This is a genomic window from Gammaproteobacteria bacterium (assembly GCA_035546635.1).
Taxonomy (GTDB): domain Bacteria; phylum Pseudomonadota; class Gammaproteobacteria; order JAURND01; family JAURND01; genus DASZWJ01.
In genome coordinates, this window is record DASZWJ010000013.1 from 57672 (window position 1) to 115342 (window position 57671).

Consider the following 57671-nt stretch of genomic DNA (forward strand, 5'->3'; position numbering starts at 1 on the left):
TACCGGTGCTGACATTAGTATCACCATAGGCATATCCCAGATACGCAGGAGGAATAGTGGCTTTGGGATCCCATACCGGCTGTTTGCTGCTATCAGTACCGGAAGTCACCTTAATGGTCTTGGTCATCGGCACATCCTGACTGGAGGTGTTATTGTAAGCATCTATCACCGGTGCAGGAAGGATCTCTGTGCCAACTAATGCTACATTGTTGTAGGCCGGATTGGCGGCCGTCATGGTGAGATAATATTTTTTATCCGTTGAATTATACGTCACTAGCCAGTTGGTATCTTTCTCATCATGTAATTTGAATACCAACGGCGGTTGTACGCTACCATCCTGATTACCCTTGTTACTGGTGATAAATTGACTCAGTTCTATTCTGGCGGCGGGCGCGGTGGTATCGATGCTGTTGAATTGGATAGTGCCGGCAGGCGCAGGTGTCCAATCTGGATGCTGTTGAATAAGATTCGCAGTAAACGGCTGATCGATGGATTGGCCGGATGCAGAGCTATAGGCGTTGATAGTCACAGTAAAGTCAGTGTCGTCTGACAAGGCTACATCACCTTTGGCTACTAGGCAGGTAGAGGCATTACCCCCTATGGTGCAAGGCTGTATGTCAAGCCAAGTCTGACCACCTCCTGCGGTGAACTTGAATTTCAGAATATCCCCAGCTGTCGGCGCCTTAAAGATACTATTTAAATCAATGGTTGGATAAGGATAGCCCATATTTGCATCTAAGATATTTGCTTGTTTGGTGGGCGCGCCTAAGCTGGCATCTGGACCCAAAATGACCTGAACGGCATGAGTCACTGGGGCGTTTTGGCTTGAAGTATTATTATAAGCATCTACCAATGGTCCGGGACTGATAGGCATACCTGTGGCGAGTAATGCCACATTATTGTAGGCTGGATTGGCTTTTGTCATGGATAAATAGTACTTCTTATCCGTAGGATCTTGTGTTACTAACCAGTTGGGGTCACTTTCATCATGTAATTTGAAAAACAAGGGCGGCTGCTGACTACCATCCTGATTGCCGGTATGGTCAGTAATAAATTGATTTAATTCTATTCTACCTGCAGCCTGAGTCGGATCAGCAATGTTGAATTGGATAATGCCACTGGGGTTGGTTGTCCAGAAGGGATGCTGTTGAATAATGGGTGTCGTAAATTCCTGATCGATGAACTGACCAGAAGCTTTGCTTTGAGCATGAATGGTCACAGTGAAGTCTTTATCATCGGAAATAGGTACATCACCTTTAGCTACTAGACAGGTAGAAGCATTACCGCCTATGGTACATGGCTGTATGTCAAGCCATGTCTGGCCGCCTCCGGTAGTGAACCCGAAATTTAAGATATCTCCTGCTATCGGTGCTTTAAATACTGTGTTTAAGTCGACTGTAGGATATGGATAGCCCATATTCGCATTGGCGATATTTGTTTCTTTAGTGGGAGGCCCAAGTGTGGTATCTGCACCCGAAGTCACCTGAATAGTCTTAGTCACCGGTGCATTCTGGCTGGAAGTATTATTGTAAGCATCTATCACAGGCGCCGGAACGATCTCTGTATCTATCAGCGCTACATTATTGTAGGCTGGATTGGCGGCCGTCATGGTGAGATAGTATTTATGATCGGTAGGATCTCGGGTCACTAACCAATTGGGGTCTTTCTCATCATGTAATTGGAATGACAGCGGCGGTTGCACGCTACCATCCTGATTGCCCGTGTTACTAATGATAAATTGGCTCAGTTCTATTCTAGCTGTGGGCGCATTGGCATCGATATTGTTGAATTGTATAGTGCCGGTGGGCGTCGGTGTCCACTCGGGATGTTGCTGAATAAGCTTGGCGGTAAACGGCTGATCGATGGATTGACCCGAGGCATTACTATGCGCATGAATGGTCACGGTAAAGTCAGGGTCATCTGACAAGGGCACATCGCCTTTGGCTACTAGGCAGGTAGAAGCATTACCACCTATGGTACAGGGCTGTATGTCTAGCCATTGCTGACCGCCTCCATTCGTGAAACTAAAGCTAAGTGTATCTCCTGCTATCGGTGCTTTAAAGACACTGTTTAAGTCGACTGTAGCATAGGGATAACCCATATTGGCATCGACAATGTCGGCTTGTTTGGTAGGCACACCTAAGCTGGCATCGGGACCGGAAATCACCTGGATGGTCTTGGTTACCGGCGCATTTTGGCTGGAAGTATTGTTGTAAGCGTCTATTACCGGCGCCGGAACAATTTCTGTGCCCACTAAGGCCGCATTATTGTAGGCTGGATTGGCGGCCGTCATCGACAAATAATATTTTTTATCAGTAGGATCTTGGGTAATCATCCAGTTAGGATCCGTAGCATCGTGCATTTTGAATAGCAAGGGGGGTTGCTGACTGCCATTCTGATTACCGGTATGGTCGGTAATAAATTGATTTAATTCTATTCTGCCTGCAGTTTGGCTTGCATCAATATTATTGAATTGGATAACGCCACTCGGATTGGGTGTCCAGATCGGATGCTGCTGATTAATGGGTGCTGTAAATTCTTGATCTACTGATTGACCGGAAGCCTTGCTTTGAGCATGGATAGTCACAGTAAAATCAGTATCATCTGACAAGGGCACATCGCCTTTGGCTGCAAGACAAGTGGAAGGCTTACCGCCTGCAGTGCAAGGTTCAATAACCAGCCAGGGCTTACCACCCGAAGCAGTGAAATTAAAGCTCAGGACATCTCCGGCCACTGGTGCTTTAAAGACTGAATTTAAATCTACTGTAGGATATGGATATCCCATATCCGCAGCTGAAATTTCTGTTTGTTTTTCCGGTGCACCTAAGGCGGCATTGGGGCCAACCACCACCTCAACTGCATTGTTTTTAGGTGTTTGTGATGTGCTGTTGGTCGCTATTAATGGAACACTAAACTCTTTGCCAATATCATCCACACTGCCTGGTAAATATTGTAAGTAGTAGTCATTTGTACCTTCTTTGACTAGTTTCCATTTGGTTTCATCAAACCCTGTGCCTTCTGTTATGACTAGATTCGTAGCACCTTCAATGATGTAAGTATTGAGATGAATTAAGTGTAGATCGCTGGTGCCATCATAATTTACCGTGGGCGGTGTAGTTGGGTTTTGCCATCTGGGCTGTATATTATTTATGACAATATTAAAAGTTTTAGGTGGTAAGGTTTGACCTGATTTAGTGCTGGCAGCCACATCAAAGCTGACAGTGCCTGAAGGATCTTGGGCAGCAGCTGGTACTTGATTGCTCACCAATGTGGTGGTGCCATCAGGATTTGGCTGAGCAGTTAACCAATCAGGCAGATTAGATAACAGTACTGAACATACTTGGTTAGTCGGGCAACTGATGAGGTTATCGGCTACATAGCTGTAGCTTTCACCCGCTGTTGCTTGATCTGGATTCAGACCGCTCCAACCTATGCCATCGAGTATATTTATAGTAAAGCTTTGCTGCGGTGATTTCAGGTTGCCGCTGGTTTTCTGGCTAGTTGCGGTGACTTTAACATCGACTGTAGTTCCTGGTTGATCTGGTACTTGACCTGTACCGATTAATGTGTGGCCGTCACTGTCCAGGGTCAGCCAGGACGGTAGATTAGAATCTAAATTTATTTGGTAGGTATCGCCTGGTAGACCTGGGGTTTTAAGTTTGAGTGCTAAATCGACTGCGGGGTATACCTGACCTTGCTGTGCATTAGGAATGGTCGTGTCAATCCATTCAGGATTACCCGGATTGATAGTGACGCTGAAAGTCTGCGGTGTGCTTAATTGTGCACCCGTACTACTTGCGGTAATTTTTACTGTCACGGGTGAAATGTCACTCTCAGGCACAGTACCCTGACCTACTAAATTACCGCCATTATCTATGGTTAACCACGAGGGCGCAGACGGATCTAGGGTAAATTGATAAGTGTCAGATGTTAAGCCAGGTGTACGAACTAAAGGTAGCAAGCTAGTCTTGGGATAAACTGCATTATATTGCGCTGCTGGTAAATCACCTGACCAAATGGGGGCGCCTGGACGGATATTAATTTGCAAAGTGCCCGTTGTGCTCTTGCCAGAAATTGTGCTGGTTACCGTCACTTTTAATCTGACAATGCTGGGAGCACTTTCAGGGATATTACCAATGCCCTGTATGATTCCATCTGGATCTAGGGTAAGCCATGAAGGCAGGGTTTCGCCGGCTGCAGGCGCAAAGGTATATTCATCATTCATGTTATCAGGGGTGCTGACATAATCAATGAGATTGATTAACTTGCCATCTGCATAGACGGCATCGTAATTACCATCGGGTAGATCGGTTACATCCCACATGGGTGATCCAACTGGGGTTACTGTCAAGCTAAAAGTTTGTGGTGCGCTTAAAGAATTGCCTGTGCTAGTTGCAGTGACAGTGAAGGTGACAGGAGATGTTTGATCGATGGGTACTGCGCCAACACTCTGCAGATGTCCGTCAGTGATCTGTAGCCAGCTGACGGGTGCATCTAACCGCATATTGTACGTGTCTTTTGCCAAACCTGGGGTATGCAATTTGGTCGTCAGATCAGTGCCTATGTATGTTTGGCCTTGTTGTGCATCAGGTAAGGTATCATCAGTCCAAACAGGAGCACCGGATTTGATGGTGATGCTAAAGGTCTGTTGCGTCGGTAATTTCGAGGTAGCACTGATGGCAGTGATCTTCACAGTGACTGGCGTCGCATCGGTTTCCGGCACGGGGGATTGGCCAACTAATGAATGACCATCACTACCCAAGGTCAGCCAAGCGGGCGCTTGATCCAAGTTGAATTGATAGTTATCGGATGCCATACCTGGGGTTCGTACCATTGGCAGCAGATCAACCTGTCCATAGGTCACATTGTATTGCGCATCATTCAAGCTACCATTCCAGATTGGCGCACCCGGACGCACATTGATAATCAATACATTAGGGGTACTGATGCCTTTGAGGTTAGTCACGGTAATAGGCAGTTTGACTATAGTGGTCGCATCTTCTGGGATCGCATTCTGATTCCCTGTTAACGTCCCATCACTATTTAAAGTTAGCCAGGACGGCAGCGGCTGATCCGGGCTAAAGGTATAGGTGTCGGTGGGGTTATTGGGTGTACTGACCAAGGTTTTCAGATCGACTGACCCCTGGTAAGGCGCACCATAATAACCATCAGAAAGATTGGTATCTATCCAAATGGGTGCGCCAGCCTGGGTAATTGTCAGGCTGAAACTTTGCGTGTCACTCAGGCCATTGGTGCTGGTAGCAGTGACGGTGAACGTGACAGGCGAGGTTTGATTATCGGGGACTGCACCTGTGCTTTGCAGATGTCCATCCGTTGTAACCTGCAACCAGCTGACGGGTGCATTCAACTGCATGGTATAGGTATCTTTTGCCAAACCTGGGGTATGCAGTTTGGTCGTTAGATCAGCGCCGGTATAGGTTTGGCCTTGCTGTGCATCGGGCAAGCTATTATCAGTCCAAACAGGGGCTCCTGATTTGATGGTGAGGCTGAAGGTCTGCTGCGTTGGTAATTTCGATGTGGTACTCGTTGCAGTAATCTTCACGGTGACTGGCGTCGCATCAGTTTCCGGCACTGGGGATTGACCGATTAGGCTATGACCATCGCTACCTAATGCGAGCCATGCAGGTGCTTGATCTAATTTAAATTGATAATTGTCATAAGCCATGCCTGGAGTGCGCACCATGGGTAACAGGTCGACTTGACCATAGGTCACATTATATTGCGCATCGGCCAGGCTGCCACTCCAAATAGGTGCACCTGGGCGTACATTGATAATTAATATACTGGGAGTACTGATGCCTTTGAGGTTAGTTACAGTAATAGGCAGTCTGACTACAGTGGACGCATCTTCTGGGATGACATTCTGATTACCCATTAACGTGCCGTTACTATTCAAAGTTAACCAAGCTGGCAGTGGTTGATCCGGGCTAAAAGTATAAGTGTCCGTTGGGTTATTGGGTGTACTGACTAAAGTTTTCAGATCGACTGATCCCTGGTAAGGCATACCATAATTACCATCCGGCAAGTTGGTGCGTATCCAGATGGGGGCGCCAGCCTGGGTAATTGTCAGGCTGAAACTTTGCGTGGCACTTAGGCCATTTGTGCTGGTAGCAGTGACAGTAAACGTGACGGGTGAAGTTTGATTATCGGGAACTGGACCCGTACTTTGCAGATGACCTTCTGCAGTGACCTGTAGCCAATCGACAGATGTTTCTAGCTTCATGGTATAGGTATCTTTCGCCAAACCTGGGGTATGCAGTTTAGTAGATAAGTCTGCGCCCACATAGTCCACACCCTGCTGTGCATCAGGTAATGTGTTATCTGTCCAAACCGGAGCACCTGAATTGATAGTCACGCTAAATGTCTGTTGGCTGGACAGTTGGGAACTGCCACTGATGGCAGTGATCTTCACAACGACTGGGGAAGCGTCATTTTCTGGAACTGCTGATTTTCCTATTAGGGAATGGCCATCTGTATCCAAGGTTAACCAAGCGGGTGCTTGATCGAGATGAAATTGATAATTGTCGCTTTCAGCACCTGGCGTGCGAACTAAGGGTAATAAGTCAGTATGTCCGTAGGTCACATTGTATTGCGCATTGGGTAAATTACCGCTCCATATCGGTGCGCCGGGAAGTACATTGATAATTAATATACCGGAGGTGCTTATTCTTTCAGTGTTAGTTACCGTGATATGTAATTTAACTACTGTGGGTGTACTTTCCGGTATGATTTGTTGGGTACCGGTCAAAATATGTCCATCGGCTAATTTTAACCACGAAGGCAATGGCTGACCCGAATCTACGGTAAAGGTATATTGTTCATTGGGTTTATTCGGCGTGCTCACATAAGTATTCAGATCCACAGAGGAGCTGTACACATTATTGTAACGACCATTAGGCAATGCAGTATTAATCCATATGGGCGCACCGGGTTTAGTAATAGTCAATACAAATGGCTCTGAAGAACTGAGTTCAGAATTCGTTTGACTGGTCGCAGTGACCGTGAAATTAATCGATGAGGGTGCATTGTTTGGAACAGCGCCGGTTAAAAAAGTACCATTTTCAATTTTTAACCAAGTAGGATTGCCAGATAGCGTCATCTGGTAGGTATCTCCTCTTAATCCTGGTGTGTGTAGTTTCTTGGATAAGTCTACATCTGGATAGAGAATACCCTCCTGCGCATCCGGCAAGGTGTTATCCGTCCATATGGGATTGCCCGGCAGAATATTTATCACCAAGGTAGCTTGGGTTTCAGCATTGGTGATCGTGCTCTTGACGATGACTTGTAATTCTAGAATATTCGGCGCGCTTTCGGGAATATCGCCTTTACCTTGTAGCACACCATTGTTTAACTCTAACCAAGAGGGTAAGGGCGATGAAGACGATGCCAGTCTAAATTCATATTGATCTTTGGAGTTGCCTGGGGTAGTAACATATCTGCGTAAATCGGTAATGCCGTAATGCGTATTGTATTGGCCATTGGGCAAGTCTGTCTGAGTCCAAATAGGCGCATTGGGTTTGGTAATAACCAGGTTAAAGGTCTGCGTCGCTTTGAGATTGCCTGGCGCATTCTCACTAGTTGCCGTCACGACCACCGAGACTTCTGGGGGAGCATCAGTTGGCACTGCGCCATTAGCAGATAAAAAATGGCCATTAGTAATTTGCAACCATGAGGGATTAGTTCCCGTTAACACCATCTGATAAGTGTCTTTTGGCAAACCTGGGGTATGCAATTTTGGCGATAAATCAACGCCTTCATATGGCACACCTTGCTGAGCATCGGGTAAGGTATTATCCGTCCAAACCGGAATACCAGGCAGAATCTTCATGACTAACGTAGCGGGAGTACTCAATCCAGTCAACGTACTTTTAACGGTGACGCCAATTTCCACCACACTCGGCGCACCCTCTGGAATCACTGCGTTGGGCGCCGCATCGATCACACCGTTATTGAACTGTAACCAGGACGGCAGTGAGGAATTGTCATTGAGCGTGAAATTATACTCGTCATCGCTGCGGCCTGGTGTAGTCACATATTTACGTAGATCAAAATTAATATAAGGCGCCCCATACTGACCATTGGGTAAATCCGTCTGATTCCAGATAGGCGCACCCTGCTTAGTGACGGTTATGATAAATGGCTGACTGGCATTGAGGCCAGTGATCTCGCTATGTGCCGTGATGGTCAGCTTGACGGTATTCGGCGCATCGGTAGGCACTTTGCCCTTCGCAGTTAAGAAATGTCCATCGATGATTTGTAACCAGCTCGGGCTGTTGGCATCTAATGCCATTTTATAAGTATCGCCATTTGGCAAACCGGCGGTGCGCAATTTAGGCGCTAAATCCACTTGTTCATATTCCACTCCTTGTTGCGCATCGGGCAAGGTATTGTCGATCCAGATCGGCGCACCGGGTTTAAGATGAATGGTTAATACACCAGGGCTGCTGAGGCCAGTTTTTTTATCTATGGCAGTGACATAGATTTGGGTATCCATGGAAGCGTCATCAGGGATATTTTTTATTCCCGTTAAAGCGCCGGTTTCGTTATTCAGCTGCAACCAAGCCGGCAAGGTTCGATCGGGTCTGAATGTATACTGGGTTTCAGTTTCACCTGGTGTTTTGACATAGGTGTTCAGATTGGCTCCAGGGTAAATGACACCATATTGTCCATCGGGCAGGTTTTCAGACCATACTGGTGCTCCGGCATTTATTTGCACATCAAAGGTTTTGGTAGCAGATTCCTTTAAGGTATTGCTGGTTACTTGAATTTCAATTTGAACGGGTTTGGTGTCCGATTCTTGCACCACACCATTGGGAACCAGCAAGTGCTGATCTTGAAGTATGACCCAAGAAGGACTTTTCAGGATTTTAAAGGTATAGGTATCATCCGGCAGGTCAGTGGTGGTGACAAAGCCATTTATGGTACCGCTATCTTTGGACAAATCAATTGCCGGCTCTGGGTAATTGGTATTAATCGTTGCAGCTGGCAAAGATTTTGCCGTCCAACTCGGGCCAGCATAAGTAACTGTCAAAACAAAGGTACGTATTTCTGTGACAGGATTTTTTAAGTTAGGTTGGGTACCTGTGGCAGTAATAGTGACATTGTATTTGCCTTCCAGACTTTGACCGCCAGGAATGGGAGCAGCTGAGGATACAACCGCTTCGTAAGCATTTTTCTGGGTAATGATAATATTTAATGCTGGAGACATATCAGGCGATGAGGTTTGACTACCTACGGGTGCTATCACCATCGAAAAATCGACTTTCTCAAACATTCTCGGATCAAACTGGAAGTAGTTTTTCGTATCTACGTTATCAATCACTTGATTAATAGCTTTAGTCTGAGAGGGGATAGGTTGTGAAGCGATGGCATATTTTTTGACGGCCTGGTCTCTGACAGCTAGCACACGGTTATAGTAGACTACGGGTTTGTCAATCCAGCTTTTCAATTCTGCCAATGCGCCTTGACCCAACTTATTCATGCTATACGATTTGGGAGCCGGATAGCTGACTCCCAGCATGAGGCTGTTAGCGTCTTGCAAATTGCCACGGCTTTCTTGACGCTGGGCACCGAGAGATACTTCAAAATTTTTGGGTAACAGTTTGCTGACTTTAGCGTTATATTCCGTGCTGGAAGCCGTGTTATTCACTGAAGCGGTTGCTTTTATCGTGGGATGGAAGACATGGCTTAGCTCGGCTTTGTAGGCTACTGTAGAAACATTTTGATTGTTTTCGAACCAAGTATCATACGTAATCTGGCTGTAACCTGCGCCCAACGCCAATGATGTTGTTTCCCAAGGTAACAAATTGACGGAAGCAAGACCAGTGACCTCTCCACCACCTGCTATGCGACGCAAATTAATATAGGCATCATCGCCATTATAAAATATAACACCAGGCAAATCAGTGCTAGGCGCTTTAGTATAATTACCACTGAGTTCAAAGCTGTGAACTATTCCGCGTTGGAACAGATATTGGTATGCACCGCCAAAGGAATGCTGATAGACGCGACTATTGATGGTACCCGTATCAAAATCATAGGGTAGGTTCTGATTTAAATATTCATAGGTTAGTTTGAATTGGTGCTTATCTTTGAATCGATAGCCGGCGGTGAGGTTGCCGCGCCATTCATTAGGTCCGTAAGTGGCTTTGAGCGCAAGACCCAGGCGGTCAGAAAACATATGCAGGTAGTTAAGGCCCAATATCCAATCCAAATCGGTGTCGTATTTTAAGCTGGCCGCTAAGGGTCCTTTTAAACCCCAAGTATCGGTGCTTAACGGCAGGTTTTGAATATTAGAAGGAGTCCAGGTTTGCTGGTTTTTTTGACGCCAGCATTGATCTGGATTAGGAGTTAGATTGCAATCAACTGTACTTCCACCAGTGTAATTAGTTTGACCCAGGCTTAGAGGAGCTGGGATAGCCATGCAGCTTAGAAAAAGCAAACATGAAAGCAATGTGCGGGATATTAGCGGTTTCATTTCCGAGCGCCTTTACAATTCCAACCGAAAAAGACATAGTATATCCTTGTGAATCCAAAACAGGTATCAGCGGCCTCCCTGCCTAAAAACAATGATCCTGTATATTTTTATTCTTCCTTAAGCTTTGGGTAAAAGCTGCTAATCTATTCAACCCCATTTTTTTACTAAATTCTAATCTTTTTTTGTATTTTTTTATGCGAGAATTAGAAATATCTTTTATTAATTTAGCATGATTTACAATTTTATTGCAAGTATTTTTTAAGATTACTTTAAGTTGATTGTTTTTTTTGGTATTTTGATAACTACACTTTAAGCACTATATCTCCCTCCCTTGTGGGAGGAGGGGGCGTTAATCCAAACTCCTGGTCACAATTTCATAGACATCATTTGACAGCTTGGGCTTGGCTGCAATGCGTTCCAACTGTTGTTTCATAAGCGCTTGGCGGACTGGGTCAAATTTTTTCCATCGGGTTAAAGGCTCCAATAAACGCGCTGCCAGTTGCGGGTTGTAATGCTCTATTTCTAGTGCTTGATCGGTTAAAAATACGTAACCCTCACCGGTAATATCATGGAAGTTTACCGGATTACCGCTGCAAAAAGCCCCAATCACTGCGCGGACTCGGTTAGGATTTTTAATGTCAAACGCAGGATGTTGCAGCAGCGATTTCACTACTTGCAGGGTATTGGGTAATGCGGATTGCGCCTGCAGGGTAAACCACTTGTCTAAAACTAATGATTCATGCTGCCAACGGTGATAGAAAGCAAATAAAGCTTCGCGACGTGCATCACAATCGATATTATTCAAGGCGGTTAACGCACCCATGACATCCGTCATATTATTCGCAGCATGGAACTGTGCTAAACATAATGCATAAATATCAGGGTCACCCAGGTGAGCTAAATAGGCCAAAGCTAAATTTTTTAAGCGCCTCTGGCTGATGGCTTTGGCATCCAAACTGTATACACCTGGCGTATTGTGCTGCTGATAATAACCCATGAATTGGTTTTTAAGCTTTAAGGCAATGTGTTTGCGCAGCCATTCACGCACATCATGCACTGCATCTACATCCGCAACCGGCATTTGTTCAAGCAAATAAATTTCTTGCGGCAATGTCAGTAGTTCTGCAATTAACGCAGCATCTGCAGTTTTATCTTCAAACACGGTGCTTAATGCATCAAGAAACTGGTGGGGTGCACGCATCTCCAGTTCCTGTTCATAATTTTCAATTAAACGCAGCATAATGGTTAGCGCCAATTGTTGGCATGCGTCCCAACGATTAAAGGCATCTGTATCATGCAGCATGAGAAAGATCAGGTCTGCTTCGGAATAACTATATTGCAATTTCACCGGTGCTGAAAAATCTCTAAGCAAAGAAGGTACTGGTTTTCTTGGCACATTCACAAAACGAAAAGTTTCTGTGTGTTGCTGAATATTTAATACTTTTGTAGTCACAGCCGCGCTATTTCTTTCATCCTGCAGCTGCAAAGGGACTTCTCCCGCTTCGGTGAGTAAACCGATGGTTAATGGAATATGAAAATCTTCTTTAATTGGTTGGCCTGGTGTGGGCGGGCAAGTTTGGGTTACCTGCAGACTATAAGTCTTACTTTTGCTGTCATAATCATCTTTTACTATCAATACGGGGGTGCCGGCTTGTTTATACCAACGTCTAAATTGCGTTAAATCCAGCCCGGAAGCATCCTCCATGGCTTTGACGAATTCTTCAACTGTCACTGGATGACCATCATTACGACTGAAATAAAGATCCATGGCTTTACGAAATACATCATGCCCTAGTATGGTATGCAGCATGCGAATGATTTCAGCGCCTTTTTCGTAGACCGTGACGGTATAAAAATTATTGATTTCTATGTAGGAATCAGGGTAAACCGGATGCGCCATTGGACCTGCATCTTGGATGAACTGCGCATTGCGAATGGTTTTGGCTTCTTGAATACGCTTGACAGTTTTTGAGGTATTGTCTTGTGTAAACTGATGTTCTCGAAATACGGTTAAGCCTTCTTTCAATGTAATCTGGAACCAATCACGAACTGTGACTCGGTTACCTGACCAGTTATGAAAATATTCATGCCCAATCACAGCAAGAATGTTGATATAGTCTTCATCTGTAGCCGTTTCAGGCTTAGCCAGAATATACTTGTCATTAAAAATATTCAGTCCCTTGTTTTCCATTGCACCGAAATTAAAATCACTGACGCCAACTATCATGTACATATCTAAATCATATTCGCGCCCGTAGTTCTCTTCATCCCAGCGCATGGCTAGTTTTAAGGAATGCATGGCGTGTATGGCCTGTTCCTTTTTGCCCGGTTCAACATAAACTGCCAGTTTAATAGCACGCTCTGATTGAGTGATAAACACATCTTCCACTGCATCCAAATTACCTGCTACTAAGGCAAACAAATAACAGGGCTTATGTGTAGGATCTACCCATTTTACCCAGTGGCGATCATTTTCTAGTTCGTGGCTATCTACCAAATTGCCATTGGACAATAATATCGGATAACGGGTTTTGTCTGCACTGATCGTTGTGGTGAAATGCGTGAGCACATCGGGGCGGTCTAAAAAGTAGGTGATGCGACGGAAACCATGCGATTCGCATTGGGTGCAAAAAATATCTCGGCTTTTATACAGGCCTGTCAGTTGGGTATTTTCCTGGGGTTTGATGATGACTTCAGTTTCTAGACTGAAGGTATCAGGCACATTGAATACGGTTAGGTGTTGGGCATCAACTTGGTATTGGTTGGAGCCCAGTTTAGTGCCATTTAAAATGACGGATTTAAGCTCCATACCCTGCCCGTCCAGCACGAGTGCATTTGCTGCTTGTCGGTTGGCTGCTGGATTGCGACGAAGATTTAAAATGGCTTTGACCTGCGTATGGTCTTCATGTAAATCAAAATGTAAAAAAACCCCATCTAGCAAAAAATCACTGGGTTTATAGTCGGCTAATTGATGAACTAGAGGGGGCTGGTTATTCATAGACTTTCCCTATTGTGTTTGTTTGTGACTGCATGAAAAAGCGCAATCCCGCGCTTAGTTCCTATTGCTTATAGTTTTTTAAAGGGGCTTATTATGCCTCTTGGTGCCTAGACGGAGCAAGTAATAACCACATATACCGGCTAAAAAAGATCCCATGATGACGCCAAAACGCACTAAAACTGGATAACCGGAATCCACATCATCAAAAGCTAATTGTCCTATGAAAAGGCTCATGGTAAACCCAACGCCACACAATACCGCAACGCCAAATATTTGCAACCAGTTGGCATCTTTTGGCATAGGAGCAATTCTGAAACGAACTGCCAACCAGGTTGAGATAAAAACCCCAATCGGTTTCCCTAAAAATAATCCTGCCATAATCCCTACAGAAAGCGGAGTAAATAATTCGCCAAACTTGAATCCTGCAAATGAAATACCCGCATTGGCAAAACTAAACAGTGGCAATATTGCATAGGCTACCCAAGGGTGCAACTTTCTCTCTAACAAGTGTAGGGGAGATTGCCCACCCTCTTTTATTGGGATAGTGAGCGCCAACAAAACGCCTGCCAGCGTGGGATGAATGCCAGACTTTAGTAGCAATACCCATAAAACTGCGCCCAATAGCAGATAAGGCCACAATCGGGTAACACCCATTTTATTCTGTAGCCATAATAAAGCCACACACAGCCCCGCTCCACCTAAAGCCACCCAGGAGATAGCGCCTACATAAAAAACGGCAATAATAATAATGGCGCCTATGTCATCAAAAATCGCCAAAGCCATTAAAAACAATTTGACCGATAATGGGATTCTTTTGCCTACTAAAGCCATAATACCCAGTGCAAAGGCGATATCCGTCGCCGTAGGAATCGCCCAACCGCGCATTGCGAAGCTGTCATTATGATTGAATAGAGTATAAATCAGGGCCGGGGCTATCATTCCACCCAATGCGGCAATGCCCGGCAAACTGACTTTAGCAAGTGAATTTAGTTCACCTAAGAGGACTTCACGTTTTATTTCCAAACCCACTAGCAGAAAAAAGACCGCCATTAGCAAATCATCAATCAAAAAGATCACTGTGGTGGAGATATTAAATTGCCCTATTTCCCAACCGATGGGAGTGTGCAGCAGGTGCTGGTAATGAACGCCTAGAGGAGAATTGGCGATAAATAATGCGGCAACGGCGGCAATAAAAAGAATGATACCGCTTGAGGATTCAAGCCGAATAAATTCGGCGATTATCTGTAGCGGTTTGAGTATTCTTTTTTTGGGGGTGGGTGGATTCATTGGTTATATTTTGGGTCATTTATAAATCTGTCGCCCCGAGCAAAGGCCTATCCTCCTGAGCACAGCGCACTAGTGTCCGGTGAAATAGTCACTTTTTAGGCAACTCCCCTTCTCCCACAAGGGCAGAAGGAGGTGCGCCCAACCAAAAACAATTATTCCCCAGACACTAGTAGAGCACAACGAAGGATGACAGCTTTTGCTTCAAGATGACAGTCATTACTCAGGACGTAGCTTCCTACTAATCAATCTCTTCAACTAATTAATCTTCACTATGCTCATAAATGACACGCTGATTCAGCGGCTGTATGGGTCTTGCATTGCCATGAATCATATTGCTACGGAAAAACTCCAACTGCTCACTTGAAGCATTGAGGATTTTTTTCATCAATAACCAGGTTACTCCTTCCGTGCACGGAGGGGTAGTCAAAGACCCTGAGTATACAAAATAACCGCTATGTTTGGGAATCAGCTGGGTGGGGTCAAAAACGACTCGGTTTTGTGAGGTTACGGCGTTGTTTTCAGGTTTTGGTAATGGAACGGCGAAGAGTTTTTGCAAATTTTTATTCACTTTACCTTCTTGAAAAAACACGCCAACGACTAAAAGTTTGCCCTGACTGTTTTTGTGAATAAAATGTACCTCAAGTGGATAAGTGATTCTGGCAATTTGGTGTTCTGCCGGTGCATGGAAATGCAGACCTTGCAAATCATATCTTTCACCATCTAAAGTGATATATTCATTGCCGCCAGGTATAACCTCCACTGAAAAATCATGTTTATCCAAAACCCTACCAAAAATGCCGGTGCTATAATGAAACTCTATGTCTTTTTCAGTAGTGGCCACTGCGTGTTGTGAAATGTTAATAGGTGATTGCGATTTTCCGGATGCGCAAAGTCTATATTCAGGCGCCAATGCGCTCCATTCTCCAGGTCCTAACTTTGCACTATAATCCCAATCAATTGCAGTTGGACCATGGGCTTGTGCTACAGACAGCACGCTCGCTGCTACTATTAAACTTTTAATTGCATTTTTGGTAATTTTTACAAACATGTCTACTCTCCTTTTTGCCTAGATTTCTTTCATAGTTGGTTGTTACTGAATCTGCATTGTAAACTTATGTTGGGGTTTGGAGCCTTAAAGAGTCACAAGGTATCCCAAAGACAAGCTCCCCCGCTTATCTGTTTTATTGCCTCCAAACGCTGATGGTGCAGCTTAAGTTCTTCCGAGCTGGCTTTAATAACCTTTAACTGCCACGTATTCTGACTAACTGGCACAAAGGCAGATTCAACCTGGGTTTCTTTACTTTCTGTAACAGCAGTTTCACCAAATAGCGTGGTTTGACCGCCTGTCATGGCTAGGTAAACTGTAGCTAAAAGGTGTGCATCTAATAAGGCGCCGTGAAAAGTACGGTTTGAATTATCTACACTGTAGCGACGACATAAGGCATCAAGGCTATTTTGTTGACCGGGGTGTTTTTTTCTTGCTAATACGAGGGTGTCTATCGTCGTACAATAATCCGCTATTTGTTTATATTGTGCCCCTGATTGTAATAATTCACTATTTAGAAACGTTATATCAAATGGTGCATTATGGATAACCAGTTCAGCTCCTTGGATAAATTCTAACAATGAGCCGGCGATCTCATGGAACAAGGGCTTATCTGCTAAAAATGTTTCTGTGATGCCATGAATTGCTTGCGCTTCAGCGTCAATTTTACGTTGTGGACGGATATATTGATGATAATGGCGGCCAGTGAGTCTGCGATTGACCAGTTCTACCCCCGCCACTTCAATGATGCGATGACCATCGCTAACATTTAATCCTGTTGTTTCAGTATCTAGCACAACTTGTCGCAAGTGTATCTCTCCACAATATTATGGTCAAAGATGATACGGAATCACTATAAGTTTGTCTATATATAAAAAAATGGGAGTAGCAAAACAGAGGGTAAGCAGTGACAGATTTTTCTGCGCTTTCGATGCTTTTTAGGCAAGCATACAAAAGGCGCTATAAGCGCCTTTTGTATGCCTGTTCCGGAGGTAACAACTTTTCAGGACTTACTCCCCAGCTTGGTAAGCCAAGCTGAGGATTTATACAAGATTAACCTGCTTACATCTTGTAGTTGAGGCTGAGGTATGGACCATCAAACCCAACATCGCTGGTTTCTCTTGTCGTGTTGACACCATTTAACACACTGACGTTGTTGTGTAGCTTGTCAACAGCATTGAAGTACTGGGTCACTTGGTAACCACCTTCCAGCGTCAGAGCTGAATTGGTGCCAACTGTCCAAGTATAGTTCAAGCCAAGTCTAGCATCGAGTTCAGGCACAACGCGCCAAACATTGCTGCTGCTGTTAATATCAAAACTGAATGGCTCATCACGACGTCTATCTTCTACATCAACAACGATATCAGTGTCGCTGCTGCTCTTAACTTTACCAACCAGTAAAGAACCAGCTACGCTACCTGTAACGCCAAAGCAGTCCCACACATTGTAGGCAGCTTGGAAACCTAAACGTGGTCCTAAACCGTTAAACTTGGAGTTAAAGGTATCTCGTTCACCGTAAACTAAGAACGGATCATCACGGTTTTCTCTTTGGTAGAAAGCACCGTAATTACTGGTTTGGTTCTGCTGAACATAAGCATAACGTAAACCACCAAACAATCTGGTTTGCAGACGTGTACCAATATTCACGTATTGACCAACTGTCAGGTCAACGGCATCAAATTGGTTTTTAAGACTGGTGTTTGCACTGGCATCACCAAATATTTCATCGCCAAATATATTTGGATTAATCAGAGGCACACCTGCGCCAGTCACTAATACTTCATTATCACCAATACCAGTGGAATTGGTGTTGGTGTCTTGGAAATGTGTCCAACTCAATTGAACATCATTGCCTGAATCCGGGAAAATGTAACCCAAGCCCACTCGGAAACCAAAATCATAGCTTGGATTTACATTTTGAACGGATCTGTTATCGCTAAAATTAAAATGATCGCGACGCCCTCTATCTAAATCAATATCCTGCAACGTTGCATAGTCAGAGTTAATAACATCTGGTCTAACGAGCAGACCTTCTAATGTGATTTCAAGACCACTTTGCAAATTGGGGATATTGAGACTAAAAGGAGTCGCGTCTGTTGGCAGGGTAGCATAAGCACCCAAAGAAGCCGTTAAACCAGCAGCGGCTAGAACTACGGAAAATTTCTTCATTTGTAACCTCCATGATGATTCCAAAGAACAGGTTTTATTATTACACAATTGTTATGTATCCTCGGGATTCGCGTCCTGGGCAAGTATTAATCAAAATCTACCTTGATTAATCATTATCTCCAAAAAAGCCAAAATCCTACACACACAACCTTGTGTTCGGCATATAGTAAACGGAATTTTAAAAAATGCAAGTTTTTTTTAAAAAATATTAAAACTCCTGCGCACAACGCCATTACTGGGTTTAATCCTTCCTGGCATTGAATAAATCAACATTAATTTAACATTCTGTTAAGTAATGCTGCTTTTTTAATACTTTGCAAGCAATTTTTAGCTACTCCCACTTGTTCCAAGGGGTAGGTGAGTAGACCAGCGGAGCCCCCCGCTAGTCCCTCGCAGAACTGTACATAACCTTCTCAAGTTATACAGCTCCCGTTAAATGTTCACAGCTGTTATATCTGCTCTCCAGTGGGCGAATAAATACTTGTGCTTTTCTGCAAACATTTTCATACACGTTGCCACATATGTTTTCCGCTTGGAAAGATTTTTATATTTCTTCATGCTCCATCTTGTCAGCGTTCCGTTTAGCCTTTCGAATACAGTCCTCAGCGCCGATTTGGTGCATTTTCCATAATGGTTAATCCCCCCTTTATCATTGGATTTATCCTTTTCGCTATTTCTTGCAAGCTCAGGTTCCTTTTGTTTCTTACATTAAGCTCCCGCATCTTTGCTGTGATGGCTTTCTTTGCTTTTGGCGATATTGCTGGTAGAAATCCAGTAAACACTTCCTTGGTTTTTCTGTTTTCTGCTCCCCTCATTCTAAATTCATACCCTAGGAATACAAATTGTGTTGCACATCCTTGAGCTTCCTTTCGATTCCCATCTTTGCAATACACTATCTTCATCTTCGTCTTTTCTGGGTATATTTCGAGCTTGCACTCTTTAAACCTCTGCGCAAGTTCAGCTAATAGCGCTTCTGCTTCTGTCATCCGCATAGCGACTCCACTTCGACTCTAGATGCTTTCTTGTCATCCATTGGCCAAACACATAATGCAAGTATATATTGCTCAATATCGGACTGGAGCACCATACAAAAGAAGCATCTTTTAATTCTTCTACCCTTGCGGGAAAAGGAAAAACGCAGAAAGGTATTAAAACCCCGCTAACAATTCATCAATCGCCTGATTTGCAAGCCTATCTGCAAGCGTATTTTCTGGATGTCCGCTGTGCCCTCGCACCCAATGCCATTTAATATCTGGATGACGCTGCACTTCTTGCTCCAAGCGCTCCCACAGATCCTTATTTTTAACAGGTTTTTTATCACTGCCGCACCAACCGTTCTGCTTCCATTTAGCTAGCCACACCGTCATGCCGTTGCGCACATATTGTGAATCGGTCGTGATTTCGACAACACAGGGGCGTTTTAATGACGCTAACGCAAAAATCACAGCTGACAATTCCATGCGGTTGTTGGTCGTATGCAATTCGGCGCCATATAAATTTTTTTCATGGTCATCATAACGCAACAATGCGCCCCATCCACCGGGTCCAGGATTACCCCGGCAAGCTCCATCGGTAAAGATAAAAACAGTTTTACTATTGGTCAGTCGCAAAAATTTTACCCTTTATCGAATTCGCCCAAACGAGCTATTAAACGCATGACGTTTACGGTAAGCCGACGATTTAATCGGAATCAGTGGCACTAGCCTTTTTTTAGCTACAATTAGGTAAACCGCACCACAATTAGACCACAATAGACGCCCTATCACTTCTAAAGCCAATAGCCTTCGCAACCAGCGTTTAGAAGACAACGGCGGACGAAAGAACAATGTACGCACTTCTTCAACTTCAAACCCCTGATGGGCTAAACTGTGGCGCATACGCCATAAGGTATTAAATCGACCTCGCCACGGCAAAGTTTTACGCCGCCCCCAGCATTTCATTAAACCCCACAGGCTACAAGGATTAAACCCTAATATGATTAAATGTCCATCCGGCGTTAACGACAGTTGTGACTGCTGCAATACCTGTTCCGGTTTTGGCACAAACTCCAGCACATGCGGCAACAAAATGACATCTATACTTTCGGGTAAAAACGGCCATTGATGGAATTTACCCTGTACACTCGGGCCGCGAAATACAGGTGCATATTCTGGACTGTAGCGGATTTTATGCCAAATGGGGCTTTTTTCGAATATAAAAGTCTCACTTGAGCCACCGACTTGCAGCAGATGACCCCCAAAATATCTCGGCAGAATTTTATCTAATTCTTCCCGCTCCGCTAAAAGCAGTTCAGATCCCGGGAGAGACTGATACCACAAATCCATTTGTCTTAGAATGATTTCCATAGAATCATCTGTAAACTTTTGCATTGAGTTACCAGTTTTTTAATTTTTGCAACTTTTCAGCGTCGGGTTAAAATAAATACCTAGGCATTCACTATTGGATAGAATACATGCTGAAAATCCTCCCTATCCCAGCTTTCAAAGATAATTACATCTGGCTGATTATACACACAAGCACAGACCAATGTCTTATCGTAGATCCTGGAGAAGCGCCACCCGTTTTATCCTCACTTCGGGAATACCGCTTAACACCTGTCGCGATTTTCCTAACGCATCACCACTATGACCATGTTAATGGCGTGGCGGAATTGCTGACTCACTATCCGGTGCCGGTTTTTGGTCCAGCCGCTGAAAACATCCCACAAGTGACCCATCCACTCTCAGGAAATGAAACCTTGACGCTGAAAGAAATGGATTTAGAAGTGTCTGTCCTACCTATTCCCGGGCATACTCGTGCTCATATTGCCTATTATCTTGGCAACCATGTGTTCTGTGGTGATACCTTGTTTACTGCAGGATGTGGACGTTTATTTGAAGGCACAGCTGTGCAAATGTTTCATTCACTTTCCCACTTAAAGGCGCTACCTGATGAAACGCTAGTCTATTGTGGTCATGAATACACTGGCCAAAATTTACAATTTGCAATCACTGTGGAGCCTCATAACCCAGATGTGATGGCTAGAATTTCTGCAACTAACCTCAAGCGGCAACAAAATTTACCGACAGTGCCGGCTACTTTGGCGCTTGAAAAGCTAACTAATCCATTTTTACGCTGCCAAGAAGCCTCGGTCAGGGCAGCCGCAGAAGCCTATGCGCAAATCTCCCTCTCTACCCCTGAAGCCGTATTTCGCACCCTCAGAACCTGGAAAGATTCTTTTAAAATCAATTCGTTATGAATTAATGGCTGTATAAAAACTGTTCAAAGAGTTGACTTAGACTCCACCCTTGTGTAACATCAATGCCCAATGAATTTACTAAAAACCAGCAAATTTATTCTGTGCAGCGTCTTGTGTAGCAGCTTATTAACCGCCTGCAGCCCCAACTCTGAGCTTTCATTAGCCAGCCTGGAGCAAAGCAGTATCGGTTCTGCCACTAGCAGCGATTCCATGTGGGCGAGCATGGGTCAACACTTTGCGCTCGACCATGAGATCAATCGTTCTGAGGTGAATACCCAGATTGCCTGGCTAACACATCACCAACGCACTTTGTACCATACCCTGCAAACAGCAGCCCCCTATATTTCTTATGCCTATGAACAAACCAAAAAGCACGGGTTGCCTGCTGAACTGGCATTGCTGCCAATTATCGAAAGCGGTTTCAATCCTTATGCCCATTCCAAAGCCGGTGCGAATGGTATGTGGCAAATCATGCCCAATACTGCACCTAGGCTAGGTTTAAAAAATAATCGATCTTATGACGGCTGCCGCGATATTGTGGCTTCAACTGATGCTGCATTAAACTATCTTGCCTCTTTGCATCAAAGTTTTCACGGTGATTGGGAAGTGGCGCTGGGAGCCTATAATTGGGGTCCGGGTAATATGGAAAGTGCCGAACATCATCAATCGAAATGGTACAGAAGAGCGCGGTTCTGGGAATTACATTTACCTGCACAAACTGAAAAATATGTGCCCAAATTACTCGCTTTAGCCGAAGTCATTCAAAATCCCGTACGCTATCATCTGGAATTACCCGCCATCAGCGCTGCCCCGCAATTAGAACTGGTTAAGGTTGGTGCACGGACAGACCTGAAGCAGGTAGCTAAATCTTCTGGAATCAGTGTCAAAACCATGCAGCAGTTAAATCCCGGTTACCGCAATATGGCTACAGCAGCCAGCACACCTAACACTTTATTGGTGCCTGTCGACAAAGTACAAGCCTTAAAACCTACTACGCCTTTAATTGCTGCAAAAAATCCTGAATCCGTTGCTTCACCTTCAGCAACCATCACCTTGGCCGCTAATACGCAGTCTAATCACAATACATTGCTAAACACCATATTAAAAGAAGGCCAATGGTTGGTCATTGGTGTTGCAAACATTCCTGGGCTTAATGTTGCTAGCGGTGATAGCACTTGAGGTAAGCACTAACAGCCGCTCCGAGAGAAAGGAAGCCATTGAGGTATAAACAACGATACGATACATTAGGCGAAAACAAAATCTATCGTTAATTCACAGGATATTTCATGACCGCGCAAATTCTTGATGGCAAAGCGCTCGCTGCTGAAATCCGCCAGCATATTGCTGTAAAAATAAAAACCCGGCTAGATCAAGGTTTGCGTCGCCCTTGCTTAGCTGTGATCTTAGTGGGTGATGATCCAGCTTCACAGGTTTACGTGCATCACAAGCGCAAAGACTGTGAAGATGTGGGCATTGTGTCGCTGGCTTATGATTTGCCAGAAGATATCAGCCATAACGAGTTGATTGCGCTCATCGATCAATTGAATGCCAATAATACGGTAGATGGTATTCTAGTCCAGCTGCCTTTGCCTTCGCATATTAATACGGCTGAAATTCTGGATCGCCTTTATCCAGAAAAAGATGTCGATGGCTTTCACGCCTGCAATCTCGGTCATCTGGTGCAAAGACGGCCGGCCTTACGGCCTTGCACCCCTTACGGGATTATTACCCTGCTCAAACACGCCGGCATTGATTTGGCTGGACAACACGCCGTGGTCATTGGCGCTTCAAATATTGTGGGCAGGCCGATGGCGTTGGAATTCTTGCTAGCTAAATGTACGGTCACGGTCTGTCACCGCTTTACTCGTGATTTAGCGACACACGTCCAGCAAGCAGATATTTTGGTAGTGGCTGTAGGCAAACCAGGAATCATCAGCAGTGAGTGGATTAAGCCCGGAGCGGTTGTGGTTGATGTAGGCATTCATCGTAATGCTAAAGGGACAATTAGTGGCGATCTGGATTTTGATACTGCAAAATTGCGGGCAAGCTGGATAACACCTGTACCAGGTGGAGTTGGGCCTATGACCCGCGCTATTTTACTGGAAAATACGTTATTTGCGGCTGAAAAGCTGCACAAACATCCTTCTCCCCTTGTGGGAGAAGGTGCCCGTTAGGGCGGATGAGGGGTAAGTTTACAATAGCTCTAACTAAAAGCTAGCCCAAACTCACCCCTCATCCACCCTTCGGGCACCTTCTCCCACAAGGGGAGAAGGATGTTTGCGCTTAATCATTATTTCTTAGGCTATTCATTCCTTCCGCCAAATCGTCCCTTCTGCCGTATCTTCCAACAACACATGCATCGCCAATAGCTGATCCCGCAACCGATCTGCTTCTGCCCACTGCTTGTTCTGACGCGCAGTATTGCGCAGAGCAATCAAACGTTCAATCTCAGATGCTTCTGAATCAGCCACACCTGACTGTAAAAACTCCACTGGATCTTCCTTAAGAATACCAAAGATATCGGCCAATTTTTTTAACAAAGCCGCAAGCTTTGCTGCCTCAACAATCTGACTCTCATCACGTAAGCGGTTAATTTCACGCGCCAAATCAAATAGCACTGAAAACGCCAGCGGGCTGTTAAAATCATCGTCCATTGCTGCATGAAAACGTGAAATAAATTCTTCCCCGCCATCCGATTCAGGAACCACAGGCAAACCGCGCAGGCTCGTGTACAAACGTCGCAACGCCGCCTCAGCACTCGCTAAATTTTCATGCGTGTAATTAATTGGACTGCGGTAATGGCTGGCCAGCAAGAAATATCGCACGACTTCCGTTTTATACTGCGCCAATACATCACGTATGGTGGAAAAATTGCCCAAGGACTTAGACATTTTCTCCCGATTGATCTGCACATAACCAACATGCATCCAAGTATTGACAAACCGACCGCCAAAAGCGCCTTCCGACTGTGCAATTTCATTCTGATGATGGGGGAATACCAAGTCCAAGCCGCCACCATGAATATCAATATGCTCTCCCAAGCATTCAGCACACATAGCCGAGCATTCAATATGCCAACCCGGCCTACCCTTGCCCCAAGGAGAATCCCAACTCGGTTCGCCAGGTTTTGCCAATTTCCATAAAGCAAAGTCCAAGGGATCGCGTTTAGTTTCTAAAATATCCACACGCGCACCGCTACGCAGCTTATCGACCGATTGATTGGAAAACTTACCATAATCCGCAAAACGGCTGACTTCATAGAACACGCCACCCTCAGCCACATAAGCATAACCTTTGGCAATCAGCCGTTCGATCAGAGAAATCATCGCTGAAATATGTAATGTCGCCCGTGGCTCTATATCAGGAGGATTGGCGCCCAATGCCAACTCATCTTCACGCATCGCTGCGATAAAACGTTCGGTGAGCTGGGTAATGGGCTCGCCCTTTTCATTGGCACGGTTAATAATTTTGTCATCGATATCGGTAATATTACGCACATAACGTACTTCATAACCCAAAGAACGTAAGTAGCGCGTTACCATATCAAACACCACCATAATGCTGCGCCCATGGCCGATATGACAGTAATCATACACGGTAGAGCCACATACATAGAGACTGACTTTTTTAGGAATCAGTGGTTGAAACAGCTCTTTCTTTTTAGTCATGCTGTTATAGATGTGTAGCACGTTGTTTCCTCGATTATTATAAATACCTCTCCCTTGAAAAAGGGGATGGATGAATCAAATGATACGTCGTCGTTGCAACAATATATCCCAACAATATACCTGCGATGACGTCACTGACAAAATGGTAGTTAACGCTAACAAGACTCACGGCAGTCAATATGACCACCAAACCAGCCAGCCAACGCCAGCGCCGATACACCAAATAAAAAGCCATCATAGCCGCCATAACCCGCGCAGCATGGCCGGAAGGAAATGCTGAATAAGCGATTCCCCAGTGAAACCAATTAAAGGCGTAGGTACCATTTTGCAGCAAGGACGGATTATTGTTCGCCCAGGTAGCCGGCCAATAGCGCGCAAATACAAATTTCAATATAGTCACTAAAAAAGCAGTAATGACATAACAGTTGGCAATCACCAATAGCAGCTTGTCATGACGGCTGTTTATGTTCAGCAAAAGACCTACCCATAATACCAGATAGATTAAAAAAACTATCCCGCCTAAAACGTCATCTAAATGCGTCAGCAGCTTTAGCCAGTGATATTGTTGTAAATGATGGGCATTGACCCAGAAGGCCACGGGTTTATCGATAAACAGGTAACAGAGAATAATCAATAGAATGCTGGGGAATAATATCTTGAGCTGGCTACGAACAGGAAAGGCAGTCATTTTTTATAATCTCAATATTTTTTATTTTAAGGTAACTGTCCACCCTCCTTGAAAAAGGGGAGTAGTACAATTCTCAACACAGGGAAATTACCTAAAAAGACCAGCCTATGTTATACTTTATAACATTATATTGAGCAATTTAAGAATATTAATCATGATAAAACAACTCACTAAAGTTTCCCGCCTACACAAAACTGATTTACGCAATATCACCACCCTCGCCGACCGCAGCGCCGACCACGACGGCTTTAAAATAAAAATTTACTGGCACATCATAGAAAACCGTTTAACCATGGAGTTTAACGATTTTTTTTATTATTTAGACGGCAATCTGGTGGCTTATCTGGCCTTGTATACCTTTGAAAATGACGAAGCGGAACTCAGTGTAGTTGTGCATCCCAAGTTCCGTCAGCGGGGCATTTTTAAAAAACTGATGGCAGAAGCGATATTAGAATTGAAACAACGGCATCTGACTCACTGTGTATGGATTCGACCACAACGCTCCCCCATTACCGATGATTACTTGCGGGCGATGGGTGGGCAGTACGATTTTTCTCAAGTAGAAATGATGGCGGTGCGCGATCCGGTTCCTAAAGAACTGCCGACGATCATCATGCGCGAAGCCGATACGCAGGATTTAATCACCATAGCCCGCATGGGTGCTGTGAGTTTTAATTCCTCATTTACTGAAACTTTGCAGCGTTTTACTGAGAATATGCAAGAAAAAAACCGCTTAGCCTGGCTAGTTTCCACACCGGATTATGAAAATGTCGGCAAAATACATGTGCGTTATGATGAAAACAATGCCGCTTTTATTCATGATTTGTGCATTGTCCCTGAACACCGTGGGAAAAACCTCGCTACTGCTATGATTTTACAGACTATGCATTTACTTCGTCAGCGCGGTCAACGTGTTATTACATTGGATGTAGAGTGTCATAATATCGGCGCGTTGCGGCTTTACCAGCAGTGCGGGTTTGATACCATTGCGGCGTTTGATTTCTGGCGGGTGCCAGTAGATAGGATGTAGGAATACAACCTTCCCTCCTAATATCTGCAATACGGGAGAGAAATGTTGGTTAAACCGCCGCTGCCTGCGCAATTCGCATAGCTTTTTCAATACGATCAGCCAAACGCTTTTCTCCCAACAGCTCAAATATTACTAATAATTCCGGCCCGTGCATTTCACCAGTCAACGCAATTCTGAGCGGCTGAAATAGCATCTTCCCTTTAACTTGTAATTCAGTTTTGAGCGCAGCGATCACATCATCTAATTTTGCACCTTGCTGATTCAGGACTTTCTCAACTACCGCGAAATATTTAGCTCCGGCTTCCCGCAGAATAGTCTGCTGCTCTTCTCCATAAGACCAATCTTCCTGGTAAAACACTTGCGCCCAATGCGCGCAATCTGCTGGAAAAGTGACGTTGGTACGCACGCTATTAATAAATAAATCTTTCGTCTGTTCTGGCACTAATTGCTGCGCAGCCTCACCTGCCCATTGCCAGAAAGCAAGGTTATCTAACCGCTGTACCACCTCGCGTTGCCAATATAATAGTTGATTGGCATCAAAGCGTGCAGGTGCCGCACCCAGAGACTTAAGAGAAAAGCGTTCTGCCAATTCCTGCATGTCCATCAATTGCTCAGCAGCATAATAATGTCCCAATCTAGCCAGGTAGTTGTTAATCGCTTTAGGCAAATAACCTTGCTCGCGTAAGGCTTGAATACTGCGACTACCATGACGTTTGGATAAAGGCGCACCATCAGAGCCTATAATGAGTGAAATATGACCATACTGCGGAATCGGTAAATTCAGCGCCTTTAAAATCATGATCTGACGCGGTGTATTGGTTAGATGGTCTTCACCGCGCAAAGCATGGGTCACCCCCATCAAAGCATCATCAATGGCATTGCAGTACATAAAGGGCGGGGTACCATCAGCGCGCCGGATGATAAAATCGCCAATATCATTATTTTTAAAGCGCTGTTCGCCGCGGACTAGATCATGGAATACCGTTTCTTGATCTAAAGGCACCTGAAATCGCAAGGTCGGCTGTAAGCCTTGTGCCAGTTTTTCAGCAATGGCTTCTTTTGTTAGCTCCCGACAAGTGCCGGCATAGCGTGGTGGTTTACCAGCAGAACGTTGCAATTTACGCGCCAAGGCAAGTTGTTGTTCTGTGCAAAAGCAAGGATAAGCTAATTTCAGTTGTTCCAATTGTTGATAATAGCGATCATATATCGTCTGACGCTGCGACTGCCAATAGGGACCTGCCGCTCCTTCACAACCGGGACCTTCGTCCCAATCCAATCCTAACCAACGTAAATCTTCTTGCAGAGCCTCGGCAAATTGCACATCTGAGCGTGCTTTATCTGTATCTTCAATACGCAGCAAAAATATTCCGCCTTGTCCTTTGGCCAATAAAGCATTGAACAATGCGGTTCTGATATTTCCCAGGTGGACTAAACCGGTTGGACTGGGGCAAAAACGTGTTTTTAAAGTCGGTTGATTCATTTGGACAGTCTACTAGTTCTTGATGTTGTATACGGTTTTGGTTGTGCTTAATTGGCAAAGGATATAAATTCTAATTATTTCTATTTCCCATAGCTTATAAGCCGTGAACTATACACTATTTATTTCTGATCTTCATCTTGAGGCCAGTGGGCCACAAATCACTCAGTGTTTTTTTAATCTACTGAAAACCCAGGCGCGCCAGGCTGATGCTGTCTACATATTAGGAGATTTATTTGAAGTTTGGATTGGAGATGATGATGCTACCCCATTTAACCAATCCGTGATGGCAGCGATACAGGCACTGACAGCAACTGGTATTCCAGTCTATTTTTTGCGCGGTAACCGTGATTTTTTGATTGGTGAAGATTTTTGCAAAAAAACCGGCTGCCAGCTATTAACTGACCCTTGTAAAATTCTGCTTTACGGTATCCCTATTGTGCTGACACATGGCGATATGTTATGCACCGAAGATACTCGGCATCAAAAATTCCGTCATTATGCATTGAATCCGCGTTACCAAGGTTTTTTTCTGCATTTACCCTTAACGCTACGCCGCATGCTTGCACGTTGGATACGCGGTTTCAGCAAAAGGCATACTGGACGAACCGCCTATCAGATTATGGATGTAACACCTAATGCAGTTGCCAATTTATTACGCAAAGAGCAGGCCACACAGATGATACACGGCCATACACATCGTGCGCATATCCATACGCTAGAAGTCGATGGTAAAGCTTCGCAGCGTATTGTTTTAGGCGACTGGCATCAGCATGGCAGTGTGTTGATGTATTATGCTAATGGTGATTATCAGTTGATGACGTTTGATTATTTGTGAAGCAATTTTGAAGCAAGATAGCTGCTTAGCTTTTTTCCTTCTCCCACAAGGGGAGAAGGAAAGAAGTCATGACCGTAAGAGAACAACTCCCGACTTTTCAGCGGTTTATTACCCAACAGAGAACCAATCGCTAAACGCGTCAGTTGCTTAGCTGCCCGCAAATCAGCTAAATGTTCCAGGGTATTATGATGAAAGGCCAAAAGACTACTGCCTTGAAATACCGGTGAGCGTTGCAGCGAAGTGCCACATGAACTGATGGAAAAGCCCTGGCCTGCTATAAACACATAGCTTTGCTCCGCCACAATCGGCATGCCGCTTGCTTCTTGATTAAGCGACAAACCATAGCCCAGTTCAGTCAGCAAAGTTTTTTCAAACAACCGCAAACTGGGTTCTTTCGAATGTTGCTGCTGCAGACATTGCAAGGTCTGTTGGTATTGTGCAAACAAACGCGGGTGGGCATCAAAACGCGGTAATAATCGCACCAGCATTTCATTGAGATAGATTCCGCTTAACAAAACAGAACCCGATAGCGTCCAAGGTAAGCCGTAGGATTCAACTGCGCTTAAATTCATTAATTCAGTTTTACCAGACCAGCTGATTAACAACGGCGTAAACGGACGCAGAATACCGCGAAAACGCGAACGTGCCGCACGCGCTACCAGGCTGACACGACCGTAAGATTCAGTGAATGCCTCTAACAACGAACTGGTTTCGTTTAGCGGGCGACTATGTAGTATGAAAGCAGGTTGAAGAGCAATTCGCATGGTAACTCATCCCCTTACCTGTCATTCCCGCGAAGGCGTGAACCCATCCACGCAAGGCAGTCAACTAATGTATCAGCTGACTTCTTTGACTGGTAAAGGTAGGCAAGAAATACTGATGTACTATGCATCTTTAGGGATGGATTCCCGCCTACGCGGGAATGACAGGACAAAGCCATCATTACTTCCCATACCCCAAACTTTGCAGACTACGCTCATCATCCGACCAGCCGCGTTTCACCTTCACCCATAATTGTAAAAAGATTTTATCCGCCAACCATTTTTCCATTTCTAAACGCGCCTCTGTACCCACCGCTTTTAAAAGCTCGCCATCTTCCCCAATCACAATGCGCTTCTGCGAAGCTTTCTCCACATAAATCACCGCAGCAATACGCAATAATTTGTCAGTCTGTTTAAACTGCTCAATCTCAACCGTCAATGCATAAGGCAATTCTTTACCCAAATGCCGCATCAGTTTTTCGCGGATAATCTCAGCCACGAGAAAGCGTTCACTGCGATCAGTCACCTGATCTTCAGGGAACAAAGGGGGATTTTCCGGCAAATAACGGACTATTACCTGTTCTAATGCCATGACATCTGCTTGTCTTTTGGCAGAAATCGGCACGACAGCGGCGAATTGTCTTTTTTTGCTTAACATTTCTAAATGCGGCAGCAAGGCGGTTTTATCAGCAATTTTATCGATTTTATTTACCGCCAAAATCACAGGCCTATCAACCGTCTCGATCTTTTTCAACACCAAATCATCGTCTTCATACCACTGTAAACCATCTACCATAAATACAATCACATCGACACCCGGAATGGCGCCCGTGGCCACACGGTTCATATAGCGGTTCAACGCATGATGCGCCTGTTTATGAATACCGGGTGTATCGATATAAAGAATCTGTGCTGACTCTAAAGTCTTGATGCCGAGAATCTGATGACGCGTGGTCTGCGGTTTGCGTGAAGTGATGCTGATTTTTTGCCCTATCAAATGATTCAATAAGGTGGACTTACCCACATTAGGGCGACCAAGAATGGCCACATAACCACAATGGAATTCGTTGCTCATAATTCTGTCTCAAATAGCGCTAAAAATTTCTGTGCCGCATCCTGTTCGGCACGGCGTCGACTGCTACCCTTGCCAATGGTATTTTTAGGTATGCCTTTCACCCGGCATTCGATTTTAAATACCTGATTATGTTCTCTACCATCTACGGATAACACATGATATTGCGGCAGCGCCAAATGTTTGGCTTGTAAAAATTCCTGCAGCTGGGTTTTGGGATCTTTTTGCACGCCTTGCGTCGTAATCGCAGCAATCTGGTTGGAAAGCCAGTTAAGAATGCACTGTTGGCAAGCTGCTGCTCCCCCATCTAGATAAATCGCTCCAATAATGGCTTCCATAGCGTTAGATAAAATAGAACTACGCTGAACGCCGCCGCTTTTTTGCTCGCCTGCACCCAGGCGCAGATAATCGTTAATTTTGAGCTTTCTCGCTAGTTCTGCTAAGGCATCGCCATTCACGAGATTCGCACGCATACGGCTCAAACCACCTTCGGTCAAATCAGGATAGCCTTGGAACAGCTTTTCAGCGATATAAAAATTCAGCAAGGCATCTCCCAAAAACTCCAAGCGCTCATTATTGATATGACCGTAACTGCGATGCGTTAAGGCAGTTTCCAACAATGATATATCCCGAAATGTATAGCCCAATTGCTCATTTAATTTTTCTAACGGTGACTTCATTATTTAACTGCCTTGCCTATCCTATTCCAACGCACGCGATGGTTAATGGCATCCCAGCTCATCCATATCCCAAAAGCTTTACCAATTAAATTTTGCTCGGGCACAAAACCCCAAGTGCGGCTGTCATCGCTGTTATCGCGGTTATCGCCCATCATAAAATAATTACCAGGAGGCACTACGACATCGACATCTTGGGTTAAACCCTCATCTATGGGTCTTACATAAATACTATGTTTAACCCCCATTAGATTTTCTGTTTTCAAAGCGACGGGGATATGTTCTTCGGGATTGATACCGGCAGGTTCGTCATCGACGGCTTCACTCACAAATTGTTGCGGCATGGCTTTGCCATTGATGTAGAGTACTTTATCTTTGTACTGTATATGATCGCCCGGCAATCCCACCAGACGTTTAACAAATACGATAGAAGGATCAGGTGGCGCATAAAATAAAACTATATCCCCGCGCTTGGGTTCTGCAATCGGCACGATCTTAGTGTTGCCCACGGGGAAACGTAGTCCATAAGCAAACTGATTCACGACTAGAAAATCTCCAGGCGCTACAGTGGGTTGTAATGAACCTGTGGGCACGCGATAAGGTTGGATAAGAAACGAACGTATGACCCAAACCAACAATAATACCCAAAAAAACGAGCGGGCATTTTCGACGATCACGGATTGTTTTTGCTTGGCTGACAAACGTTTGCGACGGAAGAATAGCATATCAATCAGCGCAATTATGCCACAGCCCACTACCAGCGCAGTCAACGTCGCTGGGAAATTCATGATGCATAACCAGATAATTAACAACACCAAAAGCGTACTGCCCAAAATACGCAGCGTCTTGAATTGGTTAGGTGGGGTGCGTTGTGCCAACCAGGCGGAATCGATGATCCAAGTAAACAGGGTCATGAATATGGCGAGGATAAAAATGAGGAGGTATTGTTTGGTAATAATCATCGGTGGCATCCATTAAAATGTAGTTAACTATTCAGCTCATCGTCCCAACCCCCAGTTGAATAATTTGAGTAAGTTGAGCATCAATCTATGCAAAGCGCAATCCGACAAGTGAGAAGGAACAACGTCAAATAATTACAAAATATCTAAAAATAATACGGTTCTGTTTTATCTGAATCCGAGCCTGAGTCGTAATCTGAAATTAATGGTGGCATCTTTTCACCCGGTTCATCAGTTGATTCTAAAGTAGATAAAGACCTATCTGCATTGTTATTGTGCTTAAAAAAATCTGTCCTCGCTACAGTAGGAACCTTCTTAGCCTCTGCCAGCACTATTTCCAATAATTCCAATAATTGCGCCTCTTCACTTGACCCAGGCCATTGATATTGCGGGTCAAGTAATGTAAGACAGTGATTAACTACGGTTCTAGCGTGCGCTCTTTTGCTATCTATCTCAAGATAAACTGCTTCTAATCCGGTGACGCAAGACTGTATTTTTCCAAATGTTGATTTAAGGTATCGGCTTCCTTTTTCAATCTATGATTGTTATATCTATTATTAGCGTTAGTCATATCTAGACGCAGGTCTTTCGCATCTTGCAATTTTCTTACCCTTTGTGCCTGTAAATCAGTCATTAACTGCTTTACTGGCATTTGTTTAATACATTTTGCTCTAAAATTTTCTGACAGCTTTGGGTCAAATGTTAAACCCTTATATAACCCTGACTGCATCGCTACAACGACTTCTTCATACTGAGAAGATGCTGAAACTCTCAGGATTTTGTCGATTGGTTTTAATTGCTCATCTATTTCGCTACTCATAAAATACCCTCCCCAGATTCATCATTTAATTTTTCTGATCTACTTTTAACACTGCTAAAAACGCCTCCTGCGGAATCTCTACTCTTCCAACTTGCTTCATGCGTTTTTTACCAGCTTTTTGTTTTTCCAATAATTTACGTTTACGGCTTACATCGCCGCCATAACACTTGGCTGTGACATTTTTACGTAAAGCCTTCACCGTTTGCCGTGCAATAATCTGTGAACCTATCGCAGCCTGAATGGCCACATCAAACATCTGCCGCGGGATAATTTCCTGCATCTTTTCAACTAAAGCACGACCGCGTTGTTGGGCTTTCTCGCGGTGCACAATTGTGGCTAAGGCATCTACTTTATCACCATTAATCAAAATATCCAGTTTAACCAATGGCGCGGCCTGGAAAGATTTAAATGCATAATCCAGGGAAGCATAGCCGCGGCTGACTGATTTTAAGCGATCAAAAAAATCTAACACAACCTCGTTCATAGGAATTTCATAAGTCAGTGCGACTTGACGACCGGCATAGAGCATGTTTTTCTGTACACCGCGACGTTCCACGCATAAGGTAATGACATTACCCAGATATTCTTGCGGCACCAGGATATTCACCTGAGCGATGGGCTCGCGCATTTCGGCAATTTCCGCCGGCGGCGGCAATTTGTAGGGATTATCGATGTATTTGGTTTCGCCTTTACTCGTCACCACTTCATACACAACAGTCGGTGCAGTAGTGATTAGATCCAATTGATATTCGCGTTCTAAACGTTCCTGCACGATTTCCATGTGCAACATACCTAAAAAGCCGCAACGGAAACCAAAGCCTAATGCTTCAGAAGTTTCTGGTTCATAAAACAAGGCGGCATCATTTAAGCGCAGTTTAGCTAAAGCATCGCGGAATGCCTCATAGTCTTCGGCGTTTATGGTAAACAAGCCGGCAAAAACTTGTGGTTTGACTTTTTGGAATCCCGGCAATGGCGAAGAAGCTGGGTGCTGTGCATGTGTCAGGGTATCGCCTACGGGTGCGCCATTGACTTCTTTGATTCCGGCAATGACATAACCTACTTCACCGGCTCTCAATATTCCGGTGTTCTGGCGTTTAGGTGTAAAAATGCCAACCTGGTCTACCAAATATGACCGGCCAGTTGACATCACCTGCATTTTTTCACCCGCTTTGAGGACACCTTGCATGACCCGCACCAAGGATACAACACCTAAATAACTATCAAACCAGGAATCGATGATTAACGCCTGCAATAATGCATTATCTTGGCCTTTGGGGGCTGGAATGGTGGCTACTAATTGTTCTAGTAAATCTTCAATACCCAAACCTGTTTTGGCGCTGATACGGATAGCGTGATGCGCTTCTATGCCAATAATGTCTTCAATTTCCTGTATCACTTTATCCGGCTCAGCCTGAGGCAGATCAATTTTGTTTAATACCGGTAATACTTCCAGTCCCTGTTCGATGGCGGTATAGCACACGGCCACGGTCTGCGCTTCTACCCCTTGGGCTGCGTCAACCACCAATAGCGCACCCTCGCAAGCCGATAACGAACGCGAGACTTCATAGGAGAAATCCACATGTCCCGGAGTGTCAATAAAGTTTAGTTGGTAGCTGTGACCGTCTTTGGCTTTATAGTGCAAGGTCACACTTTGGGCTTTGATGGTGATGCCACGCTCGCGCTCTATATCCATGGAATCGAGCACTTGCTCGCTCATTTCACGCTCGGATAAGCCGCCACACCGTTGGATGAAGCGATCTGCTAGGGTAGATTTACCGTGATCGATATGGGCAATGATAGAAAAGTTTCTGATGTATTTCATGGGAGAAGTTTAGCGTAGACAGTCGAGTGAGTCATTAATTTAATAATTTTCCGTAATGCAATGTAGCCCTTGGAAGGGAGCCATTGCTGTTGAGTTTAAAGCCAGGGGACGACGTGCATTTTTTGAATTTCGCGTCAGCGACTAGCTATACCTTGTTTCTGCTCACCCCTTTTTCAAAGGGGGAGAGTAGTTAGTAATAACACGCTGAGTCAACAAATATTGTTTAAGACGTCGAAAAGTATGCGCATCCACACTATCCACCCATAAAATTACGGAGTTACTCCGCCGTTTAGTCTCTAATGTAAAATTTAAAATAACTAAATACCGACTCACAAAGGTGTCGCCATGCAACTGTGCTGACACCACCTTTCCCGCATGATTCTGCAAGTACCATTGTCTATCACTATCTACCCATAAACGCACCACGGCGGATGCAGCACTTAATGCAGCATGCTGCAATCTAATGATTAAGCTACCGACCCCAGCCAGTCCTGCAGGCAATATAATCCAAAATGGCGCCTTTGATAATAATAAACAACACAGCGCACCTGCATGAATTAGCAATAACAGCAGCAGCCATATTCGCGATCTTTGTAATACCAGTGTCATCGCGTCTCAGCCGCATGTATCACCCATTCTAATATCCAGCCATCTCCCACAGGCGCAAGACACGCAACTGTCGCTGGGTTAAATATCACTGATGCTGAATGCAAGGTGAGTGCTTCTAACAGATAAGCCATAAAGGGTAAATGTCCTACCAGCATCACTGGTTGCGTCCAGGTGGCTACTTCTATTTCCATAGGTTCAACCAGATCTTCAGGACGCAAGCCAGGTAATGGCAGAACGCTGCCCGCTTGCACTTGTGGCGCGAGTAATTCCGCTGTTTGCCGTGCGCGCACAATGCCGCTGTGGTAAATCTTATCTACGACGATACCGCGCGCATGCAATTTCTCGCCCACGCTATTTACCTGCTTTTCTCCAAGTGCGCTTAAAGGACGATCTGGGTTGATTTCTGCCGCAACGGCTTCTCCGTGACGTGTGAGATAAAGTTTCATGTGAAAACGATAGCGCTCCTTTAGTTTCTAAGTCATTATTCATTATATTTTATATAAACTAATCTTCGCGAGTAATCTCTCATGCAGTGGAGCCAATTCATCAGCTTTATTATTTCTATGCTTGCTATCACGAATCCCGCCGGCAGTGTCGCTGTTTTCTTAGGTATGACTCAGAACAAAACAGAGCAAGAAAAACGCAAAATAGCCTTGGTTACCACTTTGACTATTTTTATTGTACTCGTGCTTATCACCTGGACTGGTATTCCTATTTTGGAAATCTTTGGTATTTCCTTACCTGCCTTTGAAATCGCTGGTGGTTTAATCATTTTGTTGCGCGGTTTAGAAATGTTACATTCTAAAGAAACGCCTACCTCAAAAACCGCCGAAGAACTAGAACAACAAAATGTCAGAGAATCCATTGCAGTAGTGCCTTTAGGTATACCTATTATCGCAGGTCCCGGCGCCATGACCAATACTGTCATTTTTACCCGTGAATTTCCTGAATTCACGCATAAAATTTATATCTGCGCAGGTATTCTATTTGTTTCCCTGGTCATAGGGGTGATGTTGTTTTTCTCAACCCGCATCGGCAAAATCGTGGGTGAATCGGGTATTAAAATCATGACGCGTATTATGGGGCTGCTGTTGTCAGCGATCGCCATGAGTCTGATGATTAAAGGGCTGCAAGAAATTTTTCCCGGATGGACTTAACACTATGCTAACACCTGAATTGCAGAGAATTGTCGCTAAGTTAAATTTAGCTGAATTGAGGCATCATATTTTTTTATGCTGCGATCAAACAAAACCCAAGTGCTGTTCACTAGAGGACGGTTTAGCGTCCTGGGATTATTTAAAATCCCGCTTGAAAGAATTAAAACTGGATACTGTTCAGCGAACTAAGGCTAACTGTCTGCGCGTGTGTATGAATGGACCTATCGCCGTGATTTACCCAGATGGTGTGTGGTATCACTCTTGTTCACCGGCGGTGTTGGAGAGAATCATTCAGGAGCATTTAATTGGCGGGGTGCCGGTAGCGGAATTTGTTTTGTATGCTCCTCATACATCATCCTTTGCATAGGCGAAGGAGCACCTCTTACAGCCCCAGCCTTTTTCCTTCTCCCGTCTGTGACCGAAGGGAATCCCCTTGCGGGATGGGAGAAGGAAAAAAGCCAAGGCTGTATTAGACACCTGCTCTCAGCATAAATACAATTTCCTGCAAGCTAGAATCAGCAGGCAAACTATCGCGTATCAATAACCAGTTTATTAATTCTTGATCGGTACTTTCTAATAAAGCTGCGAAAGCTGTTTGTTGATGGGATGATATTGCAGGATATTTACGTTCTAGAAAATTGCCCAGCAATACATCGAGTTCTAATAAACCGCGACGGCACTGCCAACGTAATTGGCCTGGATGTAATGGTTTTGTCATTGATATCTCATCCTGGGACACGGGCGAGCCGCCTCACTCACAGATTATTCTCTAGGAATACTATCTTCACAACTCACCAGCTGCCGTTGATAGATATTACTGCGCGCTGAAACTTTATGCGCTACTCTGATTAACCAAGGTTTTCTAATATAACTGCGCTTTGCATAACCTCCCATTCCTTCGTGGTAGGCAAGATATAGCCCATAGGCATTATTTGGGGGAACCCGCAATGTATGATTTACTTGGTGGCTATACCAACCGATAAAATCACAGGCATCACCAAATTCATGGCGTTTGCCGTCACTGTTCCCAGTCTGGTTTTGGTAATCTAACCAAGTTTTGTTCAAGGCTTGCGAATAGCCAACAGCCGAGGTTGGGCGCTTCCAAGGAATGATCCATAAGATTTTTTTGCGCGGCGGCTTGGCTTTAGCGGTAAATGCGGATTCATAGTAAATAATGGACATTTGCACCGGAACCGGTACGCCCCATTTAGCTTCAGTCTGTTTGGCTTGCCAATACCAATCAGGATATTGATTAAATATACTGCAAATATTTTCCACATTATGTGGACGCGGGCGGGTAGTGGCGCATCCTGCAAGAAATAATGCGATCATTAGGGGGAGAAAAAGCATTAATCGCCAAAGGGAAATGCAGCTTGAGTAGTAGTGTTTGCGTAATGGAAAATTTGTCGTATGAAGGGCTGCATGGGTCATCGTGTCACATCGGCCTAGGGTTGTTTGCTTCCTTTATCCTTTCTCCCTTGTGGGAGGGGGATTAGTAAAATCTGTAATATGTCGGCGCGATAGTGCTATAAAGGCTGAATACTGTCAAGATTCTAAAAAACGCACGCGCGGCGTTACATGACACAATAATTCATAGGCGATGGTATTGGCACATAAAGCTACTTTTTCTATGGGTAAACCTTCACCCCATAAAACAACACAATCACCTACTTTAGCTCTCGGATGATTACTTAAATCAATGGTTATCAAATCCATAGACACTCGTCCAGCCAAGGTGCACATCACATTATCCACTAACACCGGCGTACCATTTTTAGCATGGCGCGGATAACCATCACCATACCCTACTGCAGCAACACCCATCCGTATATCTGAAGGACATACCCAAGTACCGCCATACCCTATTTCATCCCCCTGATGAAAATCATGAATGGCAATGAGTTCTGAGCTCAAGGTCATGACAGGTTGCAAATCAAATTCAAAAGCCAAGCGTTCGGGAAAGGGTGATGCACCATAGAGCATGATTCCTGGACGTACCCAATCCGCATGGGATTGTGGCCATGCGATAATACCTGCGGAATTAGCTAGGCTTTTAGGTCCAGGCCATTTGACAGTTTGATTAAAGATATTTAGTTGCTGCTTTGTCTTTGGATGCTCTAGCTCGTCAGCTTCTGCAAAATGTGTGAAGGTGGTAATGGGTTTGGCGACATGAGGACATTGTGACAGGCGCTCATAAGCCTGCCCTGCTTCTTCAGGGCTAAAACCCAAACGATGCATACCGGTATCTATTTTTAACCATACTGTCACTGCTTTAGTGACTGATATTTGCTCCAGCAATTCTACTTGTTGCAGGGTGTGCACGACGGGGACTAGGCCAAATGCCGCCATGCGTTGCAATTCGTCAGCGTCCTGAAAACCTGCCATCACGACGATATTTTTATCACTATGATAACGGAACAATTGTAATGCTTCGTCAATGCGCGCGACTCCAAAAGCATCCGCATCCTGTAAAGCATTCGCAACTCGCAGCAATCCATGGCCATAAGCATTGGCTTTTATCATCGCCAACACGGCAGAACCTTGAGCTAAAGATTTGACACGCTGCAAATTATGATTTAGTGCAGCAAGGTTAATGTGGGCAGTAGCAGTGTGATGCATAACATTAAAAAACTTTATTCATCATAATCAACCACCGCCGGCGTTCGCTTAAATGTCTGAGCACTTTGTCCCGCAAAAGACCCTCTAGCAGCCGTCTGCCCCATATTTGGCGGTGAAGTAGAGTAAGCTGCGGCAGCTAAATTTTCAAAACGGGTAAACTGACCTAAAAATGCCAGCTTGACGGTACCAATAGGGCCATTACGCTGCTTACCGATAATAATTTCAGCAACACCTTTATCTGGACTATTAGGATCGTAAACCTCATCACGGTATATGAAAGCGATTAAATCAGCATCTTGTTCGATAGCACCTGATTCGCGCAAATCAGACATCATCGGGCGACGGTTACTGCGCTGTTCTAGTCCACGGTTAAGCTGTGACAACGCGATGAGGGGAACACTGAGCTCTCTGGCCAACACTTTTAAGCTGCGAGAAATTTCTGATATTTCTAAGGTACGGTTTTCTTTGAAACCTGGAACCTGCATCAATTGCAAGTAATCAACCACAATTAATCCCAACTGACCATGCTCGCGCATTAAGCGCCGCGCCCGTGCTCTTAATTCCCCGGGATTGAGTGCCGGACTATCATCGACATAAAGAGAAACGGAAGATAAGGCACCAACTGCCGCTGCCACCCGATGCCAATCAGTTTTTTCCAACTTGCCGGTGCGAACTTTGTGTTGATCTAAGCGTCCCCAGGAAGAAATCAAACGCATGGCCAGTTGTTCACCGGGCATTTCCATACTAAAAACTAAAGTGGGCTTAGCATACTTCATTACCACATTTTCTACAATATTCATTGCAAAAGCGGTCTTTCCCATGGAGGGACGTCCGGCAATGATAACTAAATCTCCGGCTTGTAGCCCAGAAGTCATCTCATCTAAATCAGCAAAACCTGTCGCCAATCCAGTGATCGATTCGGTGGAATGATATAAGGTATCCATACGCTCGGTCGCAATTGCCAAAAGCTGGCTCATTTTTTGCGGCTCCTGGCGTTTGGCGCCCTGCTCTGCGATTTCGAATACTTTGCGTTCGGCATCATCTAACAGTTCGTTGCTGGAACGCCCATCTGGATTAAATGCTGCTTCAGCAATTTCACCTGCTGTTCCGATGAGCTGGCGCAACACAGATCGTTCACGAACAATGTTGGCATAAGCGGCAATATTTGCCGTACTCGGTGTATTTTTAGCCAATTCAAATAAATAGAGCTCACCACCGGCTTCTTCCAAGGCATTGAGATGCTTTAAACTTTCTGCGACGGTAAGGACATCAAATGGCGTATTCCTGGCGGCAAGACTGGTAATGGCTCTGAAAATCGAACGATGTTCTGGGCGGTAGAAATCGCTATCCACAACTTGATCGGCGACATTGTCCCAGGCTTTATTATCCAGCAATAAGCCGCCTAAAACGGATTGTTCTGCTTCTATGGAATGAGGGGGGATTTTTAAGGCTTCAGTTTGGGCATCTGCAGCTTTGGCTTTGTTGCGAGGCAATGTTTTTTGGGGAATATCAGTTTTTTTGGGCATGGGATGATTGTCGCTCCTGGACTATGGGAGTTTTCCAAATTGAATTGTGTCGCAATTTAGCTTTTCTTACCAGCTCTTATAGCCTTGGCCTTTTTCCTCTTATGGCCTTAGCTTTTTCCCTTCTCCCCTTGTGGGAGAAGGTGCCCTCTTACAGCCATGTCTTCTTACCTTCTCCCACAAGGGGAGAAGGGAAAAAGCTAAGGCTATAAGAGGTTGGGGCTGTAAGCGCCTCACTCAGCCATCACATTCACTTTAATAGCTACCCGCACTTCCGTATGTAATTGCACAAACACTTCATATTCACCCGTCTGTCGAATAACACCATTAGGCAGTTCAATTTCGCTTTTATCCACTTCTCCGCCTCTGGCATGAATAGCTTCAATGATATCCCGCGTACCAACGGAACCGAATAATTTACCTTCCTCACTCGCTTTGGCTTTTATTTCGACTACCAAATCAGTCAGTTTTTCTGCCCTTGCTTTAGCGGAAGCCAAATGTTCTGCCTCGGCTTTCTCTAACTCTACACGACGTGTTTCAAACTTAGCAATATTTTCCGGCGTAGCACGCAATGCTTTGCCTTTTGGGATCAAATAATTGCGACCATGTCCAGGTTTAACTTTCACTTGTTCACCCAGATTTCCCAGATTACGAATTTTTTCCAATAAAATAACTTGCATTGCTTATAACCTCATTAAAATAAATAACTTTTTACTAGGCTGTTATCCTGAGCGTAGCGAAGGATGACAGCTAAATTCAGGATGACAGCTAATTCATGGTAACAGCCTCACTTTGCTGCCGCCCCTATCTTAGTTCGCAGACTACGAAAATCATAACCACTGTCTATCACTGCTACAGCAGACAGTAATATAGCCACATAGGGTAAAAATAAAATCAGCGCGAAGTACAGTCCCATTAATAATGGTAATTTCAGCTCGGGTTTTTTATATTTTAATTGCCCATGAACTAAACTCAAACCAGCCAGAGCAAACGGTAACATCATGACAGGCAGCACATCCATTGCCAAAGCAGAACCAAAGCAGGAAGCCAATGCGGTTATCAGCAATAATGCGCATGCGGTGTAGCTCATACGCACTTGCAATAGTTCTTTGGCAAGGCCGCCCGGATTAAACAGTGCCGCCTGCCAGCTTCTAGCGAGTAATAATAGCGTCAGATCCATGATTAACAATGCAACAGCCAAAACACCCGTAGCAAACTGCGACGCAAACTGCAAAAACTCCTGCGCCTTTGTCACATCAACGGCCAAATTCAAAGAGGGAGCAAGGCTATTCCAATAAGTGGTCAGCTCTTCTATCCACCAAAGCGCAACATCCGGTATCACCAGATGCAAGCTGATGACACTAATAACCCCCATCAATGCCGCACATTGCAAAATAATAGCCCAAGAGGCGGTGCGACGCAGTACCACCGCCAATAACCACACAACCACTACTCGCAGCGCAATAATGCCTGCAATCTGCGAAGCATCGCCAATAAAACTCCAAGCCAACCCCGGCAACACCACCCATAGCAGCACCCAAAAACCTTCTCTACCGCCCTTATAAAGGGTAACTAAGGCCAATAATAGGATGCTGATCCAGAAAGTCGGCAGGCCAGCAAAAGGTAATAATGCACAAACTAGCGCCGCAATAATCAGATTGCGGCGTTGTTTGAGCAGATATAACCCCATGTTTTTAAGCATAGGTTACCTTCAGTGGCGGTCACAGTAAGGCAATAACGCCAAGTAACGCGCTAATTTAATCGCTTTAGCTAACATACGCTGATAACGCGCACTGGTACCGGTGATGCGGCTTGGCACAATCCTACCGGATTCCATGATGTAGTTTTGCAATAAAGCGGTATCTTTATAATCAATTTCTTTAATGCCTTCGGCAGTGAAACGGCAGTATTTTTTACGTCGATAAAAACTGGACACAAAATTCTCCTAAAATTCGATTGTTTCTGATTGGGTTTGGGGAAAGTCAGCTTATTCAGACCCCGTGTCTTGAGAGGCGCCTTCTTTCTCAGCTTCGGCATCACGACCGGTTTTCTTATGTGCAGTCTCTTGCTGCATGGGTGAAGGCTCGGTTACGGCGTCATCGCGATTCAGGACTAAGTTGCGCAATACCGCATCATTGTAGCGAAAAGCCGTAGTTAATTCATCTAAGGCTTTTTTATCGCATTCGATGTTAAATAATAAATAATGGGCTTTATGGATCTTGTTGATGGGATATGCCAACTGACGACGACCCCAGTCTTCAAAGCGGTGTACTTGTCCGCCACTGTCTTTGACAACGGCTTTATAACGTTTGACCATGGCTGGGACTTGATCGCTCTGGTCGGGGTGGATTAATAATACAATTTCATAATGTTTCATAATGTTTCCTTATGGTGATGGCGGGATTTTCAAAGAAAACACCGCTAACGCCTCCCGAATACTGCTTGGGTGAGGCAAGGTTTAAACCCGGAAAATCTGCTATCCGGGTCGGGGAACCCGCAATATTACCTAATTAACGGGGAAAGCGAAAGGGGTTGTGTTGATGGGTCACTAAATAGGCCATGGCAATCACATTGAATTAAGCTAGCTTAACGAATATCCTTTCGAAACGCGCCATGTATAGTAGAATCGCCCCGACTCCACAGTACTGTCTGCACGATGGAGTTGATGCGAAAACCTGCTTCTGTTCTCTTCAGTCCATGCACATAATGACCTGCAGTATCAAAAGTCTGGCCACTGGCAGGTTCCAGGCGATGGATCAAAAAACAGGAAGTACATTCGGCTTGATATCTTCCCATGAAATATATGTTAGACACCAACATATGTATTTATTTAATCAAGAAGCAGCCAGAGCAACTATTAAATAAATTCAAGTCTTGTAAAAGTGGAGATGTTTGTATTTCTACTATTACTCTAGCCGAGCTTATGTATGGTGTTGGAAAAGGCCAGCACTCTCAAAAGAATAAAAGCGCTTTGGAAGAATTTATTTCACCCCTAGAAATAATGCCATTCGATCAAGAGGCAACTACACATTATGGCCACATCCGAGCCTGGCTGGAAAAAAATGGTACTCCAATAGGCCCTCTTGATCTGATGATTGCAGCACATGCTAAAAGTTTACATACCACTTTAGTTACTAATAATAAAAAAGAGTTTATTCGAGTGCCGAAATTAAAGATTGAAGACTGGAGCCTTTCACACTAACCCGCATTATGCACCTCTACAATCTGCGCACTACTCAACGCCTGGGCTTCGTGTTGCTTCATTTTTTCACCGCGGCGCTTTTCCAGCGTCGCTAAATATTCAGGTGTCACATCGCCTGTAACATAATCGCCGGTAAACACAGAATCCTCAAATCGAAGAATGCCGGGATTGCCTTCTTTCGCTGCTTCATATAAAGCGGATAAATCCTGATAAATCAGCCGATCAGCGCCTATTATTTGGGCAACTTCCTTGACGTCACGCCCGTGCGCAATTAATTCTTTAGCAGCCGGCATATCAATACCGTAGACATTAGGATAACGCACCTCAGGTGCGGCAGAAGCAAAATAAACTTTGCGCGCACCGGCATCGCGCGCCATTTGGATAATTTCTTTGGAAGTGGTGCCACGCACAATGGAATCATCCACCAACAACACATTTTTACCTTGAAATTCGAGACTAATCGCATTGAGTTTTTGTCGTACCGATTTTTGCCGAATGGTTTGCCCTGGCATAATAAATGTACGGCCGATATAACGATTTTTAACAAAACCTTCACGGTATTTTAAACCCAAAGTCTGGGCTAACGATAAGGCAGCGCTACGACTTGTATCCGGCACAGGGATCACCACATCAATATCATGTTCAGGGAATTCACGACGGATTTTTTCAGCCAACTTTTGACCCAAAGCCAGACGAAATTTATAAACCAGTATTTCATCCAATATGGAATCCGGCCGCGCCAGATAAACATATTCGAACAGGCAAGGTGAATGCTGTACCTTCGGTGCACAGATCTCTTGAAATATTTGCCCTTCCGTATTAATAAAAATCACCTCTCCCGGTAACACGTCTCGCACCAACTCATAACCCAGTGCATCGAGCGCAACGTTTTCAGAAGCCAGCATATATTCGCGACCACCATTACCCTCTCGTACACCATAAACCAAAGGACGAATGCCAAATGGATCACGAAATCCTACAATGCCGTAACCTGCAATCAATACAATCGCTGCATAAGCACCTTGGCAACGCTGATAAACACCCTGTGCCGCTTTAAAAATATGCTGAGGAGTCAATTCGGCTTTACCCAGATTCTGTAATTCGTGCGCAAATACATTCAGCAAAACTTCCGAGTCAGAATCCGTATTCAAATGCCGTCGATCTCCAAACATGAGATCTTTGGCTAATGCGCTAGAATTGATTAAATTGCCATTGTGAACAATGGCAAGACCATAAGGTGAATTGACATATAATGGCTGGGCTTCAGCAGCGCTATCGGATCCAGCGGTGGGATAACGCAAATGCCCAATGCCCATATTGCCCTGGAGCCGTAGCATGTGCTCAGCCCGAATTGCATCTCGCACCAAGCCATTGGCCTTGCGCAAAAATATGCGGGTTTTATCACAAGTCATGATACCTGCGGCATCCTGGCCACGATGCTGGAGTAATATCAATGCATCATAAATATCCTGGTTTACACTACTCTTTGCTACTGTACCGACAATGCCGCACATGAATTTAATTTCTCACTGATTGGGTTTTGGAACAACGGGGTTGGGGACGGGTTGCTGTGTTTCTGGGGTACTCGGGGCACTAGGCTGTTGTGTCACTGATTCAGATGGTTGCGGTGCAGTAGCCGCTCCAGTTGCTTCTTTGCCAACTTTTTGAATTTCCGCGGGTAATATACTGTAGATCCATTGCGCTATGCCATCAAACTGCGGTATGAGCTGTGATTCTTTCCACCAGGACTCTTTAGTCACAGCAGTAATCTGTGCTGCCAAAATCAGGACAGCGACCAATAACACGCCACGCGCTAAACCAAACACCAAACCTAAAACCCTGTCAGTGCCGGATAAACCGGTTTTATAAACTAACCCGCCGATGAGGAAATTGATGATGGCGCCAATAATCACTATGCCTAAAAATATGATTAAAAACGCCAGTGGACCTCTTAAACTTTCTGATGAGATGCTACCTAGAAAGCGGGCGGCAAATTGCGTGTAGTACTGATAAGCCACCCATAGTGCAACAATCCAGATAACCAAGGACAACACTTCGCGGATAAAACCTCGCACCAAGCTTATCAGGGTTGAAAAAATGATAATGCCGGCAATGGTATAATCAGCCCAGTTGAAATTTTGCAAGTTCATATGTGTTTGTTGCCTCAGATCCTGGAAGGAGGAAGTTTCACCCCCCTCCTTTAACCACCATACCCTGTAAACTCAATTGTTTCTGTAATTTTTCCAGCAAACTGTTTGCATCCGCGCGGTGTAATTCTGGGCCCACCAGTACTCGAATCAAATCCCCGTGTGCAGTTTTACTCGTACGGCTATAGGCTGGAAATCCTTCCGCCTGTAATTTTTTCACTAATTTGTCTGCATTGAGTTTATCAGAAAAACTACCCAACTGCACCGCCCAAGCTTCAGGGTTAGGAGCGGTATTTTGGCTTTTTGCCGGGTGCTGTGCTTTGGTTGTATGGGAATTATTGTTTTTCGCAGATTTCTTATGTGTGGCAGATTGCGCAGCACCTGGTTCATCAGTATTAACAGGAGCTGATTCACTAGCTAGTGTTTTCTGAGCTGATAGCGCAGGTGTTGTGGTTTGCTGCTCCAGTTCTGCAATATTCATTGGAGAGGATGGCGCTGCGTTATTAGGTACATTAGCAGTCATTTGTGTAGTGTTGGAAGCAGGTGCAGCTTGTGCTACGGCTGTTTTTTGCGGCACATTGCCAGGATTAGCGGGGGAAGCCAGCACCGTTGCAGTTTGTGATGCAACCACCGGTGGTAAAGCGGGTGCCACAATTGTATTGGCAGGAGTACCTGCAGCTGTCGGTTTCTGAACCACGTTATTATTGTTTCCTGCACCTAAAGATTGTATTTGTTCAAATACAATGCGCGATGGTCGGTTTTGAGAGTTATCCGACACATTACCGGCAATACGTGCACTGGCTGGAACAGTAGCTTCTTTGGGCGGCATGGGTAAAGCCAGGTTGCCTGGTTTAGCAGGCCGATCGGGAATTTCAGCAGATAATTGCAATTCACTAGAAGGCATAGAATGGTTAAAAAACAAAGGTATGATAATTAATGCCGCAGCCAATAAAATTAAACCGCCGGTAATACGTTTTTTAAGTCTTAATTCCACACTTATTCCCTCATAACTATTCGCCATAGGATTGAAACGGCCATATTTTCCCAACCTCACCCCTAAAAATTTGTAAAAAATGCTCACATACTACGTGTATGCTCCGCTTTTTTACAAATTTTTAGGGGCGATCTTGGAAAAATCTGACCGTTTGTGCTACTTCCAACTATCTGAACACTTGAATACTCCATCGCCTCAAGCACTTCAGCCACTGTATGAAATGATCCAAACACTAGCACGCGATCAGTTTTACCACAAGCCGCCACTACATTTTGAAACGCCACAGCTACAGAATCTGCTTTATAACAGTTTTTGACCCCCAAATCCCGCAATTGCATAAGCATAGTATCAGAAGACACACCTCGCGCAACTGCAAGACCTGACACATACCAGCTGTCTACATAAGGCAGAAGCGGCTGCAAAGTTCCAGCGATATCTTTATCTGCTAAGATACTCACCACAGCCAATGTTTTGCCCACAATCGGTAGAGTTTGCAAGCGTGCGGCCAGAAAAGCGGCTGCCGCTGGATTATGCGCAACGTCTAAAATACCATTCACCGGATGGGTAAATTGCTGAAAACGACCCGGCAAGCTCGCAGATTTTAACCCTAGTGCAATAGCATCCTGATTAGCAACCCATCCTGGCAAACATTGCAGCGCCATGAGTGCTGAAGCTGCATTTTGCAACGGTAACGAAGGCAAAGGCAACCCCACATATTGCACATCAGCACACTGCCAATTCCAACTCGTCTCAAACTGCTGATAATTAAAGTCCTGATTGATGCAATAAAGCGGCGCTTTAATTTTTTGCGCATAATCCCTGATGCTAACCGGTGGAGAAAAATCTCCGCATACAGCAGGTTTACCCCTTCTAAAAATTCCCGCTTTTTCACTACCAATCGCCTCACGATTATCACCCAGCCAATCCATATGATCCAAAGCAATTGTGGTGATGACAGCAACATCCGCATCTACTATATTAACCGCATCTAAACGACCACCTAAACCCACTTCTAAAATAAGAGCATCTAGTCCTGCTCTTTGAAATAACCACAACACTGCCAATGTGGTCATTTCAAAATAAGTTAACGCTATTTCTTCTCGTGCCTTTTCTACTTCTGCTAACGCAGTTACCCATTGCTGTTCATTGATAGATTGATTATTTATCCGCCCACGTTCCTCAAAACGCAGCAAATGCGGTGAAGTATAAGTCCCTGTGCGATAACCCGCTGCTTGCAATATTGACTCTAAAAAGGTGACACAGGAACCCTTGCCATTTGTACCGCCGACTATGATGATCGGACAGTTAAATACTCGGACTCCCAAAGTATTAGCTACCTTCTGCACTCGATCTAATCCTAAAGCAATAGTTTTAGGATGCAGGGTTTCAATATATGAGAGCCAATCAGGCAATGAATTAAATGGCATATAATTAAAGTGTTTTACTTACAAGTGGTATTCTTTTTCTACTGCAAAGGCTTAGCACTGTATCCCCTCTCCCCTTGTGGGAGAGGGGATACAGTGTCTAGTGCTGAGTTACACGCCTATGCTCACAAGGAAAAAGGATTTACGCCACCTCTTCCGGCTGCGGCTGATGCCGTAGCTTTGCCAAAATGCTAGCAATCCGTATCCGCATCTCACGCCGGTCAACAATCATATCGATAGCGCCATGCTTCAATAAAAACTCACTACTTTGAAATCCTTCCGGCAAGGTTTGACGCACTGTCTGTTCTATGACGCGGGGACCGGCAAAACCAATTAACGCTTTCGGTTCAGCAATAATAATATCGCCCAGCATCGCTAAGCTAGCGCTGACACCACCCATGGTGGGGTCCATTAATACAGAAATATAAGGTAAACCGTTGGCTGAGAGCTTGGCAAGTGCCGCACTGGTTTTAGCCATCTGCATCAATGAAATTAACCCCTCCTGCATACGCGCACCGCCACTTGTCGCAAAACACACAAAGGGAATGGCTTCTCGTATGCTGGTCTCTACACCCCGTATAAAACGCTCGCCAACTACAGCACCCATGGAGCCGCCAATAAAATTAAAATCAAAAGCGCAAGCAACTAATGGTTTACCAAATAAGGCGCCTTGCAATACCACCAAAGCGTCTTTCTCTCCTGTGTGTTTCTGCGCAGCGATTAAACGGTCTTTGTATTTTTTGGTATCGCGAAAACGCAAAATATCTACCGGCTCTACCTCAGCACCAATTTCACTCTGATTGCCTGCATCCAAAAAATAATTCAAACTGGTTCTAGCACTGATACGCTCGTGATGATGACATTTAGGACAAACTTCTAAGTTGCGCTCCAGCTCAGCACGATACAGTATGGCGCCACAAGCTGGACACTTGCTCCATACACCTTCCGGCACGCCTTTTTTCTGCGCCGTTTCTACTTTGGATGGGAACAATTTTTTAAACCAGGTCATGTTAAATTTTCCTCGGGTAAAGAATCACTCCCTTTGGAAAGGGGGTGATCCTTGCTTCGCCCTTCTTTTCATAGAAGTAAATAGTTACAATGCGCTTTTATTTGATTCCAATCAAATGTACTTTAAACACCAGCGTCTCATTCGGACCAATCACACCGCCTGCACCTGTTTCACCGTAAGCTAAATTAGCTGGAATGTATAGCATCCAAGTCGATCCAACCGGCATTAATTGTAATGCTTCCTGCCAACCCTGGATCACGCCTGTTACAGGAAAACTGATAGGCTCACCGCGCTGATAAGAGCTGTCAAATACTTTGCCATTTAACAAGCTGCCTTCATAATCTACGGTTACAGTATCATTCGCATTGGGTTTGCGGCCTGTGCCCTTCTCCAAGATTTTATACTGCAAACCACTTGGTAAACTAACTACCCCTTCTTTTTTCGCATTGGCTTCCATATAAGTTTCCCCCGCTTTTTTGTTTTGATCACCTGGATTGGCAGCCCCTACAGTTGCACTTTGCACTATATTCGCCCCTTGATCTGTGGCATCGGTAGTAGCTGCATGCGCCTGCGTAAAGCTAGCAGTTGCTATTAAATTAAAAATTATTACATTGATAAGACGAAATTTCATAATATTATTTCCTTAAGTTTATTAAAATTGGCAATCAAGGAAGATGGGCTAGGGTTTTACTGCGATCAAATGCACTTTTATAATGAGCACTTCATTTGGACCTACATTGCCCTTCCCCTGCTGGCCATATCCAAGCGAGGCCGGTACAAATATCAGCCAAGTAGACCCAACTGGCATTAATCGCAAGGCTTCTTGCATCCCTGGAATAACAGCAGTCACTGGAAGCTCCCTACCTTTCTCACTCTGAAAGACCTGGTCATTCAGTTTACGCCCTTCAAACGTTAAAACAACCTTGGTGTTTTTCTCCAGTTTATTGCCAGTACCTGCTTCTAACACTTTATACTGCAGATGACTAGGCAATACGATAACACCAGGTTTGGTTTTATTTTTCGCTAAAAAAGCTTCACTTTGCTTTTCATTCGCATCGCTAACCGTCGAAGTATTTTGTGCTGAGGATGATGTTGAAGACGTTGAAGAAGGGGGTGTGGATGATGTTTCTTTTACTATCATAAAAACAATAATCACTAGTACTATGAGAATAATTATTCCAATTAAAAATTTTTTCATGAAAACTGCTCCTTGTTTAATTTGTTTTAAAAAAACCAGCTGTTAATTTTTGGAACCAACGTCTTCCATGCTCAATGAGAGGTATCTATTCTCTTTCCGAAATTGATAAAAATCAAGAATTACCAGACAGCTATTTCCCCATCTTTTTAAAAGGGGGATATAACGCTATCACGACCGCCAGGTATTGCATCCAGTGGGGAATAAGTGATATCCACTAAATAAAGTCCCTCCGGCGGCGCTGTGATACCACCTAATTTACGGTCACGTCCCATTAATACTTCTTGCGCCCAAACTGGCTGTCGCTTAGCCACACCAATTTCTATTAATACGCCAGCTATGTTGCGCACCATATGATGTAAGAACGCATTAGCCTGAATATCGATTTTGATGAAATCACCCCGGCGGACAATATCGAGCCGATGTACACAACGCCGAGTGGTTTTTGCCTGACAATCTGCACCACGAAAAGCACTGAAATCATGTTCTCCCAGCAAATAATTTGCTGCAACACGCATTTTGTCTTCATCTAGGGGATGAATAAACCAGGTGACATGGCGCCGCAAAATAGCTGACGCAATTCGATGATTATAAATGATATAGTGGTAACGACGTGCCACAGCAGAAAAACGTGCATGAAAATCTTCACTGACCTCTTTCGCCCAAATCACGCGGATATCTTCTGGTAAACCATGGTTGACTCCCATGACCCAAGCACGGCTATCGCGTGGTCTTGCGGTATCAAAATGCACAACTTGGCTGGTGGCATGCACGCCTTTATCCGTGCGCCCTGCGCATACTACTTCGACTGCGTGGTCGGCAACGCGTGACACTGCCTGTTCCAAACATCTCTGCACTGTCATTAATTTTTCATTGGTTTGGCTTTGCCAGCCATGATAACAAGTACCTTCGTACTCTATCCCCAACGCCCAACGCATCATTAATCACCCTGCGCCAGCCTTGCTTGCTCCAGCAATAATTCAGCTTCACGCTGCTGGGCCTTGGAACCTTCGGCAAGCACAGTTTTTAACGTCTCTTGTACTGCCACGTAATCTCCCATTTCTAAATAAGCCCGCGCCAAATCCAGTTTCACCGGTATGGCATCTTTAGTATTCATAAAGCCGTATTCCATATCTTCACCTTCAGCTTCCTGTCCAGGAGTCAGATATTCTTGTTCTTCTTCTATTAATTGCTCAAAGCTCTCAAGCTCGGAGATTTTCATGGGTGAATAGTCTGCCTCAATCTCGGGTTCAGGTTCTGGGATAATTGGCTGTTCCGGTTGTTGGAAAAACTCTGGTGCAGGTTCATATTCCGGTTCAGATTCTATCCCTGGACTTGGTAAGGGTGATGGTGTTTCTGCCTTAGCCGCATCAGACAAAGAGGATGCTCTTTGCGACCTCGGCCAAAATAGCCAAATCAGTAATAATATACCCGCAGCCATCAACACCAAACCGATGGCTAATAAAAAAACCGTGCTATCCAAAAAGCTTCTTGGCATAGATTCCTCCTGAATCTCAGTTCGTGGCGCCTGGTTATTGACCGTATTGGCTGCTTCATCAATTCCAGGTATAGGTTTAGGCGTTACTACCTGGGGCGGCTGCGTGTTTTCAACCACAGGCAATGAGGATGGTGCTGGCGGGATGGGGGTAGAAGGCGCTTGTGAAAACTGCGGCGGCGGCAACTCAATAGCTGCTTTAACCGGCTGCACGGGTTGTGCTGAGGCTTTTTGTGGCATGGGCACCACACCCACCGTATGCGCTGCAGGTTGTACTAGAGCTTTGTGTGGGCTTATCGTTGCGGACTGCAGGGTATTAATATCTTTGGACAATAATTTTTGTGATTCAACCAAGGCTTGTTGCAATTGCGTCATTTGCTGATTCATCTGACCTACGCGTTTTTGCAAAGCTGCGTTTTGTCTGCGTAAATCTGCTAATTCTGATTGAATATGTTGATCTTCGGCGGTTGTGCCTTGAGGAATTACAGGTGACTTGGTGATAGCCGGGCTAATCTCAGTAGTTTTTTTAATCGAGGTAGGTTGAGAGATGGAAGTTATGGTATGCTGTGCTGCTACCGATGAGGGTGGCGCTGACACTACCGATTTTGCAGGTGACACTACCTTTTTGACATGAGTAGGGCTAGGCGCAGGCGATGAAATTTCATTAGCTTCCGGCTGAACATTGGCGGCTCCGGTTTTGATCTTTTGAAAAGCATTCAGGAACACATCTTCAACATTAGCAGGATCAGCGGGGTCAGAATTAGGCGCAGCATATAATGTCACTGGCAGTGCTATTATCAGTATTATCCATTTTATACAATTAATTTTCATGAGAATCCCTCATTTTTCTTTAAACTCCAACATGTTATATAAAATTCCACGCTGAAGCCAGGAGGGAATAACCCATGGATAAAATTTTTATCGAAGGACTGGAAGTAGAAACGTTAATTGGTATCTATCCTGAAGAACATAAAGCCAAACAACCGCTAGTACTGGATATAGCCCTCTTTACAGATACTCGTAAAGCAGCAAGCAGCGAAGATATTGCTGATACGATAAATTATGATGCTTTGGCGGAATATTTACAGCAGTTAGCGTCTAATGGTAAATTTTTTCTATTGGAAGCTTTAGCCGAACATCTGACACAAGCAATATTGCAGAAATATTCTGTTAAAGGAGTGCGGCTACGCATCCATAAGCCCAATGCAATTGGCAATGCTTTGGCAACCGCGCAGGGGGTGGGAATTGAGATTGAGCGTTGGTGTTAATCTAGGCCTGTAAGCTGTGTGAGAGGAAATATAGTACATTCCAATTATTTGCTATAAAGATCCACCAACTCCAGCAAATTGCGCCCCGCTGCCGTATCCTTGTAAACCGCTAAATAACTATCCAACACATAGCGATAATCCTTGGTCGCCAAAACCGCCAAAATTTTATTCGCACGATCAATGTCTTTGGTCTGCGTATAACGGCAAGTCTGGAATAATACCGCAGCTAATATCGCTACTTTAGAGGCTTTGCGGGCGGGACTTGCGTCATAGAAACTTTCCACGCATTGATGCAGAGCCCAATCCTTATCCCATTCCAACCATTGTTTATAAATCGCCAACGTCGCTTCCTGATAATGCTGAAGATCCACGGCGCGTGGAATGCCCATCTGTAACCATTGCATTAACAACATTGTGGGCACAGCCGCTTCGACATTAGCCCAGGAACAGTTGCCGCTCAATTGTGATCTAAGCGGCAAGGTGGTTACCAATTCTAGACCTAATACTTTGAAAATCCCCTCGCTGACAAAACGGCGGTTTTGTTTTTTGTAAAGCAGATGCTTAACGAATTCCGCATTAAACGCATAAGGGTTACCGATTTGATAAATCGCCACTGCTGGATGATGCAGGCTATACGCACCGCGATCACATTTCGCAAAAAAATGACCGCATTTGATAAAGGTAATGGCATGTCCTTCATAGCCCACCGGCAACAATAGTAGCTGCCGCTCTGATATTGTTTCAATGCGATGCCCCAGTTGGGCAATATTAACCAGATGTTGCTGGTATTTAATCAGCTCGCCTGCTATGGCAAATGCTTCAATCATATTTTGCAGCTCAGCAAAATGTGAGCGTAGATTACGTGCAGAGAAATTATTTTTGAATTGCAGTAAAGAGTCTTGGATGACGCTGATGGTAAATTCTAAAACAAATCCCTCAAAATCCAGCTCAATGAAAGTGTTTTTATTATCAACGATATCGACGCGGCCACTCAATTCAAAGCGATGGCCAATCAGTTTCGCGTTGATATAATCTTGGGCGAATTTTAGATCGGCGCCATAACGGTATAATAGTTCTTTTAAATCCTGCTGATTACGCAGCAAAGCTTGGAGCAGTACGGGTTGCGCGGATTTATTATAGGCATTGGGATCAGCTTTATTGTCCAGCAATAAACGACAAAGTGGCAGATTATTGTTTTCTACCGCCCAATGCAGCGCCGTGCCACCTGTCAGGTCTTTTTTGCGCACATCGGCGCCTTGTTTGATGAGTAATGCTGCAATTTCGGTGTTATTGGCGATGGCGGCTTCAATCAACGGGGTAAACCCGTAAATATCGAGCGCATTCACATCTGCGCCAGCAGCAAGTAGGCTCCTGACTTCGTTGATATGGTTGTTTAGGATTTCATTGGTTAGGGTCATAGGGTTGTCTGAAAAAATAGCTGTCAGTTAGGACTCAGGAGGACAATCGACACTACATCCCTGGACGATGATCACGAGTCAAAGTCGGTCTGCTAATCAACGCATTTTCCAGTTTCTTCTGATTATATAAATCAATGCGCAGCTTCAGATTGTTACTTAATTCAGGGCTTAATTTCAATTCAGGATTATTTTCAATCTGTTCTGCAATATTCTCAAACAATTCATCCTGGGCACTGTGCGCGGCTAACGGCGAATCATGATCGGCCATGCCATCATATCTTTGGCCGTTTAAGAGGGGATGCTGCGGGAGATCGCCGCCAGCGCCGTGGCTGTTAGCTAAGCCAGCTTCTTTCTCATTAGCGGCTTGTTTCTCGCGAGATTGCTTCTGTTTTTTGCGCTGCGTGGAAACTGCACCAAATTTACCCTCTCCTTCCATCAGCAAACGGGTTAGATCTTCGGCTTTATCATCGACCAGTTGGGATAACGCTTGACCCCATTCATCAACCAATGGCTTATATTGATCGCTTTTTTGCTCAGAAAATGGGATAACGACTTCGATTTGCCCAGCGCTACTACTACCCGGGCCGCCCACATCCTCATCATCATCCAGATCCAATGGTGCAAGGCCATAGCGTTGCTTTTGACGCTGAGAGCCCAGATCATAGGCATCAAACCCAGCTGATTTGTTTTCTCTGGACATAACGACTCCGCCTTTTCAAATTGTTGCATGGTATAGCTTAACATGGCTAACTTAATAAAATCTTAATAGAAGAAATTTACTGTTTAAGACAACCCTAATAATAGTAGATTATTATTAAACATAAATTTTATCATATTAAGCAATAAGAGGTTCTTAATGGCAGACGAAAAACAAATAGTAAGCATACAAAGTGCTAAAACTGATAATTTAGCAAATATTGGGAAGGATAGCTTAGGGCATGTAGCCAGTTTTTTTACTAACAGGGATCTCTTCAATACGACATTGGTCAGCAAAGGGCTTCGTGACCCCATCTCAAATAGCGAAATCTTCAAAAAGAAAAAAAACCTAGTTCATTTAGATAAACTATTTAACATAATTGATCGCAGGATTAATATATCTCTCAGCCAAGAACAAAGACAAGAAGTTTCCAAACTATGGAACAATATTCTCAAAAATCCGCGATATATCACTGATCTGGCTAGGCTAGAAGCTACTCTAAAAACGCATCAAAACTTTTTACTATCATTAAGAATTCCTTTGTTAGGCTGCATTCCTGTCGGCGTAATTTTGGCCGCCGTCACTATCGGCACTGCACTTTGTGCCAGTTATGCAGTACCCGATGAAAATCACTCGGATAAGGACGTTTTATATGCGCTTAGCCTCGCAACCGGAACCACCACATTGATGACAACTGGACCCAGTGCTATTGCAATTTATGATAAACATCAAATTTCAAAAACCAATGAATTATTTACAGCAATGCTGGAAGAAATCGCAGCACTTAAACTTCGATATCCACATCTAGCTACTGACGATGCAAAGGAAAGAAAACCACAATCCGTAGAAATTCATATTGAAGGTGGGGATGAAGATGAAGACCTGCAACACCCCTATCAGCGTTTGCCTGATGGGGGGGCTCTCTGAAAGTTTTTTCCTCATAAACAGAAAGTCCAAATCTAACTAAAGCCTTGTCATTCCCGACTGCGTCCACTAATGTCCGGGGAATAGTTATTTTTAGTTAGTAGCACCCTCCTTCTCCCCTTGTGAGAGAAGGAGGGTGCTACCCAAAAAGTGACTATTTCCCCGGACAGAGGGAAGTAGGTTACTCTGAAACTTTGCCTACCAATATTCACTCACCAACACCTCAGCAATTTGCACCGCATTTAAGGCCGCACCCTTGCGCACATTATCGGCAACCACCCATAAGTTCAAACCCCGTGGGTGGGATAGATCTTCGCGTATCCGTCCCACAAAAACGGCATCACCTTCGGTACCCTCATGTGCCGGAGTAGGATACTCGGGATCGTCCATCACAATAATGCCTGGAGCATTGCGCAACAATTCACGAGCTTGATCTTTAGTTAATTTATCGCGGGTTTCAATATGTACCGCCTCGGAATGTCCAAAAAATACCGGCACGCGTACGGTAGTCGGATTTACCAAAATACTGTCATCACCTAAAATTTTCTGTGTTTCCCAAACCATTTTCATTTCTTCACGGGTATAACCGTTATCTTGGAAGGTATCGATCTGCGGAATGACATTGAAAGCAATGCGGGTGGGATAAACTACTGGTGTGACTGGGTGACCGCTGAGCAGATGGGTGGTTTCAGTCGCCAAAGCCTCAATACCGGCCTTGCCACTGCCCGACACTGACTGGTAGGTGGCGACATTAATGCGCTCTATACCGACTGCGTCATAAATGGGTTTCAGTGCCACTACCATTTGAATGGTGGAACAATTGGGATTAGCGATAATATGTCGTTGGCGGTAATCTGCTATGGCTTGCGGGTTGACTTCAGGCACAACCAAAGGCACATCGGCGTCGTAACGGAATTGCGAAGTATTATCGATGACAACACAA

General features: G+C 44.6%; 51 protein-coding genes and 1 pseudogene (2 of these 52 cut by a window edge). 10 read left to right on the forward strand and 42 right to left on the reverse strand.

Translation table 11 applies throughout. The annotated features are described in order from the left end of the window. The 9 genes from VHE99_02325 to VHE99_02365 all read right to left on the reverse strand — a co-directional run. Nucleotides 1–10498, reverse strand: partial view of a putative Ig domain-containing protein gene (locus tag VHE99_02325; GenBank protein HVV67860.1) — the 5' portion only. The gene continues 2096 nt to the left of window position 1, outside the view; only the first 10498 of its 12594 coding nucleotides appear in the window; its start codon is at nt 10496–10498; its stop codon lies off the left edge, out of view. Between the two features lie 349 nt (nt 10499–10847). Further along, nucleotides 10848–13496, reverse strand: a complete 2649-nt coding sequence (gene pepN / locus VHE99_02330; protein ID HVV67861.1) for an aminopeptidase N — start codon at nt 13494–13496, stop codon at nt 10848–10850. 78 nt (nt 13497–13574) lie between these two features. Beyond that, complete coding sequence (gene nhaA, locus VHE99_02335; protein ID HVV67862.1) at nt 13575–14783, reverse strand: Na+/H+ antiporter NhaA; 1209 nt, start codon at nt 14781–14783, stop codon at nt 13575–13577. A 259-nt stretch (nt 14784–15042) separates the two neighbouring features. Then, the gene (locus VHE99_02340; GenBank protein HVV67863.1) at nt 15043–15831 is read right to left on the reverse strand and encodes a carbonic anhydrase family protein; all 789 of its coding nucleotides are present in this window, start codon (nt 15829–15831) and stop codon (nt 15043–15045) included. 92 nt (nt 15832–15923) lie between these two features. Further along, the gene (gene dnaQ / locus VHE99_02345) at nt 15924–16637 is read right to left on the reverse strand and encodes a DNA polymerase III subunit epsilon (GenBank protein HVV67864.1); all 714 of its coding nucleotides are present in this window, start codon (nt 16635–16637) and stop codon (nt 15924–15926) included. A 253-nt stretch (nt 16638–16890) separates the two neighbouring features. Next, nucleotides 16891–17997 carry an Lpg1974 family pore-forming outer membrane protein gene (locus VHE99_02350; protein ID HVV67865.1) on the reverse strand — a complete coding sequence of 369 codons (1107 nt, stop codon included), beginning with the start codon at nt 17995–17997 and terminating at the stop codon, nt 16891–16893. 602 nt (nt 17998–18599) lie between these two features. Further along, complete coding sequence (locus VHE99_02355) at nt 18600–18983, reverse strand: hypothetical protein (GenBank protein HVV67866.1); 384 nt, start codon at nt 18981–18983, stop codon at nt 18600–18602. Nucleotides 18984–19145: 162 nt separating this feature from the next. Continuing rightward, nucleotides 19146–19601 carry a ribonuclease HI gene (gene rnhA / locus VHE99_02360; protein ID HVV67867.1) on the reverse strand — a complete coding sequence of 152 codons (456 nt, stop codon included), beginning with the start codon at nt 19599–19601 and terminating at the stop codon, nt 19146–19148. A gap of 18 nt (nt 19602–19619) precedes the next feature. After that, nucleotides 19620–20366 carry a methyltransferase domain-containing protein gene (locus tag VHE99_02365; protein ID HVV67868.1) on the reverse strand — a complete coding sequence of 249 codons (747 nt, stop codon included), beginning with the start codon at nt 20364–20366 and terminating at the stop codon, nt 19620–19622. 83 nt (nt 20367–20449) lie between these two features. On the opposite strand from VHE99_02365, the gene gloB reads away from it, so the two are divergent. The 3 genes from gloB (at nt 20450) to folD (ending at nt 23409) form a co-directional block, all read left to right on the forward strand. Next, the gene (gene gloB, locus VHE99_02370) at nt 20450–21235 is read left to right on the forward strand and encodes a hydroxyacylglutathione hydrolase (GenBank protein ID HVV67869.1); all 786 of its coding nucleotides are present in this window, start codon (nt 20450–20452) and stop codon (nt 21233–21235) included. 69 nt (nt 21236–21304) lie between these two features. Continuing rightward, nucleotides 21305–22414, forward strand: a complete 1110-nt coding sequence (locus VHE99_02375; protein ID HVV67870.1) for a transglycosylase SLT domain-containing protein — start codon at nt 21305–21307, stop codon at nt 22412–22414. 107 nt (nt 22415–22521) lie between these two features. Further along, nucleotides 22522–23409 (forward strand): bifunctional methylenetetrahydrofolate dehydrogenase/methenyltetrahydrofolate cyclohydrolase FolD, encoded by an 888-nt coding sequence (gene folD, locus VHE99_02380; GenBank protein HVV67871.1) that lies wholly within the window; start codon nt 22522–22524, stop codon nt 23407–23409. A 132-nt stretch (nt 23410–23541) separates the two neighbouring features. On the opposite strand, the gene cysS is transcribed toward folD, so the two are convergent. Next, the gene (gene cysS / locus VHE99_02385) at nt 23542–24924 is read right to left on the reverse strand and encodes a cysteine--tRNA ligase (GenBank protein ID HVV67872.1); all 1383 of its coding nucleotides are present in this window, start codon (nt 24922–24924) and stop codon (nt 23542–23544) included. Between the two features lie 16 nt (nt 24925–24940). Continuing rightward, nucleotides 24941–25591: a phosphatase PAP2 family protein gene (locus VHE99_02390; protein ID HVV67873.1), complete on the reverse strand. Its 651-nt coding sequence runs from the start codon at nt 25589–25591 to the stop codon at nt 24941–24943. A 154-nt stretch (nt 25592–25745) separates the two neighbouring features. Between VHE99_02390 and VHE99_02395 the strand changes: the two genes are divergently transcribed. Continuing rightward, nucleotides 25746–26621, forward strand: coding sequence for a GNAT family N-acetyltransferase (locus VHE99_02395; GenBank protein ID HVV67874.1), 876 nt, complete (start codon nt 25746–25748; stop codon nt 26619–26621). A 49-nt stretch (nt 26622–26670) separates the two neighbouring features. Here VHE99_02395 and gltX read toward each other — a convergent pair whose 3' ends face one another. Further along, on the reverse strand, nt 26671–28101 hold the full coding sequence (gltX, locus tag VHE99_02400) for a glutamate--tRNA ligase (GenBank protein ID HVV67875.1): 1431 nt from the start codon (nt 28099–28101) through the stop codon (nt 26671–26673). A 103-nt stretch (nt 28102–28204) separates the two neighbouring features. Between gltX and VHE99_02405 the strand changes: the two genes are divergently transcribed. Further along, nucleotides 28205–28936, forward strand: a complete 732-nt coding sequence (locus VHE99_02405; GenBank protein ID HVV67876.1) for a UDP-2,3-diacylglucosamine diphosphatase — start codon at nt 28205–28207, stop codon at nt 28934–28936. Here VHE99_02405 and recO read toward each other — a convergent pair. The 9 genes from recO to sixA all read right to left on the reverse strand — a co-directional run bounded on the left by recO (nt 28927) and on the right by sixA (nt 36102). After that, entirely contained in the window at nt 28927–29700 is a 774-nt protein-coding gene (gene recO, locus VHE99_02410) for a DNA repair protein RecO (GenBank protein ID HVV67877.1), read from the reverse strand. The two genes, VHE99_02405 and recO, sit on opposite strands and share 10 nt — an antisense overlap. Before the next feature lie 178 nt (nt 29701–29878). Next, nucleotides 29879–30772 (reverse strand): GTPase Era, encoded by an 894-nt coding sequence (era, locus tag VHE99_02415; protein ID HVV67878.1) that lies wholly within the window; start codon nt 30770–30772, stop codon nt 29879–29881. Further along, nucleotides 30769–31449 (reverse strand): ribonuclease III, encoded by a 681-nt coding sequence (rnc, locus tag VHE99_02420; GenBank protein ID HVV67879.1) that lies wholly within the window; start codon nt 31447–31449, stop codon nt 30769–30771. The genes era and rnc overlap by 4 nt, the downstream gene beginning before the upstream one ends. Continuing rightward, nucleotides 31449–32234 (reverse strand): signal peptidase I, encoded by a 786-nt coding sequence (lepB, locus tag VHE99_02425; protein ID HVV67880.1) that lies wholly within the window; start codon nt 32232–32234, stop codon nt 31449–31451. The genes rnc and lepB overlap by 1 nt, the downstream gene beginning before the upstream one ends. A 317-nt stretch (nt 32235–32551) precedes the next feature. Beyond that, nucleotides 32552–32755 carry a hypothetical protein gene (locus VHE99_02430; protein HVV67881.1) on the reverse strand — a complete coding sequence of 68 codons (204 nt, stop codon included), beginning with the start codon at nt 32753–32755 and terminating at the stop codon, nt 32552–32554. 119 nt (nt 32756–32874) lie between these two features. Further along, a complete protein-coding gene (locus VHE99_02435; GenBank protein ID HVV67882.1) occupies nt 32875–33225 on the reverse strand; it encodes a hypothetical protein in 351 nt (116 codons plus the stop codon). A 25-nt stretch (nt 33226–33250) separates the two neighbouring features. Further along, on the reverse strand, nt 33251–35047 hold the full coding sequence (gene lepA, locus VHE99_02440; protein ID HVV67883.1) for a translation elongation factor 4: 1797 nt from the start codon (nt 35045–35047) through the stop codon (nt 33251–33253). A 162-nt stretch (nt 35048–35209) separates the two neighbouring features. Further along, a complete protein-coding gene (locus VHE99_02445; GenBank protein HVV67884.1) occupies nt 35210–35656 on the reverse strand; it encodes a protein YgfX in 447 nt (148 codons plus the stop codon). Next, complete coding sequence (sixA, locus tag VHE99_02450) at nt 35653–36102, reverse strand: phosphohistidine phosphatase SixA (protein ID HVV67885.1); 450 nt, start codon at nt 36100–36102, stop codon at nt 35653–35655. The genes VHE99_02445 and sixA overlap by 4 nt, the downstream gene beginning before the upstream one ends. Before the next feature lie 81 nt (nt 36103–36183). Between sixA and VHE99_02455 the strand changes: the two genes are divergently transcribed. Further along, a complete protein-coding gene (locus VHE99_02455) occupies nt 36184–36813 on the forward strand; it encodes a MarC family protein (protein HVV67886.1) in 630 nt (209 codons plus the stop codon). A 4-nt stretch (nt 36814–36817) separates the two neighbouring features. Further along, complete coding sequence (locus VHE99_02460; GenBank protein ID HVV67887.1) at nt 36818–37180, forward strand: (2Fe-2S) ferredoxin domain-containing protein; 363 nt, start codon at nt 36818–36820, stop codon at nt 37178–37180. Between the two features lie 102 nt (nt 37181–37282). Here VHE99_02460 and VHE99_02465 read toward each other — a convergent pair whose 3' ends face one another. From VHE99_02465 to VHE99_02505, 9 genes and pseudogenes are all read right to left on the reverse strand, one after another. Further along, the gene (locus VHE99_02465; GenBank protein ID HVV67888.1) at nt 37283–37531 is read right to left on the reverse strand and encodes a succinate dehydrogenase assembly factor 2; all 249 of its coding nucleotides are present in this window, start codon (nt 37529–37531) and stop codon (nt 37283–37285) included. Between the two features lie 44 nt (nt 37532–37575). Continuing rightward, nucleotides 37576–38244, reverse strand: coding sequence for a hypothetical protein (locus tag VHE99_02470; GenBank protein ID HVV67889.1), 669 nt, complete (start codon nt 38242–38244; stop codon nt 37576–37578). A 114-nt stretch (nt 38245–38358) separates the two neighbouring features. Beyond that, the gene (gene alr / locus VHE99_02475; GenBank protein HVV67890.1) at nt 38359–39432 is read right to left on the reverse strand and encodes an alanine racemase; all 1074 of its coding nucleotides are present in this window, start codon (nt 39430–39432) and stop codon (nt 38359–38361) included. Nucleotides 39433–39566: 134 nt separating this feature from the next. Then, nucleotides 39567–40958 (reverse strand): annotated as a pseudogene (gene dnaB, locus VHE99_02480) (replicative DNA helicase). Between the two features lie 230 nt (nt 40959–41188). After that, nucleotides 41189–41635, reverse strand: coding sequence for a 50S ribosomal protein L9 (rplI, locus tag VHE99_02485; GenBank protein ID HVV67891.1), 447 nt, complete (start codon nt 41633–41635; stop codon nt 41189–41191). Nucleotides 41636–41742: 107 nt separating this feature from the next. Next, the gene (locus VHE99_02490; protein ID HVV67892.1) at nt 41743–42657 is read right to left on the reverse strand and encodes a hypothetical protein; all 915 of its coding nucleotides are present in this window, start codon (nt 42655–42657) and stop codon (nt 41743–41745) included. Nucleotides 42658–42666: 9 nt separating this feature from the next. After that, the gene (gene rpsR / locus VHE99_02495) at nt 42667–42891 is read right to left on the reverse strand and encodes a 30S ribosomal protein S18 (protein HVV67893.1); all 225 of its coding nucleotides are present in this window, start codon (nt 42889–42891) and stop codon (nt 42667–42669) included. Nucleotides 42892–42942: 51 nt separating this feature from the next. Beyond that, nucleotides 42943–43332, reverse strand: a complete 390-nt coding sequence (gene rpsF, locus VHE99_02500) for a 30S ribosomal protein S6 (protein HVV67894.1) — start codon at nt 43330–43332, stop codon at nt 42943–42945. A gap of 209 nt (nt 43333–43541) precedes the next feature. Further along, nucleotides 43542–43751, reverse strand: coding sequence for a hypothetical protein (locus tag VHE99_02505; protein ID HVV67895.1), 210 nt, complete (start codon nt 43749–43751; stop codon nt 43542–43544). Between VHE99_02505 and VHE99_02510 the strand changes: the two genes are divergently transcribed. Next, on the forward strand, nt 43750–44157 hold the full coding sequence (locus VHE99_02510) for a type II toxin-antitoxin system VapC family toxin (GenBank protein ID HVV67896.1): 408 nt from the start codon (nt 43750–43752) through the stop codon (nt 44155–44157). The two genes, VHE99_02505 and VHE99_02510, sit on opposite strands and share 2 nt — an antisense overlap. Here the strand turns inward: VHE99_02510 and purF are convergent. The 9 genes from purF to VHE99_02555 all read right to left on the reverse strand — a co-directional run bounded on the left by purF (nt 44154) and on the right by VHE99_02555 (nt 53252). Continuing rightward, entirely contained in the window at nt 44154–45671 is a 1518-nt protein-coding gene (gene purF, locus VHE99_02515; protein ID HVV67897.1) for an amidophosphoribosyltransferase, read from the reverse strand. The two genes, VHE99_02510 and purF, sit on opposite strands and share 4 nt — an antisense overlap. Nucleotides 45672–45683: 12 nt before the next feature. Further along, nucleotides 45684–46307 (reverse strand): CvpA family protein, encoded by a 624-nt coding sequence (locus VHE99_02520; protein ID HVV67898.1) that lies wholly within the window; start codon nt 46305–46307, stop codon nt 45684–45686. Between the two features lie 37 nt (nt 46308–46344). Further along, a complete protein-coding gene (locus VHE99_02525) occupies nt 46345–47298 on the reverse strand; it encodes an SPOR domain-containing protein (GenBank protein HVV67899.1) in 954 nt (317 codons plus the stop codon). Nucleotides 47299–47381: 83 nt separating this feature from the next. Then, nucleotides 47382–48725, reverse strand: coding sequence for a bifunctional tetrahydrofolate synthase/dihydrofolate synthase (folC, locus tag VHE99_02530; GenBank protein HVV67900.1), 1344 nt, complete (start codon nt 48723–48725; stop codon nt 47382–47384). 139 nt (nt 48726–48864) lie between these two features. Then, nucleotides 48865–49731: an acetyl-CoA carboxylase, carboxyltransferase subunit beta gene (gene accD, locus VHE99_02535; protein ID HVV67901.1), complete on the reverse strand. Its 867-nt coding sequence runs from the start codon at nt 49729–49731 to the stop codon at nt 48865–48867. Between the two features lie 97 nt (nt 49732–49828). Continuing rightward, a complete protein-coding gene (locus tag VHE99_02540; GenBank protein HVV67902.1) occupies nt 49829–50362 on the reverse strand; it encodes an FKBP-type peptidyl-prolyl cis-trans isomerase in 534 nt (177 codons plus the stop codon). Between the two features lie 48 nt (nt 50363–50410). Continuing rightward, on the reverse strand, nt 50411–50929 hold the full coding sequence (locus VHE99_02545) for an FKBP-type peptidyl-prolyl cis-trans isomerase (protein HVV67903.1): 519 nt from the start codon (nt 50927–50929) through the stop codon (nt 50411–50413). A gap of 146 nt (nt 50930–51075) precedes the next feature. Continuing rightward, nucleotides 51076–51867 carry a tRNA pseudouridine(38-40) synthase TruA gene (gene truA, locus VHE99_02550; GenBank protein HVV67904.1) on the reverse strand — a complete coding sequence of 264 codons (792 nt, stop codon included), beginning with the start codon at nt 51865–51867 and terminating at the stop codon, nt 51076–51078. Further along, nucleotides 51867–53252, reverse strand: a complete 1386-nt coding sequence (locus VHE99_02555; protein ID HVV67905.1) for a FimV/HubP family polar landmark protein — start codon at nt 53250–53252, stop codon at nt 51867–51869. The genes truA and VHE99_02555 overlap by 1 nt, the downstream gene beginning before the upstream one ends. A 74-nt stretch (nt 53253–53326) precedes the next feature. On the opposite strand from VHE99_02555, the gene folB reads away from it, so the two are divergent. Beyond that, entirely contained in the window at nt 53327–53689 is a 363-nt protein-coding gene (folB, locus tag VHE99_02560) for a dihydroneopterin aldolase (protein ID HVV67906.1), read from the forward strand. A 44-nt stretch (nt 53690–53733) separates the two neighbouring features. Here folB and ankH read toward each other — a convergent pair whose 3' ends face one another. Both ankH and VHE99_02570 read right to left on the reverse strand, forming a co-directional pair. Then, entirely contained in the window at nt 53734–55107 is a 1374-nt protein-coding gene (gene ankH / locus VHE99_02565; GenBank protein HVV67907.1) for a Dot/Icm T4SS effector AnkH/LegA3, read from the reverse strand. A 52-nt stretch (nt 55108–55159) separates the two neighbouring features. Continuing rightward, nucleotides 55160–55807, reverse strand: coding sequence for a hypothetical protein (locus tag VHE99_02570; GenBank protein ID HVV67908.1), 648 nt, complete (start codon nt 55805–55807; stop codon nt 55160–55162). 156 nt (nt 55808–55963) lie between these two features. On the opposite strand from VHE99_02570, the gene VHE99_02575 reads away from it, so the two are divergent. After that, complete coding sequence (locus tag VHE99_02575; protein ID HVV67909.1) at nt 55964–56731, forward strand: hypothetical protein; 768 nt, start codon at nt 55964–55966, stop codon at nt 56729–56731. Nucleotides 56732–56926: 195 nt separating this feature from the next. On the opposite strand, the gene VHE99_02580 is transcribed toward VHE99_02575, so the two are convergent. Then, nucleotides 56927–57671 carry the 3' portion of an aspartate-semialdehyde dehydrogenase gene (locus tag VHE99_02580; protein HVV67910.1) on the reverse strand. It continues 269 nt past the right edge of the window, so the window shows 745 of its 1014 coding nt (coding positions 270–1014); its start codon lies beyond the right edge, outside the window; its stop codon occupies nt 56927–56929.

Coding starts and splice junctions, on each gene's coding strand:
- VHE99_02355 (HVV67866.1), bottom strand. CDS start 18,983: ATGACAGAAGCAGAAGCGCTATTAGCTGAACTTGCGCAGAGGTTTAAA.
- VHE99_02455 (HVV67886.1), top strand. CDS start 36,184: ATGCAGTGGAGCCAATTCATCAGCTTTATTATTTCTATGCTTGCTATC.
- VHE99_02460 (HVV67887.1), top strand. CDS start 36,818: ATGCTAACACCTGAATTGCAGAGAATTGTCGCTAAGTTAAATTTAGCT.
- folD (HVV67871.1), top strand. CDS start 22,522: ATGACCGCGCAAATTCTTGATGGCAAAGCGCTCGCTGCTGAAATCCGC.
- gltX (HVV67875.1), bottom strand. CDS start 28,101: ATGAATCAACCGACTTTAAAAACACGTTTTTGCCCCAGTCCAACCGGT.
- alr (HVV67890.1), bottom strand. CDS start 39,432: ATGCATCACACTGCTACTGCCCACATTAACCTTGCTGCACTAAATCAT.
- folB (HVV67906.1), top strand. CDS start 53,327: ATGGATAAAATTTTTATCGAAGGACTGGAAGTAGAAACGTTAATTGGT.
- VHE99_02555 (HVV67905.1), bottom strand. CDS start 53,252: ATGAAAATTAATTGTATAAAATGGATAATACTGATAATAGCACTGCCA.
- ankH (HVV67907.1), bottom strand. CDS start 55,107: ATGACCCTAACCAATGAAATCCTAAACAACCATATCAACGAAGTCAGG.
- VHE99_02490 (HVV67892.1), bottom strand. CDS start 42,657: ATGCTTAAAAACATGGGGTTATATCTGCTCAAACAACGCCGCAATCTG.
- VHE99_02340 (HVV67863.1), bottom strand. CDS start 15,831: ATGTTTGTAAAAATTACCAAAAATGCAATTAAAAGTTTAATAGTAGCA.
- era (HVV67878.1), bottom strand. CDS start 30,772: ATGAGCAACGAATTCCATTGTGGTTATGTGGCCATTCTTGGTCGCCCT.
- VHE99_02395 (HVV67874.1), top strand. CDS start 25,746: ATGATAAAACAACTCACTAAAGTTTCCCGCCTACACAAAACTGATTTA.
- VHE99_02365 (HVV67868.1), bottom strand. CDS start 20,366: ATGCAAAAGTTTACAGATGATTCTATGGAAATCATTCTAAGACAAATG.
- rpsF (HVV67894.1), bottom strand. CDS start 43,332: ATGAAACATTATGAAATTGTATTATTAATCCACCCCGACCAGAGCGAT.
- VHE99_02540 (HVV67902.1), bottom strand. CDS start 50,362: ATGAAATTTCGTCTTATCAATGTAATAATTTTTAATTTAATAGCAACT.
- VHE99_02575 (HVV67909.1), top strand. CDS start 55,964: ATGGCAGACGAAAAACAAATAGTAAGCATACAAAGTGCTAAAACTGAT.
- VHE99_02445 (HVV67884.1), bottom strand. CDS start 35,656: ATGACACTGGTATTACAAAGATCGCGAATATGGCTGCTGCTGTTATTG.
- rplI (HVV67891.1), bottom strand. CDS start 41,635: ATGCAAGTTATTTTATTGGAAAAAATTCGTAATCTGGGAAATCTGGGT.
- VHE99_02350 (HVV67865.1), bottom strand. CDS start 17,997: ATGAAGAAATTTTCCGTAGTTCTAGCCGCTGCTGGTTTAACGGCTTCT.
- VHE99_02545 (HVV67903.1), bottom strand. CDS start 50,929: ATGAAAAAATTTTTAATTGGAATAATTATTCTCATAGTACTAGTGATT.
- recO (HVV67877.1), bottom strand. CDS start 29,700: ATGCGAATTGCTCTTCAACCTGCTTTCATACTACATAGTCGCCCGCTA.
- VHE99_02505 (HVV67895.1), bottom strand. CDS start 43,751: ATGGGAAGATATCAAGCCGAATGTACTTCCTGTTTTTTGATCCATCGC.
- VHE99_02570 (HVV67908.1), bottom strand. CDS start 55,807: ATGTCCAGAGAAAACAAATCAGCTGGGTTTGATGCCTATGATCTGGGC.
- accD (HVV67901.1), bottom strand. CDS start 49,731: ATGACCTGGTTTAAAAAATTGTTCCCATCCAAAGTAGAAACGGCGCAG.
- VHE99_02435 (HVV67882.1), bottom strand. CDS start 33,225: ATGAGTAGCGAAATAGATGAGCAATTAAAACCAATCGACAAAATCCTG.
- VHE99_02470 (HVV67889.1), bottom strand. CDS start 38,244: ATGACCCATGCAGCCCTTCATACGACAAATTTTCCATTACGCAAACAC.
- truA (HVV67904.1), bottom strand. CDS start 51,867: ATGATGCGTTGGGCGTTGGGGATAGAGTACGAAGGTACTTGTTATCAT.
- purF (HVV67897.1), bottom strand. CDS start 45,671: ATGTGCGGCATTGTCGGTACAGTAGCAAAGAGTAGTGTAAACCAGGAT.
- rnc (HVV67879.1), bottom strand. CDS start 31,449: ATGAAGTCACCGTTAGAAAAATTAAATGAGCAATTGGGCTATACATTT.
- pepN (HVV67861.1), bottom strand. CDS start 13,496: ATGAATAACCAGCCCCCTCTAGTTCATCAATTAGCCGACTATAAACCC.
- lepB (HVV67880.1), bottom strand. CDS start 32,234: ATGAATTTCCCAGCGACGTTGACTGCGCTGGTAGTGGGCTGTGGCATA.
- nhaA (HVV67862.1), bottom strand. CDS start 14,783: ATGAATCCACCCACCCCCAAAAAAAGAATACTCAAACCGCTACAGATA.
- VHE99_02510 (HVV67896.1), top strand. CDS start 43,750: ATGAAATATATGTTAGACACCAACATATGTATTTATTTAATCAAGAAG.
- gloB (HVV67869.1), top strand. CDS start 20,450: ATGCTGAAAATCCTCCCTATCCCAGCTTTCAAAGATAATTACATCTGG.
- VHE99_02465 (HVV67888.1), bottom strand. CDS start 37,531: ATGACAAAACCATTACATCCAGGCCAATTACGTTGGCAGTGCCGTCGC.
- VHE99_02390 (HVV67873.1), bottom strand. CDS start 25,591: ATGACTGCCTTTCCTGTTCGTAGCCAGCTCAAGATATTATTCCCCAGC.
- sixA (HVV67885.1), bottom strand. CDS start 36,102: ATGAAACTTTATCTCACACGTCACGGAGAAGCCGTTGCGGCAGAAATC.
- folC (HVV67900.1), bottom strand. CDS start 48,725: ATGCCATTTAATTCATTGCCTGATTGGCTCTCATATATTGAAACCCTG.
- lepA (HVV67883.1), bottom strand. CDS start 35,047: ATGAAATACATCAGAAACTTTTCTATCATTGCCCATATCGATCACGGT.
- VHE99_02520 (HVV67898.1), bottom strand. CDS start 46,307: ATGAACTTGCAAAATTTCAACTGGGCTGATTATACCATTGCCGGCATT.
- VHE99_02375 (HVV67870.1), top strand. CDS start 21,305: ATGAATTTACTAAAAACCAGCAAATTTATTCTGTGCAGCGTCTTGTGT.